The sequence below is a fragment of the Streptomyces sp. BHT-5-2 genome (assembly GCF_019774615.1).
In the GTDB taxonomy this organism is placed as follows: Bacteria; Actinomycetota; Actinomycetes; order Streptomycetales; family Streptomycetaceae; genus Streptomyces.
In genome coordinates this window covers 6179909-6236202 of the sequence record NZ_CP081496.1, presented here as the reverse complement: position 1 = coordinate 6236202, position 56294 = coordinate 6179909, and the positions used below count along the sequence as shown (strand labels likewise).

Annotated in this window: 51 protein-coding genes and 1 pseudogene (2 of these 52 running past the window's edge); 20 read left to right on the top strand and 32 right to left on the bottom strand. The window is 73.2% G+C overall.

The features are described from left to right. The 3 genes from K2224_RS27610 to K2224_RS27600 all read right to left on the bottom strand — a co-directional run. Positions 1-627 carry the 5' portion of an alpha/beta fold hydrolase gene (locus K2224_RS27610; RefSeq protein WP_221909284.1) on the bottom strand. 222 nt of this gene lie to the left of the window's left edge, so the window shows 627 of its 849 coding nt (coding positions 1-627); its start codon is at positions 625-627; the stop codon falls past the left edge of the window. Beyond that, positions 624-1397, bottom strand: a complete 774-nt coding sequence (locus K2224_RS27605) for a MarR family winged helix-turn-helix transcriptional regulator (protein WP_221909283.1) — start codon at positions 1395-1397, stop codon at positions 624-626. The genes K2224_RS27610 and K2224_RS27605 overlap by 4 nt, the downstream gene beginning before the upstream one ends. Positions 1398-1491: 94 nt before the next feature. Beyond that, positions 1492-2148: a nucleoside/nucleotide kinase family protein gene (locus K2224_RS27600; RefSeq protein WP_221909282.1), complete on the bottom strand. Its 657-nt coding sequence runs from the start codon at positions 2146-2148 to the stop codon at positions 1492-1494. 106 nt (positions 2149-2254) lie between these two features. Here K2224_RS27600 and K2224_RS27595 point away from each other — a divergent pair, with 106 nt between their 5' ends. Continuing rightward, positions 2255-2839, top strand: coding sequence for a TetR/AcrR family transcriptional regulator (locus K2224_RS27595; RefSeq protein ID WP_221909281.1), 585 nt, complete (start codon positions 2255-2257; stop codon positions 2837-2839). A 90-nt stretch (positions 2840-2929) separates the two neighbouring features. Here the strand turns inward: K2224_RS27595 and K2224_RS27590 are convergent, their stop codons facing one another. Then, positions 2930-4093 (bottom strand): class I SAM-dependent methyltransferase, encoded by a 1164-nt coding sequence (locus K2224_RS27590; RefSeq protein ID WP_221909280.1) that lies wholly within the window; start codon positions 4091-4093, stop codon positions 2930-2932. A 360-nt stretch (positions 4094-4453) separates the two neighbouring features. Between K2224_RS27590 and K2224_RS27585 the strand changes: the two genes are divergently transcribed. Further along, positions 4454-5407, top strand: coding sequence for a universal stress protein (locus K2224_RS27585; protein ID WP_221909279.1), 954 nt, complete (start codon positions 4454-4456; stop codon positions 5405-5407). 62 nt (positions 5408-5469) lie between these two features. On the opposite strand, the gene K2224_RS27580 is transcribed toward K2224_RS27585, so the two are convergent. From K2224_RS27580 to K2224_RS27565, 4 genes are all read right to left on the bottom strand, one after another. Continuing rightward, complete coding sequence (locus K2224_RS27580) at positions 5470-6108, bottom strand: DedA family protein (RefSeq protein WP_221909278.1); 639 nt, start codon at positions 6106-6108, stop codon at positions 5470-5472. A 160-nt stretch (positions 6109-6268) separates the two neighbouring features. After that, the gene (locus K2224_RS27575; RefSeq protein ID WP_221909277.1) at positions 6269-6739 is read right to left on the bottom strand and encodes a DoxX family protein; all 471 of its coding nucleotides are present in this window, start codon (positions 6737-6739) and stop codon (positions 6269-6271) included. A gap of 273 nt (positions 6740-7012) precedes the next feature. Beyond that, on the bottom strand, positions 7013-7675 hold the full coding sequence (locus tag K2224_RS27570; protein WP_221909276.1) for an HAD-IA family hydrolase: 663 nt from the start codon (positions 7673-7675) through the stop codon (positions 7013-7015). 268 nt (positions 7676-7943) lie between these two features. Further along, positions 7944-8618: a peptidoglycan-binding protein gene (locus K2224_RS27565; protein ID WP_260693380.1), complete on the bottom strand. Its 675-nt coding sequence runs from the start codon at positions 8616-8618 to the stop codon at positions 7944-7946. A 770-nt stretch (positions 8619-9388) separates the two neighbouring features. On the opposite strand from K2224_RS27565, the gene K2224_RS27560 reads away from it, so the two are divergent. Continuing rightward, positions 9389-11479, top strand: a complete 2091-nt coding sequence (locus K2224_RS27560; RefSeq protein ID WP_221909275.1) for an MDR family MFS transporter — start codon at positions 9389-9391, stop codon at positions 11477-11479. Here the strand turns inward: K2224_RS27560 and K2224_RS27555 are convergent. The 5 genes from K2224_RS27555 to K2224_RS27535 form a co-directional block, all read right to left on the bottom strand. Continuing rightward, the gene (locus K2224_RS27555; protein ID WP_221909274.1) at positions 11469-12044 is read right to left on the bottom strand and encodes a GNAT family N-acetyltransferase; all 576 of its coding nucleotides are present in this window, start codon (positions 12042-12044) and stop codon (positions 11469-11471) included. The genes K2224_RS27560 and K2224_RS27555 overlap by 11 nt on opposite strands. A 150-nt stretch (positions 12045-12194) precedes the next feature. Further along, positions 12195-12524, bottom strand: coding sequence for an antibiotic biosynthesis monooxygenase (locus K2224_RS27550; protein WP_221909273.1), 330 nt, complete (start codon positions 12522-12524; stop codon positions 12195-12197). A gap of 237 nt (positions 12525-12761) precedes the next feature. Next, entirely contained in the window at positions 12762-14237 is a 1476-nt protein-coding gene (proP, locus tag K2224_RS27545) for a glycine betaine/L-proline transporter ProP (protein WP_221909272.1), read from the bottom strand. A gap of 440 nt (positions 14238-14677) precedes the next feature. Continuing rightward, positions 14678-15700 carry a CU044_5270 family protein gene (locus K2224_RS27540; RefSeq protein WP_221909271.1) on the bottom strand — a complete coding sequence of 341 codons (1023 nt, stop codon included), beginning with the start codon at positions 15698-15700 and terminating at the stop codon, positions 14678-14680. Next, positions 15693-16232 carry an RNA polymerase sigma factor gene (locus K2224_RS27535; RefSeq protein WP_221909270.1) on the bottom strand — a complete coding sequence of 180 codons (540 nt, stop codon included), beginning with the start codon at positions 16230-16232 and terminating at the stop codon, positions 15693-15695. The genes K2224_RS27540 and K2224_RS27535 overlap by 8 nt, the downstream gene beginning before the upstream one ends. 127 nt (positions 16233-16359) lie before the next feature. Between K2224_RS27535 and ctaD the strand changes: the two genes are divergently transcribed. Next, on the top strand, positions 16360-18033 hold the full coding sequence (gene ctaD / locus K2224_RS27530; RefSeq protein ID WP_221909269.1) for a cytochrome c oxidase subunit I: 1674 nt from the start codon (positions 16360-16362) through the stop codon (positions 18031-18033). Positions 18034-18043: 10 nt separating this feature from the next. Beyond that, entirely contained in the window at positions 18044-18454 is a 411-nt protein-coding gene (locus tag K2224_RS27525) for a hypothetical protein (RefSeq protein ID WP_260693379.1), read from the top strand. Here K2224_RS27525 and K2224_RS27520 read toward each other — a convergent pair. Next, on the bottom strand, positions 18426-19658 hold the full coding sequence (locus K2224_RS27520) for a cytochrome P450 (protein ID WP_221909268.1): 1233 nt from the start codon (positions 19656-19658) through the stop codon (positions 18426-18428). The genes K2224_RS27525 and K2224_RS27520 overlap by 29 nt on opposite strands. Positions 19659-19939: 281 nt before the next feature. On the opposite strand from K2224_RS27520, the gene K2224_RS27515 reads away from it, so the two are divergent. Beyond that, positions 19940-21109, top strand: coding sequence for a steroid 3-ketoacyl-CoA thiolase (locus K2224_RS27515; RefSeq protein WP_221909267.1), 1170 nt, complete (start codon positions 19940-19942; stop codon positions 21107-21109). A gap of 284 nt (positions 21110-21393) precedes the next feature. Here the strand turns inward: K2224_RS27515 and K2224_RS27510 are convergent, their stop codons facing one another. The 5 genes from K2224_RS27510 to K2224_RS27490 are packed head-to-tail and all read right to left on the bottom strand — an operon-like array spanning position 21394 to position 27281. Next, a complete protein-coding gene (locus K2224_RS27510) occupies positions 21394-22272 on the bottom strand; it encodes an ECF transporter S component (RefSeq protein WP_221909266.1) in 879 nt (292 codons plus the stop codon). Further along, on the bottom strand, positions 22269-23945 hold the full coding sequence (locus K2224_RS27505) for an ABC transporter ATP-binding protein (RefSeq protein WP_221909265.1): 1677 nt from the start codon (positions 23943-23945) through the stop codon (positions 22269-22271). The genes K2224_RS27510 and K2224_RS27505 overlap by 4 nt, the downstream gene beginning before the upstream one ends. Continuing rightward, positions 23942-25243 carry an energy-coupling factor transporter transmembrane protein EcfT gene (locus K2224_RS27500; protein WP_260693377.1) on the bottom strand — a complete coding sequence of 434 codons (1302 nt, stop codon included), beginning with the start codon at positions 25241-25243 and terminating at the stop codon, positions 23942-23944. Before K2224_RS27500 ends, K2224_RS27505 begins: the two co-directional genes overlap by 4 nt. Next, a complete protein-coding gene (locus K2224_RS27495; protein WP_221909263.1) occupies positions 25240-25947 on the bottom strand; it encodes an SCO2322 family protein in 708 nt (235 codons plus the stop codon). Before K2224_RS27495 ends, K2224_RS27500 begins: the two co-directional genes overlap by 4 nt. Further along, on the bottom strand, positions 25944-27281 hold the full coding sequence (locus K2224_RS27490) for a prenyltransferase/squalene oxidase repeat-containing protein (RefSeq protein WP_221909957.1): 1338 nt from the start codon (positions 27279-27281) through the stop codon (positions 25944-25946). The genes K2224_RS27495 and K2224_RS27490 overlap by 4 nt, the downstream gene beginning before the upstream one ends. Positions 27282-27733: 452 nt before the next feature. Here K2224_RS27490 and K2224_RS41750 point away from each other — a divergent pair. Next, a pseudogene (locus tag K2224_RS41750) lies at positions 27734-27811 on the top strand (hypothetical protein); the annotation flags it as partial. Between the two features lie 5 nt (positions 27812-27816). Here the strand turns inward: K2224_RS41750 and K2224_RS27480 are convergent. Further along, positions 27817-28902, bottom strand: coding sequence for an MBL fold metallo-hydrolase (locus K2224_RS27480; protein ID WP_221909262.1), 1086 nt, complete (start codon positions 28900-28902; stop codon positions 27817-27819). Between the two features lie 236 nt (positions 28903-29138). Here K2224_RS27480 and K2224_RS27475 point away from each other — a divergent pair, with 236 nt between their 5' ends. Both K2224_RS27475 and K2224_RS27470 read left to right on the top strand, forming a co-directional pair. Further along, positions 29139-30590, top strand: coding sequence for an aldehyde dehydrogenase (locus K2224_RS27475; protein WP_221909261.1), 1452 nt, complete (start codon positions 29139-29141; stop codon positions 30588-30590). Further along, positions 30590-30829 (top strand): ferredoxin, encoded by a 240-nt coding sequence (locus tag K2224_RS27470; RefSeq protein ID WP_221909260.1) that lies wholly within the window; start codon positions 30590-30592, stop codon positions 30827-30829. Before K2224_RS27475 ends, K2224_RS27470 begins: the two co-directional genes overlap by 1 nt. A gap of 192 nt (positions 30830-31021) precedes the next feature. On the opposite strand, the gene K2224_RS27465 is transcribed toward K2224_RS27470, so the two are convergent. The 3 genes from K2224_RS27465 to K2224_RS27460 all read right to left on the bottom strand — a co-directional run bounded on the left by K2224_RS27465 (position 31022) and on the right by K2224_RS27460 (position 33481). Further along, positions 31022-32284 carry a helix-turn-helix transcriptional regulator gene (locus K2224_RS27465; protein WP_221909259.1) on the bottom strand — a complete coding sequence of 421 codons (1263 nt, stop codon included), beginning with the start codon at positions 32282-32284 and terminating at the stop codon, positions 31022-31024. A 90-nt stretch (positions 32285-32374) separates the two neighbouring features. Next, entirely contained in the window at positions 32375-32497 is a 123-nt protein-coding gene (locus K2224_RS40850; RefSeq protein WP_260693374.1) for a hypothetical protein, read from the bottom strand. Between the two features lie 354 nt (positions 32498-32851). Beyond that, positions 32852-33481: a TetR family transcriptional regulator gene (locus tag K2224_RS27460; RefSeq protein WP_221909258.1), complete on the bottom strand. Its 630-nt coding sequence runs from the start codon at positions 33479-33481 to the stop codon at positions 32852-32854. Positions 33482-33721: 240 nt separating this feature from the next. Here K2224_RS27460 and K2224_RS27455 point away from each other — a divergent pair, with 240 nt between their 5' ends. From K2224_RS27455 to K2224_RS27435, 5 genes are all read left to right on the top strand, one after another. After that, positions 33722-35083: a glycosyltransferase family 4 protein gene (locus K2224_RS27455; RefSeq protein WP_221909257.1), complete on the top strand. Its 1362-nt coding sequence runs from the start codon at positions 33722-33724 to the stop codon at positions 35081-35083. Between the two features lie 77 nt (positions 35084-35160). Then, positions 35161-35979 carry a class I SAM-dependent methyltransferase gene (locus K2224_RS27450; RefSeq protein WP_221909256.1) on the top strand — a complete coding sequence of 273 codons (819 nt, stop codon included), beginning with the start codon at positions 35161-35163 and terminating at the stop codon, positions 35977-35979. Further along, positions 35976-37046 (top strand): prenyltransferase, encoded by a 1071-nt coding sequence (locus K2224_RS27445; RefSeq protein ID WP_221909255.1) that lies wholly within the window; start codon positions 35976-35978, stop codon positions 37044-37046. Before K2224_RS27450 ends, K2224_RS27445 begins: the two co-directional genes overlap by 4 nt. 125 nt (positions 37047-37171) lie before the next feature. Further along, on the top strand, positions 37172-37747 hold the full coding sequence (locus K2224_RS27440; protein WP_221909254.1) for a hypothetical protein: 576 nt from the start codon (positions 37172-37174) through the stop codon (positions 37745-37747). 327 nt (positions 37748-38074) lie between these two features. Then, a complete protein-coding gene (locus tag K2224_RS27435; RefSeq protein ID WP_221909253.1) occupies positions 38075-38887 on the top strand; it encodes a maleylpyruvate isomerase family mycothiol-dependent enzyme in 813 nt (270 codons plus the stop codon). A gap of 269 nt (positions 38888-39156) precedes the next feature. Here K2224_RS27435 and K2224_RS27430 read toward each other — a convergent pair whose 3' ends face one another. The 4 genes from K2224_RS27430 to K2224_RS27415 form a co-directional block, all read right to left on the bottom strand. Beyond that, complete coding sequence (locus tag K2224_RS27430; RefSeq protein ID WP_221909252.1) at positions 39157-40167, bottom strand: LLM class F420-dependent oxidoreductase; 1011 nt, start codon at positions 40165-40167, stop codon at positions 39157-39159. A 174-nt stretch (positions 40168-40341) separates the two neighbouring features. Then, the gene (locus tag K2224_RS27425; RefSeq protein ID WP_221909251.1) at positions 40342-41145 is read right to left on the bottom strand and encodes a DUF5336 domain-containing protein; all 804 of its coding nucleotides are present in this window, start codon (positions 41143-41145) and stop codon (positions 40342-40344) included. 187 nt (positions 41146-41332) lie between these two features. Further along, entirely contained in the window at positions 41333-42226 is an 894-nt protein-coding gene (locus tag K2224_RS27420) for an N-acetylmuramoyl-L-alanine amidase (protein WP_221909250.1), read from the bottom strand. 19 nt (positions 42227-42245) lie between these two features. Next, entirely contained in the window at positions 42246-42905 is a 660-nt protein-coding gene (locus K2224_RS27415; protein WP_221909249.1) for a class I SAM-dependent methyltransferase, read from the bottom strand. Positions 42906-43505: 600 nt separating this feature from the next. On the opposite strand from K2224_RS27415, the gene K2224_RS27410 reads away from it, so the two are divergent. The 3 genes from K2224_RS27410 (at position 43506) to K2224_RS27400 (ending at position 48805) form a co-directional block, all read left to right on the top strand. Next, the gene (locus K2224_RS27410) at positions 43506-45761 is read left to right on the top strand and encodes an acyl-CoA dehydrogenase (protein ID WP_221909248.1); all 2256 of its coding nucleotides are present in this window, start codon (positions 43506-43508) and stop codon (positions 45759-45761) included. Positions 45762-45890: 129 nt separating this feature from the next. Further along, positions 45891-47108, top strand: coding sequence for a thiolase C-terminal domain-containing protein (locus tag K2224_RS27405; protein WP_221909247.1), 1218 nt, complete (start codon positions 45891-45893; stop codon positions 47106-47108). 251 nt (positions 47109-47359) lie between these two features. Then, entirely contained in the window at positions 47360-48805 is a 1446-nt protein-coding gene (locus K2224_RS27400) for an MFS transporter (RefSeq protein ID WP_221909246.1), read from the top strand. A 28-nt stretch (positions 48806-48833) separates the two neighbouring features. Here K2224_RS27400 and K2224_RS27395 read toward each other — a convergent pair whose 3' ends face one another. The 3 genes from K2224_RS27395 to K2224_RS27385 form a co-directional block, all read right to left on the bottom strand. Further along, positions 48834-49439 carry a response regulator transcription factor gene (locus K2224_RS27395; RefSeq protein WP_221909245.1) on the bottom strand — a complete coding sequence of 202 codons (606 nt, stop codon included), beginning with the start codon at positions 49437-49439 and terminating at the stop codon, positions 48834-48836. Then, on the bottom strand, positions 49436-50689 hold the full coding sequence (locus K2224_RS27390; RefSeq protein ID WP_221909244.1) for a sensor histidine kinase: 1254 nt from the start codon (positions 50687-50689) through the stop codon (positions 49436-49438). Before K2224_RS27390 ends, K2224_RS27395 begins: the two co-directional genes overlap by 4 nt. A 137-nt stretch (positions 50690-50826) precedes the next feature. Continuing rightward, complete coding sequence (locus K2224_RS27385; protein ID WP_221909983.1) at positions 50827-50985, bottom strand: hypothetical protein; 159 nt, start codon at positions 50983-50985, stop codon at positions 50827-50829. Positions 50986-51365: 380 nt separating this feature from the next. On the opposite strand from K2224_RS27385, the gene K2224_RS27380 reads away from it, so the two are divergent. The 3 genes from K2224_RS27380 to K2224_RS27370 all read left to right on the top strand — a co-directional run bounded on the left by K2224_RS27380 (position 51366) and on the right by K2224_RS27370 (position 54443). Then, a complete protein-coding gene (locus K2224_RS27380) occupies positions 51366-52277 on the top strand; it encodes a MaoC/PaaZ C-terminal domain-containing protein (RefSeq protein ID WP_221909243.1) in 912 nt (303 codons plus the stop codon). Positions 52278-52366: 89 nt separating this feature from the next. Next, positions 52367-53443, top strand: a complete 1077-nt coding sequence (locus tag K2224_RS27375) for a Zn-dependent alcohol dehydrogenase (protein WP_221909242.1) — start codon at positions 52367-52369, stop codon at positions 53441-53443. A 19-nt stretch (positions 53444-53462) separates the two neighbouring features. Next, complete coding sequence (locus tag K2224_RS27370) at positions 53463-54443, top strand: 3-oxoacyl-ACP reductase (RefSeq protein WP_221909241.1); 981 nt, start codon at positions 53463-53465, stop codon at positions 54441-54443. 87 nt (positions 54444-54530) lie between these two features. Here the strand turns inward: K2224_RS27370 and K2224_RS27365 are convergent, their stop codons facing one another. Both K2224_RS27365 and K2224_RS41745 read right to left on the bottom strand, forming a co-directional pair. Next, positions 54531-54698, bottom strand: a complete 168-nt coding sequence (locus tag K2224_RS27365) for a hypothetical protein (protein ID WP_221909240.1) — start codon at positions 54696-54698, stop codon at positions 54531-54533. A gap of 8 nt (positions 54699-54706) precedes the next feature. Further along, a protein-coding gene (locus tag K2224_RS41745; RefSeq protein WP_221909239.1) for a hypothetical protein crosses the window boundary here: on the bottom strand, positions 54707-56294 show its 3' portion. It continues 14 nt past the right edge of the window; only the last 1588 of its 1602 coding nucleotides appear in the window; the start codon falls outside the window, past its right edge — the gene reads right to left on this strand; it ends in the stop codon at positions 54707-54709.

The following is a 56294-nucleotide window of genomic DNA, read 5'->3' as shown; positions in this document are numbered from 1 at the left end:
CTCCAGCGGCATACCGGCCCCCAGGCCGTCGGCGTGCACCTCGACATTGGCGGACGCGGAGGCGCGCATCCGCTCCCGGAAGCCCGGGTGCATGGCGGCCGGCGCGCGATACGGCCCGTCCACCCACATCCGCAGGAAGTGCTCCACATAGCGCTCCGCGCCGTCCGCCTCGCCGATCGCGGCGACCTGCTCCCGGATGTGCTCCAGGATGAAGGGGTCGGTGAAGGTGCGGCCGCTGAGCCCGGGCGCGGCCAGGAAGAGGGCGGACACCCGGGACGGGTGGGCGAGCGCGGCGTCCAGCGCGATCCGGGAGCCGTGCGAGAGGCCGACGAGGACGGCCCGGGGTATGTCGAGCGCGTCCAGCAGGGCCACCAGATCGTCGTGGTTGGCCCAGTCGCCGGTCACCGTGGAGGAGAGGCCGTGGCCGCGGGAGTCGTAGCGGACCACCCGCAGGCCGGAGTTGACCAGCCAGGCGAACTGCTCGTCCCACATGTGCTGGTCGAGCATTCCGCCGTGCAGCAGTACCACCGCGGGCCCCGAGCCGGCCGTCTCGTAGAACAGCTCGCCGTCGTCGATCGGTACGGTGCCGTTGTCGATCTCGGACCATGCCTGGAACTCGTGGGTCATTCTGCGGGACCTTCTGTGGGCGTCGGGCGGTCGGTCGGGTGGGCGGGCGCCGCTGGTCGGTGCCCGGTTGCGGGCGATATCGCGGCCTGTGTGGCGTCCAGGGCGGTGGCATCCTGCTTTTCGGGATTGCCGCTTTCCTCCGGGGGAACGCGCGAGCCGTCCGCCAAGTGCCGGAATTCCTCGCCGAGCCGGTCCAGGACCCGCAGCGCCGTGCGGACCTCACCGGTCGACAGGTCGGTCAGCCCGCGGCGGAGTTCCGCCGCCTCGGCGTCCTGTATCCCGCGCATCACCTCCGTGCCCTCGTCGGTGAGCCGGATCAGGGACGAGCGGCGGTGCGCGGGATTGGGGGCCGTCACGACCAGACCCAGCTCCGCCGCGTGATTCACCCAGCGCTGCACCGGCTGTCGGTCCAGGCCCAGTGAGCGCGCCAACTGCGGGACGGTGCGTGGCCCGTGGGCGCGCAGCGCGTCGAGCAGGGCGTGCTCGCCGGCGGTCATGCCGGTGCCTTCGAGCTCGCGCTCCACTGCGCGCACGATCGTCCGGTGCAGCGGCCACAGGCGCCGGATGACGTCGTACAGCAGCTCCTCCGTCGATGCCCTGCCCTCGTCGTCCGCACTCGCATGTCCTCCCCTGGCGCCGTGTCCGGCGGTGTCGCGGCCCCTGGCGTCGCGGCCGTCCGCATCGCCTCCGCCGGAATCGCGTCGACGCGCGTCGCGGCGGTCGGAATGTGCGTCGGTGCCCTCATCGGCACCCCCCTCGATGACACTCATACTGTCATGATGACATCGCTGATGTCGTTTTGGAAGGGGTGTGGAAGCGCAGGCGGAGGCAACGCGCCGCCGCGTGCCGGGGAGTTGGGCGGGGTCAGTCGTCCAGCGGGGGCGGGGCCTCGTCCTCGGTGAAGGAGACGACGAGGTCGGCCCGGGTGCGGGTGGCCGCCACGAGGCGTGCGTTGGCCTCGTCGGAGTTGCGGACGAAATCCTCGGCGTCGACGCGCAGGCGGCCGAACCGCTCATGGCGGTCGATCAGCCGCCGCACCCGCTCCGGGGCGTCCAGCTCCATGAACCAGACCTCGTCGAGCAGTTCGCGGATCCGCGCCCAGGGGTCCGAGTGCAGCAGGAGGTAGTTGCCCTCCGTGATGACGAGTGGGATGTGCGGCGCCACCGGGATGCTGCCGGCGACCGGCTCCTCGATGCGGCGGTCGAAGGTCGGGGCGTAGACGGGCGTGCCGGGTTCGGGGGCGCGCAGACGGGCCAACAGGGCGGCGTAGCCGGCGGGGTCGAAGGTGTCCGGCGCGCCCTTGCGGTCGATACGGCCCAGGCGGCGCAACTCCGCCTCGGCGAGGTGGAAGCCGTCCATCGGGACGAGCGCGGCCTGGCCGGCCAGCGCCGCCGTCAGCCGGACGGCGAGGGTGGACTTCCCGGCGCCCGGCGGTCCGGCGATGCCGAGCAGCCGGCGCCGGCCGGGCGTCGCGGAGGCGGCGAGCCGACGGGCACGGGCGACGAGGTCGTCGAGGTTCATGATGGGACCATCGTGCCTGATGGGCCGGGGTGGGCGCCGGGCGGTCGGGGCGGTTCGCCGGGCGGAGTCCGATTCTGCCCGGTGTGCGGCCAGTAGCATCGTCGGCATGTCCCCGACCTCCGTTCCCGCCGCCTCCTCCGGGCCGCAGCGCCGGCCGCGGGCCGACGCCGAGCGCAACCGCGGCCGGGTGCTGGAGGCCGCGCGGGAGGTGTTCCGGGCGGCCGGCGACGAGGCGCAGATGCCGGAGATCGCCCGCGCCGCGGGCGTCGGGATCGGGACGGTCTACCGCCACTTCCCCAGCCGGTCGGCGCTGATCGCCGCCGTGGGGGAGCAACGGCAGGCGGAGATCGTCGAGTTCGGGCGCAGCCGCTGCCTGGCGTGCCCGACGGCCGCCGAGGGGCTGGCCGCCTACCTCACGCACATCGGGGAGGTGCTGAGCGCCGAGCGCGGACTGTCCGCGGCGATCGAGGCGGCGTTCGGCTCCACCGAGCCGGCCGGGGAGGGGCGGCGGCGCGCGGAGGAGGTCGCCGCGCAACTCCTCGCCCGGGGCAAGGAGGAGGGCACGGTCCGGGCGGACGCCGAGGTCACGGATGTGGTGATGGCGGTGTGCGGGCTGGCCGCGGTGATCCGCAACGGCGCGGGGGACTGGCACCGCTACGTGCGCACGGTCTGCGCCGGGCTGCGGACGTAGCGCGCCCACGGGGGTGTCGTCGCCGGCCCGGGGCCTGTCCGCCGTCCGCGCCGTGCCTCCGCTGCCCCGTTGCCCGTCCCGTCGCCCCGGCTACTCCGCCGCGCCCAGTCGCCACAGGGACGTGACCTCGGCGGCGCGGGCCACGTGCAGCGGGTCGGAGGCGTCGCGGGCGCGCGGGTGACGGGGTGCGATGTCGAGCCGGCCGAGGACGGTCAGGCCGCCCCGGGCGACGGCGTCGAGGAGTTCGTCGCGCGACCGCAGACCGAGGTGTTCGGCCAGGTCGGAGAGGATCAGCCAGCCCTCGCCGCCGGGGGTCAGATGGTCGGCCAGACCGGTCAGGAAGCCGTGCAGCATCCGGTTGCCGGGGTCGTAGACCGCGTACTCCACGGGGGAGGTGGGCTTGGCGGGCACCCACGGGGGGTTGCAGACGACGAGCGGGGCCCGGCCGGCGGGGAAGAGGTCCGCTTCGACGACCTCCACCTGGTCCGCGACGCCCAGTCGTTCGGTGTTCTCCCGGGCGCAGGCCAGGGCGCGCGGGTCCTGGTCGGTGGCCACGATCCGCCGCACGCCGCGCCGGGCCAGTACGGACGCGAGCACGCCGGTGCCGGTACCGATGTCGAACGCCAGCTCCCGGCCGGGCAGCGGGGCCCCGGCGACCAGGTCGACGTACTCGCCGCGGGCCGGGGAGAAGACCCCGTAGTGCGGATGGATCCGGTCGCCGCCGAGGGCCGGGATCTCCACGCCCTTGCGGCGCCATTCGTTGGCGCCGATCAGGGCGAGCAGCTCCCGTAGGGAGACCAGGGTGGCCGTGTCCCCGGTGGCGCCGGCGGGCAGCTCCGTGCCGTCCGGCGGGCCGTAGGCGCGGGTGCATGCCTCGCGGACGTCGGGGGCGCGGTGCAACGGGACGGCCAGGTCCGCGCTCAGCGGGATCAGCAGCATGCCGAGGATCCGGGCGCGCTGGTTCTGGGCGGCGCGGTGCAGGTGGAACGCCTCGGTGACGTCGGCGGGTGCGGCCTTGCGCGGGCGGCGGTCCACGCGGCGGGCCAGCGCGGTCAGCAGCTGGCGGGCGTTGTGGAAGTCGCCGCGCCACAGGAGCGCGGTGCCCTCGCAGGCGAGCCGGTACGCCTCGTCGGCCCGGGTGCGGTCGTCCGCGACGACGATCCGGCGGGGTGGCCGGGCGCCGTTCTCGGAACGCCAACGGGCGGTACGGACCTGCTCGTCCTCGGTCCATTCGACGACCGGGGGGTGGTTCACCGCAGTGTGCCTCGCGTCAGTGGTTCGGGCCCGCGCCCCCGGTGGGGAGGAGGGTGGGGGCGGGGTGGTGACGTTCGACTCTACTCCGTGCCGGGGGCGGGACCTTTGTCCCTGTCAGGGGCGCAGGGACGGGGGGAAGGATGGGGGCAGCCGGTCGAAAGCCGTGAAAGTCGCGAAAGCTCCTGGTTAGTTTGAAAGGCGCATTTCGCTGATAGGCGGGACGCTGCACCGAAATGGACGACGTGGGGCGTGCCGACCCACCGCCGCTGCGTCGCGGGTGTACGGGCGCGGCCGCATGCGGGTGGCAGTGGGCCGGTGCCCGTCGACGGATACGGATGCGAGTTCCTGGTGGAGGCGTGTATGGGCACCTTGCCGGTCATTGTCGGCGTGGACGGATCGCCGGACAGCGAGCGGGCGTTGCGCTGGGCGGCGGAAGCGGCCCGGGCGCGGTCGGCGCCGCTCCAGGTGGTGCACGTCTGGCCGTACGCCACCGCGGAGCGGGCCGCGGCCGGCGAGCAGGGCGGCGACCCGGTGCTGACCGAGCTGCGGGACCGGCCGTTCCTCGCCGGGCTGCCGGAGGTGGCGTTCCGCGGGCTGAGCGGGCTGGCCGACGCCGAGCTGCCCGCGCTCGGCGCCGAGGGCCGGCTGCTGGTCCTCGGATCACGCGGCCGGGGCGGCTTCGCCAGTCTGCTGCTCGGTTCCAACGGCCTGGCCTGTGCCGCCCGGTCCGCCTGCCCGGTCGTGGTGGTGCCGCGTCCGGACCGCGCCGGCACCGAGCGGGGCCCGGACGGCGAGGCGGTGCCGCCGGCCGTCCGGCAGGTGACGCTGGGCATGGACCCCTCCTCCGACGAGCCCGCCGCGGTCGGTTTCGCGTTCGCCGAGGCGGCCCGGCGGGGCGCCCGTCTCCGGGTCGTCTCCGGCTATGCCTGGCCGATGCTGCTGCCGCCCGCCTTCGAGTACGTGGCCGTCTACGAGGGCACGCAGCAGCAGTACGAGGACGCGCTCGGCGTGCAGTTGGTGGGCGCGCTCGCTCCGCACCGGGCCCGGCACCCGGAGGTCGAGGTGGCGGTGCGGCTGCGCGCCGAGGACGCCGCCGGGCAGTTGGTGGCGGCGTCCGCCGGCAGCGATCTGGTCGTGGTGGCACGGCACCGGCGCCGGTTGCCGATCGGCCCGCGGCTGGGCTCGGTGGCGCACGCGGTACTGCTGCACGCGGTCTGCCCGGTCGCCGTGGTGCCGGAGACGCCGGCCGAGGGTGGCGGTGCGGGGGACGGTGGCACCGGGGACAGTGGTTCGACGGGTGCCTCCGGGACGTGAGACGGGCGCCACCGGACGTTGCGGGACGCGGGCCGCCGGCTCGCGCCGCGGCCGCCCGCCGGTCAGTGTGCGGCGGTCTCCCGCTCCGGGCGTCGGACGAGGTAGGCGGCCACCGAGCCGGCGACGAAGAGTGCGAGGACGGCCAGGGCGGTGCTCACCCAGGAGGTGCCGAGCCAGTGGCCGCCGAAGTAGCCCAGGCTGACGCTGTAGGCGGCCCAGACCAGCCCGGCCAGCGCCGACCAGGGCAGGAACTCGCGCGCTGTCCGGTGGGCCACCCCGGCGCCCAGGCTGACCACGGAGCGTCCGGCGGGCGCGAAACGGGCCAGCACGACGATCCCGCCGCCGCCCCGGGTGAGCGCGGCGCCCAGCCGCTGCTGGGCCGCGGACAGCCGTCGGGAGCGGCCGATGGCGCGGTCGAAGCGGTCTCCGCCGCGCCAGGCCAGCCGGTAGGCGACCAGGTCGCCGAGGACCGAGGCGGCCGCCGCGCAGAGCACCAGGAAGGCCATTTCGGCCAGGTGGTTCCCGGTCTGGACGGTGGCGGCGACGTCGGCGGCGGGGCCGTAGCCGGCGGCCGTGGTGGCCGCGGTGATCACCAGGACCCCGCTCGGCAGGATCGGGACGAAGACGTCGAGGACGATCGAGAGGCTGACCACCACGTACACCCACGGGGTGCCGCTCAGCGACCCCAGGCTTTCCAACAACGTCCTGCTCCCGGTCCGAACCCGCCGCGACGTCGCTCGGCGCGGCAGGGGCGGCACTACGGCCATACAGCGTACGCCTGGCCGGAAACACACCATGGGCCGGGGCGGCGAAACGCTTCGCCCCGGCCCATGGCCGGCCGTCGACGGCCGTCGAGGTGCGTCAGACGGTGCTCGGCGCGCGCTCGGCGGCGGGCGCCTGCTGCTGCGCCGAACCGCCGAAGAAGAGCCGGTCCAGCGCCCAGGAGCCGGGGCCGGTGAAGACGATCAGCAGGAACGCCCAGGCGAACATCGCGGCCGCCTCGCCGCCGTTCTGTATCGGCCACAGCGCGTTCGGCTGGTGCATCGAGAAGTAGGCGTATGCCATCGAGCCGGAGCTGACGAAGGCCGCGGCGCGGGTGCCCAGGCCCAGGATGACCAGGAGGCCGGCGGCCAGCTGGATGACCGCGGCGTACCAGCCGGGCCAGGTGCCGGTCGGGATGGTGTGGCCGGGGCCGGCCCCCATCGCGCCGCCGAGGATGCCGAACAGCGAGGAGGCGCCGTGGCTGGCGAAGAGCAGGCCGACGACGACGCGGAAGAGCGCCAGGACGTGCGGCCGGTTTTTTTCGGTGAAGGAGTTGAGGGGAGCGGACATGGGGTGACTCCTAGGTTTTCGGGGGGCGAACGGACGCGGGGGACGGGCGCGCCCGTCGGAGTCTTCGAGATTAGGCCGACCTAACTAGTACTTGCAAGTTCAACATTCGATGAATAGGGAACCTATTGGTCCGAACCAAGGGGGGCAGGGGTGGCGTCGAGGGCACGGAGTGCCGACATGACTGATGGCCGGTGCGCGGGAGAGCGCACCGGCCATCAGTGAGGGCGGTGGGTGGCGGGCCGTGGCCCGGGGGCGGCGGGGCCGCGGGGTGGCTCAGGCCGTGATCCGGACGGCGATCCCGCCGTCCACCAGGCCCTCGATGCGAACCTGGTCGAGGTCGCGGACGTGGGCGGTGGGGCCGAACGCGGCGGCGCGGTCGCCGACGCCGACGACCCGCATCCCGGCGGCCCGGCCGGCCTGGATGCCCGCCTCGGAGTCCTCGAAGACCAGGCAGTCCTCGGGGGCGAAGCCCAGTTCGGCGGCGCCCTTGAGGAAGCCCTCCGGGTCCGGCTTGCTGGCGCTCACGCACTCCGCGGTGATCCGGACGTCCGGCATGGGCAGTCCGGCGGCGCCCATACGGGCCTTGGCCAGCGCGGCGTCGGCGCTGGTCACCAGGGCGTGCGGGAGCCGGGCGAGGGCGGCCATGAAGGCGGGGGCGCCGACCACCGGCACCACGCCCTCCAGGTCGGCGGTCTCCTGCTCCAGCATCCGGCGGTTGTCCGCGTGGTTCTGCTCCATGGGGCGGTCCGGCAGCAGCGCTGCCATGGTGGCCCAGCCCTGCCGCCCGTGGACGACCTTGAGGACGTCCTCCGCGGGCAGCGACTGCTCGGCCGCCCAGCGTCGCCAGCAGCGCTCCACGACGGCCTCGGAGTTCACGATCGTCGAGTCCATGTCCAGCAGCAGGGCGCGGGCTATGAGCGTGGTGGTGGCCGTCATCGGCGGGCTCCTGGGCGCGAGGGGCTGGCAGCGAACTGTCAGGACGTGCAGGGAAAGCAGGGAAATGCAGGGCGAGAACACAAGCGGTCCCGCCCGCCGGTCAGGGAGTGCGGGCGGAACCACTTTGTTTTTTCACGATACAAAACGGGTGCCGGCGCGACAACCGCCTGACGCCCCCGACTGGCATGGCATTCGTCACGGTCCGGTGGACATGTCGCCTCTTGTCGGGTCTGTGACAGGTCGGGGCGTGCCCGACGCGGGGTTGGGCTCACGGCTGCCGGGTGCGTGCCTCCAGGGACGTCCGGGTCGGGGCCCCGTAGACGCCGTCCGGGTCGCCGTGCACCCCGTAGGTCCGCTGGTAGCGCGCCACCGCGTCCCGAACCGCGGCGCCGTACAGGCCGTCCGCCGTGCCCGTATAGAGCGCCATCTGTCGTAGGCGCTCCTGGAGTTCGACCACCTCGGGGCCGCTGGAGCCCTCGCGGAGCACGATCGGCCCGCTCGGCGCCGCGCTGGGGGAGGGATCGCCCGGTGGGAAGGCGACGCTGCCGGACGCCCGTACCGGGGGCGGCGGGGGAGGAGCCGGTGACCGGGAGGGGCGGGGCGGGGGTCCGGGAGCCCTGGAGCGCGAGGTGGCGGGGGCGGGGCGGACGGGCACCGACGCTGAGGTGGTGGGGCCGGCGGTGGTCGGGACGGCCGCGGTGGGGGCGGTGGCGCCGTCGTCCGGGGGCGCCGCACGGTCGCGGTCGCCGCCAGGGAGCGCCCCGGTGCCGATCACGATCGCCGCGGCGGCCACGGCGGCGCCGGTGACGGCCAGTACGGCGGGCCGGGCACGCCGGCGCCCGGTGGAGGCGGGAGGACCGGAGCCGGATATCGGGGGGTGCGGAGTGGTGTCCTGCCCGGTGGCCGGGGCGAGGGGCGTGACCACCGGTAGGGGCGCGCCCACGGGGAAGGGTGCGGACGACGTCCCCTCCTCGGGGAACGGGCCGGACGTATGGAAAGTCCTGGAAGCCAGACCGGCGGAGCGGCGGACTCCGCCAAAGCCGGAAGCGGAGCCGGAGCCGGAACCGGAATCGGGGCCGGAACCGGAATCGGGGCCGGAAGCGGGACCGGGGCCGTCCCTGCCGCCGAGATCGGCACCCCCCTCTCCTGCCCCCTCCCCGTCGCGGGCCCCGTCGCCGTCGTCCGGCAGTGAGACGTACGGCCGTAAGCGCAGCGGATCAAAGTCGTCCGCTCCGACCGCCGCGCACAGGCAGGTCGGCCGGCCGTCCCCGCGGACCGGGGCGAAGCAGTGCGGGCAGGTGGCTGCTGCCGTCACGAGTGGTCCCCTCTCTGTACGAGTGGTCCCGTCTCCGGAGGTCTCCGGAGGCCCTCTGGAAGTCTTCTCCGGAGGTCTTCGGAGGCGCGAACCGGCAGCCGATTATGCAGAGCGACCGTCGCCCTCGCAGGCGCTCCACCACATCCACCACAACCGCCCGGGGCGCCTTCACCCCCCTCGCCCGTCCCCTCGCCCGTCCTCGCTTCCGTCTCCTCATCCCCCTCGCCGCCTCCTCACCGTCCCCTCGGCGGGCCATATCGGGTGGAACCGCCCACGATGGAGGGAAGCCCGGAGGGCCGGGAAGCCGACCGGGCGCGGTCGTACGCGCCGACGCCCACCCCAAGCGCCGGCGCCCGCCCCGAGGAAAGATCACGCCGGACACGAGGGAGACGACGCTCATGGCGCAGGACACCGGCGCTCCCGCCGTCGCCGGCGAGGACCGGTCCCGGCGGACGATCCTCGTCCCGATAGGCGCGCTGCTGCTCGGTTTGCTCATCGCGGCACTCGACCAGACCATCGTCGCCACCGCGCTGCCCACCATCGTCAGCGATCTCGGCGGCCTGGACCACCTCTCCTGGGTGGTCACCGCCTATCTGCTGGCGTCCACGGCCGCGACGCCCCTGTGGGGCAAGCTCGGCGACCAGTACGGCCGCAAGAAGCTGTTCCAGACGGCCATCGTGATCTTCCTGATCGGTTCGGTGCTCTGCGGCATCGCGCGGAACATGGGCGAGTTGATCGGTTTCCGGGCGCTCCAGGGGCTGGGCGGCGGCGGCCTGATCGTGCTGTCGATGGCGATCGTCGGCGACATCGTGCCGCCCCGCGAACGCGGCAGGTACCAGGGGCTGTTCGGCGCCGTGTTCGGCGGCAGCAGCGTCCTCGGGCCGCTGCTCGGCGGGCTGTTCGTGGACCACCTCAGCTGGCGCTGGGTCTTCTACGTCAACGTCCCCATCGGAGCCGTCGCGCTGGTCGTCATCGCGGTCGCGCTGCACATACCGGTCCGCCGCACCCCGCACCGCATCGACTACCTGGGCACCGCGCTGATCGCCGCGGTCGCCGTCTGCCTGGTCCTGATGACCTCGCTGGGCGGCGTCAGCTACCCGTGGGCCTCCTGGCAGACCGCCCTGCTCGCCGGGCTCGGTGCGGTGCTGCTCGCCGCGTTCGTCCTCGTCGAGCGCCGGGCCGCCGAACCCGTCATCCCGCTGCGGCTGTTCACCCTGCGTACTTTCACGCTCTGCGCGGTCATCGGCTTCGTCATCGGCTTCGCGATGTTCGGCTCGATGACGTACCTGCCGACGTTCCTGCAGGTCGTCCAGCGGGTCTCGCCGACCCTGTCCGGTGTGCACATGCTGCCGATGGTGTTCGGCATGCTGCTCTCCTCGACGGCCTCCGGGCAGATCGTCTCCCGCACCGGCCACTACAAGGTCTTCCCCATCGCCGGCACCGCCGTGGTCACCCTCGGCCTGCTGCTCCTGCACCGGCTCGACCCGTCCAGCGGCGTCGCCCTGATGAGCACCTACTTCTTCGTCTTCGGCTTCGGGCTCGGCCTGGTCATGCAGGTCCTCGTCCTCATCGTGCAGAACGCCGTGCCCTACGAGGACCTCGGGGTGGCCACCTCGGGCGCCACCTTCTTCCGCTCGATCGGCGCCTCGTTCGGCGTCTCCATCTTCGGCACGATCTTCGCGAGCCGGCTCGGCCCGCGGATCGCCGACGTCCTCTCCGGCGCGACGCTGCCGCCCGGCGTCTCGCCGTCGTCGATCGCCCAGGACCCGCGGACGATCGGCAAACTGCCGCCCGCGCAGGCCGCCGGCGTCCTCGGTGCCTACTCCACCTCCATCACCGACGTCTTCCTCTACGCCGCCCCGGTCGTCCTCGTCGCCTTCGCCCTGGCCTGGTTCCTGAAGGAGGAGCCGCTGCGCGGCAGCGTCACCGCCCCCGACACCAGCGAGGTCCTCTGTTCCAACCCCGTCGAGCGGTCCTCCCGTGAGGAGGTCGCCCGCGCGCTCTCGAAACTGGGCAGCATGGAGGGCCGCAAGGACATCTACGAGAAGATCACCGCCCGTGCCGGCCTGGACCTCAAACCGGCCGCCAGCTGGCTGGTGTTGCGCATCCGGCGCTGCGGCTCGGTGGAGCCGGGGCTGCTGGCGGAGCGCAGCCGGGTGCCGCTCGGCGTGATCACCGAGGGCGTCCGGCAGATCGAGGAACGCGGACTGGCGCAGCGCGAGGGGCTGATGCTGCTGCTGACCGACCGGGGGCGGGAGGCCGCGGAGCGGCTCTCGGCGGCCCGTCAGCAGTCGCTGGCGCAGCTGCTCGGCGACTGGTGGACCATGGACCGGCCCACCGATCTCACCGAACTCGTCCAGGAGTTGTCGGCGGAGCTGTGCGGCTCGGACGGGGAGGAGCCGCACGACGGCGACGCCCGCCAGCCGGTGCCGCGCTCCCCGGCCCGCACCACACCGCGCCCGCCCCGGCCCCCCGACCTCACCAAGTGACCGCCGTCTCCGCCCCGTCGGCCCCGGCGCCGGCCCCGGTGCCCTGCCGCGGTGCGGTCAGCCGCTTCTCGAAGAAGATCTCCGCATACGGATCACCCCAGTGGTACGGGGCGATCTCGACGTAGCCACGCCGCCGGTACAGCGCGATGGCCTCGGTCAGATCCAGCCGGGTGTCCAGCCGGATCCGCTCGGCGCCCAGCCGCACCGCGGTCGCCTCCGCGGCCCGCAGCAGCCCGTTCGCGATGCCCAGACCGCGCTTGCCGGGCCGGACGAACACCTGCTTCAGCTCGGCGGTGCGGGCGTCCAGCAGCCGGATCCCGGCGCAGCCGGCCGGCTCGCCGCCGTGCCGGGCCACCAGCAGCACCCCGTGCGGCGGCCGCAGCCCGTCGCCGGTGTGCCCGGCCACGCCCTGGTCGATCTCCTCCGGCGTCGCGCGGCGCGCCTCGTGCAGCGTGTAGTAGCGGTCGGCGACCTCGGTGTAGTACGCGCGGAACAGGGTCCGGGCCACCGGCGCGTCGACCGGCTCGGGGGTGATCGTCCAGGACGGGGCGGCAGCTTCGCTCATGGCGGCATTCTCCCGACGCCACCGGCCGCGAACGCAACGGGATTCGGCGCGACGTGAACGACGCGCGGGCCGGGCGCCCGCCCCGGTGCCGTCCGTACACCACCGGGGCAGCCCGCCCGTCGCCACACGGACGCGTATCCGCGTGCGCGATCAGCCCTGCTTGGGCGCGGCCTGCTGCACCACCTCGAAGGACCACAGCGTCGAACCGCTCGCGGCGGGCTTCGGCCGCTCGCCACCCTCCCCGCCGTGCTGGTGCGCCGCCTTCATCGGCCCCTCCATCCACGCCTGGAACGACTCCTCGTCGCGCCACCGCGTGTAGACGAGGTACTGGTCGGTGCCCTCCACGGGGCGCAGCAGCTCGAACCACTCGAAGCCGTCGGCGGAATCGACCGTTCCGGCACGCGAGGCGAACCGCTTCTCCAACACCTCACGCTGCTCCGCGGGAACGGTCAGCACATTGATCTTCACCACGCTGGCCACAGGGCACCTCTCCTCGAACGGACGCCGAACCGGCGTCACAACCTCATCCGGATGCCTAGCAGTCTCCTACACCACCCGGTCAAAACGCCGTGAGGACGACCCCGGGCCGGACCGTCGGCCGGAGGGCCCGACGGGTCCGGCAGTTGGCGGTTCGGCACGTACGACGACGGCCGGCCGCCTGCCCCGAGGGGCGGGCGGCCGGCCGTCGTCAGTGGTGGCGCGGGGCGGCGTCTGCGCTCAGCCCGCCGTGCCGGTCGCGACCAGTTGACGGGCCTCGGCCTCGGTCTCCACCGCCGGCGGGGAACCGGGCAGCGGCTTGCGGGCGCTCTCCGACATCAGCAGGACGGCGATGCCGCCGATGACGGCCGCCGCCATCATGTAGTAGGCGGGCACCATCTTGTTGCCGGTCGCGCCGATCAGGGCGGTGACCACCAGCGGCGTGGTCCCGCCGAAGAGCGACACCGAGATGTTGAAGCCGATCGACAGCGAGCCGTAGCGCACCTTGGTCGGGAAGAGCGCGGGCAGCGTGGACGGCATCGCGGCGGTGAAGCACACCAGCAGCAGGCCGAGCGCGCCCATGCCCACGGCGATGGCGGCCAGCGAACCCTGACGGATCAGCAGCAGCGCGGGGACGGACAGGACCAGGAAGCCCACGCAGCCGGCGCCGATGACCGGGCGGCGGCCGAACCGGTCGGACAGCTTGCCCACGAAGGGCTGCACGCCCATCATCACGGCCATCACGCCGAGCACGACCAGCAGTCCGTGCGTCTCGTCGTACTTCAGCTCCGAGGTGAGGTAGCTCGGCATGTACGACAGCAGCATGTAGTCGGTGACGTTGAAGACCAGGACCAGACCGACGCAGAGCAGCATCGCCCGCCACTGACCGAAGATCATCTCGCGGATGCCGATCCGCTTCTCGGCCGCGCGCCGCTCCTTCTCGCGGGCGTGCGCCTCCTTCTCCATCTGGGCGAAGGCCGGGGTCTCTTCGAGGCGGAGCCGCAGGTAGAGGCCGATGATGCCCATCGGGCCGGCGATCAGGAACGGGATCCGCCAGCCCCACGAGTGGAGGTCCTCGGTGGACAGCAGCGCGGTCATCAGGGTGACCAGGCCGGCGCCGCCGACGTATCCGGCGAGGGTGCCGAACTCCAGCCAGCTGCCGAGGAATCCGCGCTTCTTGTCGGGCGCGTACTCGGCGATGAAGGTCGAGGCGCCGCCGTACTCGCCGCCGGTGGAGAAGCCCTGCACCAGGCGGGCGGCCAGCAGCAGGATGGGCGCGCCGACGCCGATCGCGGCGTACGACGGGATCAGGCCGATGGCGAAGGTGCCCGCGGCCATCATGATCATGGTGATGGCGAGGACCTTCTGGCGGCCGATGCGGTCGCCGAGCGGGCCGAAGAACATGCCGCCCAGCGGGCGCACCAGGAAGGCCGCGGCGAACGCGCCGAAGGTCGAGAGCAGCTGCGCGGTCGGGTTCCCGGACGGGAAGAAGACATGGCCGAGGGTGACCGCGATGTAGCTGTAGACGCCGAAGTCGAACCACTCCATCGCGTTGCCGAGGGCGGCCGCCGATACCGCGCGCTTGACCATCGCGGGGTCGACGACCGTGACCTCGCCCGGTGTCCGCGGGGCCGCCGCGTGGGGCTCGGTGGTGGCGCCGGCGCTTCTGGCGACGCCGGTACGGGAACCGGGTGCGAGGGGGGACTGCGTCGGCACGTGTTCGCTCGCCTGCGCTCTCTGGGACGACTACAAGGACCTGCCCCACCATGGCGTGGAGGGGCAAAGGACGACCATACGGGCAGACCGGGTCATCACGGACAGTATGCAGTTGACTGCACAGACGCCCGCCTACCCCCTCCTCGCTGGGTAAACATGCATCCGTAAACTTTTTTCCGAGAAGCGGGTTTGTGATCCATCTCGCGAGGAACCGCCGCAACCGAGGGCGGATTGTGGCCCGCGTCACGTGACGCGGGTCGCCCGGGTGTGTTCGTTCGCATACGGAAACGACAGGGGCGGCGGCCGGAGGGGCGCAAACGGAGACGGCGCGGTGGTGCGTCGCGCACCACCGCGCCGAAGGATCGTCGCGTCCCTCCAGGATCGGCCATCGACCCGGACCCCGCCACTCGGGCGGGCACCGCGCGTCCCCGGTCGGCACTTCACGGCATCCACGCCTCGTACGACAGCACCTGGCCCGCGCCGACCCGGAAGTCGGGCAGAGCCCTGGTGAAGGTGATCTCCGTGCCGAGGAGTTGGCCGGTGTGCGGATCGAGGATCACCATCTGGCGGGTGGCGTCCAGGGCGCCGTCGGACCCGTCGTGCACGAACGCCTGCCCGCGGCGGCCCAGTCGGTCGGTGACCGCACCGGCCGGCCGCAGGTCCCTGGTGTCCGCCAGCAACCGCACGATCGCCGCCGTCTCCCGCGGCCCCGGCGTCCACTCCTGGCGGAACGAGGCGAGCGCCGTCAGGAGTTGCGGCACGGCCGCCGCGTCGTCGCCGCCCGCCGCGCCGTAACGGGAGACGAGCAGCGCGCGCAGCGCCCCCGGGTCGGTGGGCGGCTCCGTACGGGCGGCGGGGCCCCCGTGCGATCCGCCCGAACCCGCCCGATAGGTCGCGCGGTGCAGCACCCGGCCGTCGCTGACGGTCCGCCAGCGGCCGCCGTCGTCGTGGATGACCGGGCGTCCCGGATGGCGCGGGTCGGTGGCCACCACCAGTTCGGAGCCGCTGCCGTCGGGGTTCCACCGGGTGATGCGCTCCTCGGGGACGGTCACCGGGGACGCCGCGTCCGGACCGGTCCCCATGGACAGACTCCAGCTCTGGAGATGGCTGCCGCGCCGCGGCCCGTCCTGCGGCCCGGCCGTCCGGGCCCGGGCCGCCGCGATACGGGCCAGCCCGTCCAGCGAGGGCTCGGCGCCGACCGCGCGCGGCACGAGCGCGGACGGTGCCGCCACCGCTGGGCTGCTGCCGGCGTCGGTGAGGGTGAAGGCGAGCACCGCGACCAGCGCCAGTACGGCCGCCTCGGCGCGCAGCACCAGACGGCGGCGGGCCCGCCGGGTGCGGGCGCTGTGCAGCAGGCGGTTGAGGGCGCGCTCGGCGGCGGCGTCCAACGGGCGGTCCCGCCAGCGCCCTTCACCGGCCGGCGCCGGGTCGGCCGCCCGCAGCAGCTCCAGTTCGTCACTCATGGCCGTCGCCTCCTCCTCGTACGGACACGGTGGTCCGGGAACGGTCGATCTCCGCGCGCAGGCGGCGCCGGGCCCGGTGCAGCCGCATGGCCGCCGCGCTCCGGCCGCAGCCGAGGACCACCGCCAGCTCCTCGACGGTCAGTTCCTCCCAGGCGGTCAGCCGCAGGACCTCCTGGTCGGCGGCGGACAGCCGGGCCAGCGCCTCGTGCACCCAGGAGCCGGGCCGCTCGGCGTCCGGGCTCGCCACGGTCTGCCGGCCGTGCGCCGCCTCGTGGTTGCCCAGCCGGTGCAGCAGCCGCCGATAGCGGCCGATCCCGCGCACCGTATTGGCCAGGCAGTTCCGGGCCACCCCGTACAGCCAGGGCAGCGGCGCGTCGGGGAGTTCGGTGCGCCGCCGCCACGCTATGGAGAAGACGTCGGCCACCACCTCCTCGACCTCGTGTGCCGGGGCGTCCAGCCGCCGCGCCACAAAGCGGCTGACCGCCCAGTAGTGCGCGCGGTAGGCCGCGGCGAAGGCGTCGTCCGTGCTCATGAAACCCCTGTGTCCGGCATCGCCCCGATCGTCACACCCCGCTCTCGTGACCCATCCCACCCTCCCGGCAGCCCGATTCGCGTCCGTCACCTGTGACGAGGCACGGGGAGGCGGACACCTACGGGGCATGAAGCTCCCCGCAACCCCCTCCCCGGCGGCCGGAACCGCCGTGCCGCGGTCCGCCGTGGCACGGCCCGCGCGGCGCCGGAACCCGGTGGCATGGCTGACGACCACCGACCACAAGACCATCGGCACGCTCTATCTGGTGACCGCCTTCGCCTTCTTCTGTGTCGGCGGGCTGCTGGCGCTGCTGATGCGCGCCGAGCTGGCCCGGCCCGGTCACCAGCTGCTGTCGAACGAGCAGTTCAACCAGGCGTTCACGATGCACGGCACGATCATGCTGCTGATGTTCGCGACGCCGTTGTTCGCCGGTTTCGCCAACTGGATCATGCCGCTCCAGATCGGCGCGCCCGATGTGGCGTTCCCGCGGCTGAACATGTTCGCCTACTGGCTCTACCTCTTCGGCTCGCTGATCGCGGTGGGCGGCTTCCTCACCCCTCAAGGTGCGGCCGATTTCGGCTGGTTCGGCTATGTGCCGCTTTCCGACGCCGTCCATTCGCCCGGCGTCGGCGCCGATATGTGGATCATGGGTCTGGCCTTCTCGGGTTTCGGCACGATCCTGGGTTCGGTCAACTTCATCACCACCATCATCTGCATGCGTGCGCCGGGCATGACGATGTTCCGGATGCCGATCTTCGTGTGGAACGTGCTGCTGACCGGTGTGCTGGTCCTGCTGGCCTTCCCGGTTCTGGCGGCCGCGCTGTTCGCGCTGGAGGCGGACCGTAAATTCGGTGCGCATGTCTTCGACGCGGCCAATGGCGGGGCATTGCTCTGGCAACACCTCTTCTGGTTCTTCGGGCATCCGGAGGTGTACATCATCGCGCTGCCGTTCTTCGGCATCATTTCCGAGGTCATTCCGGTCTTCTCCCGGAAGCCGATGTTCGGTTACATCGGTCTGATCGCCGCGACGGTGTCGATCGCGGGTCTTTCGGTGACGGTGTGGGCGCACCACATGTATGTCACGGGTGGCGTGCTGTTGCCGTTCTTCTCCTTCATGACGTTCCTGATCGCGGTGCCGACCGGTGTGAAGTTCTTCAACTGGATCGGCACGATGTGGAAGGGTTCGTTGTCCTTCGAGACGCCGATGCTCTGGGCGATCGGCTTCCTGATCACGTTCACCTTCGGTGGTCTGACGGGTGTGATCCTGGCGTCGCCGCCGATGGACTTCCACATCTCGGACTCGTACTTCGTGGTGGCGCACTTCCATTACGTGGTGTTCGGTACGGTCGTGTTCGCGATGTTCGCCGGTTTCCACTTCTGGTGGCCGAAGTTCACCGGCAAGATGCTGGACGAGCGGCTGGGCAAGATCACGTTCTGGACGCTGTTCATCGGTTTCCACGGCACGTTCCTCGTCCAGCACTGGCTCGGCGCGGAAGGAATGCTGCGCCGGATTCCCGACTATCTCGCCGCCGACGGCTTCACCACACTCAACACCGTCTCGTCCCTCTTCTCCTTCCTGCTGGGTCTGTCGATCCTGCCGTTCCTCTACAACGTCTGGAAGACCGCCAAGTACGGTCAGAAGGTCGGCGTGGACGACCCGTGGGGCTATGGCCGTTCGCTGGAGTGGGCGACCTCCTGCCCGCCACCGCGGCACAACTTCCGCACCCTGCCGCGCATTCGCTCCGAATCCCCGGCGTTCGATCTGCACCACCCCGATGTCGCGGCCGCGATCGAACGGTGAGGAGGAAAGCGTGAGGGGGCGTGAAATGCCCGGGGCCGACGAGACCGGCGGGGAAGAGAACCTCCGGACGGCGGAGGCGATCAACGAGATCGAGGGATATCTGCTGTGGGCGGCGGAAGAGGAACGGGCCCGCGGCCGGGCGGAGGAGTTCTGCGCCCGGCTGCCCTGGCTCACCGCGTCCCAGCGCGCGGACGTCGTCCGGCAGTACTGCCGGGAGCAGCGCGCGCAGTCCCGTTCCTACTGCGAGCGCGTCGCGGCCCGCAGCGCCGCCCTGCGGACCGAGTACGAGGACGTCTACCGCAGGCTGCGGCGCCGCGCGGTGGCCGTGCTGCTCGGCGTCGGCGTCGTCGAGGTGCTCGCCCTGGTGGTGCTCTCCCAGGTGGTGCCCTCCCTCAGCGGTAGTGCACCCGGAGTTCCTTGACCCCGTTGAGCCAGGCGGAGCGCAGCCGCCGCGGGTCGCCGGCCAGCGAGATCCCGGGGACGGCGTCCGCGAGGGCGTTGAAGATCAGGTCGATCTCCAGCACGGCCAGGGACTTGCCCAGGCAGAAGTGCGGTCCGCCGCCGCCGAAGCCCAGGTGGGGGTTGGGGTCGCGGGTGATGTCGAAGACGTCGGGCCGGTCGAAGACCGAAGGGTCGTGGTTGGCGGAGGAGTAGAAGATCCCGACCCGCTGGCCCTTCCTGATGTGCGCGCCGCCCAGCTCGGTGTCCTGGGTGGCGGTGCGCTGGAAGGAGACCACCGGGGTCGCCCACCGCACGATCTCCTCGGCGGCGGTCGCCGGGCGCTCGCGCTTGTAGAGCTCCCACTGGTCGGGGTGGGTGAGGAAGGCGTGCATGCCGTGGGTGATGGCGTTGCGGGTGGTCTCGTTGCCGGCCACCGCCAGCAGCAGCACGAAGAACCCGAACTCGTCGGAGCCGAGGTTCCCCTCGTGCTCGGCCGCCACCAGCCGGCTGACGATGTCCTTGGCCGGGCACTCCTTGCGGGCCGCGGCGAGGTTCATCGCGTACGAGATCAGCTCCATCGCCGCGTTGGCGCCGACCTCCTCGGTGATGGCCAGTTCCGGATCGTCGTAGGCGATCATCTTGTTCGACCAGTCGAAGATCCGGGCCCGGTCCTCCTGCGGGACGCCGATGAGCTCGGCGATCGCCTGGAGGGGGAGTTCGCAGGCGACGTCGGTGACGAAGTCGCCGGAGCCCTTGTGCCGGGCCTCCTCGACGATGTGCCCGGCCCGCCGGCGCAGCGCCTCCTCCAGGGCGCGGATGGCCCGCGGGGTGAAGCCGCGCTGGACGATCTGGCGGACCCGGGTGTGCTCCGGCGGGTCCATGTTCAGCATGATCAGCTTCTGGACCTCGATCTGATCGCGGGAGATGCCCGAGTTGAAGCGGATGATCGAGGTGTTGAGATTGGCCGAGAACACCTCCGGTTTGGTGGAGACCTCCTTGACGTCCTGGTGGCGGGTGACCACCCAGTAGCCGTCGTCGTCGAAGCCGGCGATGCCGTGCGGCTGGGCGTTCCACCACACCGGCGCGGTCCGGCGCAGCCGTGCGAACTCCGGGAGCGGGACCCGGGACTGGTAGACGTCGGGGTCGGTGAAGTCGAACCCTTCGGGCAGCTCGGGGCAGTGCATCGGCGACTCCTGGTCCAGCTGACGTGGGACGCCCTGACGGCACCGCCGTCCGGCCAACAGCTTGACTGACGGCCCATCAGATGCAGGTCGCGGTGAAGGTAGTAACGAGTTCTACAAGTGGCAAGAGGCACGGCAAGGCCACTTGTGCACAAGGGCGTTGCAGCCCCCTTGCGCCGCGCCGGACAGCTCAAGAGACTGTTCGCAGAACTAGAACGCGTACTAGTTCTTCCCTCCGTGGGCGCCGGGACGCACGCGGACGCGAGGAGAGGACGAGTTGAGTCATGGCCGCGGAACCCGTCATCGTCGAAGCAGTACGCACCCCCATCGGCAGGCGCCAGGGCGCGCTCGCCAACCTCCACCCCGCCTACCTCCTGGGTGAGACGTACCGCGAACTCCTCGCCCGGACGGGCATCCAGCCCGACTGCGTGGAACAGATCGTCGGCGGCACCGTCACCCACGCCGGCGAACAGTCCATGAACCCCGCCCGTAATGCCTGGCTCACCATGGGCCTGCCCTACGAGACCGCCGCCACCACCGTGGACTGTCAGTGCGGCTCCTCCCAGCAGGCCAACCACATGGTCGCCAACATGATCGCGGGCGGCGTCATCGACATCGGCATCGGCTGCGGCGTCGAGGCGATGTCCCGCGTCCCGCTCGGCAGCGGCTCCAAGCACGGCCCCGGCAAACCCTGGCCCGACGAGTGGAACGTCGACCTGCCCAACCAGTTCGAGGCCGCCGAGCGGATCGCCCGCCACCGCGGCCTGACCCGCGAGAACGTCGACACCCTCGGCCTGCTCTCCCAGGAGCGGGCCGCCACCGCCTGGGCCGAGGAGCGCTTCAAACGGGAGACCTTCGCCGTCCAGGTCCCCACCACCGAGGACGAACAGGCCGCCGGCCAGGGCATGTGGCGGCTGGTCGACCGCGACGAGGGCCTGCGCGACACCGACATGGCGGCCCTCGCCGGCCTCAAGCCCGTGATGCCCACCGCCGTGCACACCGCCGGCAACTCCTCGCAGATCTCCGACGGCGCCGCCGCCCTGCTGTGGGCCTCCAAGAAGATGGCCCGCGCCCTCCGGCTCCGGCCCCGGGCCCGCATCGTCGCCCAGGCGCTCGTCGGCTCCGACCCGCACTTCCACCTCGACGGGCCGATCGACGCCACCCGGGCGGTCCTGGGCAAGGCCGGGATGTCGCTCAGGGACATCGACCTGGTCGAGATCAACGAGGCGTTCGCCTCCGTGGTGCTCTCCTGGGCGCAGGTCTTCGACCAGGACCTGGAGAAGGTCAACGTCAACGGCGGAGCCATCGCCATGGGGCACCCGGTCGGCGCCACCGGCGCCCGCCTGCTCACCACCGCCCTGCACGAACTGGAGCGCCGGGACAAGGAGTTCGCCCTGATCACCATGTGCGCGGGCGGCGCGCTGGCGACGGCGACGATCATTCAACGGCTGTAGGGCCTGTCGTCGAACTCCCGCCCGGCGCGCCCGCGGGGCCGGTCGGGTACGCGGTCGCCCGGCCGGTCCCTGAGAGCGGAACTCGGGGGAACCCTCAGGGAGTTGGGGGTCGACCCGCATGTCGCGGCCGGCCGGGTCGCCGTAGCGTCGGAGCCATGAAGAACACCGCTCCGCACCACGCGTCCCGTCCGTCCGTCCCCCGCGCCACCGCCGGCCGTGCCGCCGCCCTGCCGGCGGTGCAGGCGGTGCTCCCGGCCGCGCCGCCCGGCGCCCGCGCGGGTCCGTCAGGACCGGCCCGCCGGCCCGGCCGCGTCCACGAACGCCACCGGCGCCTCGAACGCCGCCCGGCGCGTCGCCCGCCGCAGCGCCTTCAGCACCGTGCCGCCCAGCGTCAGCGTGAGCACGACGGTGACCACCGCCCGCGGCAGATCCCACCCCAGGGACGTCGCCAGGCAGTACGCGAGATAGCGCGCCAGGTTGGCGGAGAGCGGATCGCCCGGCACGAACGACACCCCCGACGCCAACCCGCCGATGTACGGCCAGCCCTGGAGGTTCATCACCAGCCCATAGCCGACCGACGCCACCGCCCCGTACCCGGCCAGCAGGAGCAGCTCGCGGCGGCCCCGCAACCTCCCCCGAGCTCTCGACTCCGCTCGATCAGGGGGGACCCCCATGGTCCCCGGCAGCAGTCCCGCCCCCATCGACACCCAGCCCATCGACAGCATCTGGAACGGCATCCATGGTCCGACCCCGCCCGTCAGCAGCGCCGAGGCGAACATCGCCACCGACCCCAGCACAAAACCGAAGCCCGGCCCCAGCACCCGCCCCGACAACACCATCAGGAAGAACATCGGCTCGATCCCCGCGGTCCCCGCACCCAGCGGCCGCAACGCCGCACCCGCCGCGGCCAGCACCCCGAGCATCGCGATCGCCTTGGCATCCAGGCCGCTGTCGGCGATGGTGGCCACCACCACCGCCAGCAGCAGCGGCAACAGCGCGGCGAACAGCCACGGAGCGTCCTGCGAATGCGCGAGCCCGGAAGCGGAACCGGCCAGCAACGGCCAGCCGAAGGCCACCACGCCGATCGCCGACACCAGACACAGCGCGGCGACCGACCGCGGCCCGAGCCGCACCGCACGCACCCGCCGCTCCGGTGCCGTCACGCCGACGCCCCTTCCAGGGAACGGGCCACTTGGGCGACGGTCAGCCACGGCAGCGGCGCCAGCACCTTGGCGACCTGCGGGGCGAACGCGGGGGAGGAGACCACCACGTCCTCGGTCGGACCGTCCGCGACGACCTCCCCGTCCGCCAGGATCACCACCCGGTGCGCGAGTTCGGCGGCCAGCTCCACATCGTGCGTGGCCAGCACGCACGCCTGCCCCTCGGCGGCCAGCCCCCGGACGACCTCGACCAGCCGCGCCTTGGCCGCGTAGTCCAGGCCCCGGGTGGGCTCGTCGAGCAGCAGCAGCGGCGGCCGGGCGGTCAGCACCACCGCCAGCGCCAGGGTCAGCCGCTGTCCCTCGGACAGATCCCGCGGATGGGCCGCATCCGGCACCCCGGGCAGCAGTCGCGTGACCAGCTCCCGGCAGCTCCCGGCCGGTGCGTCCGCGTCCCGGTCAGCCGCGGCGCACTCCGCCGCCACGGTGTCCGCGGACAGCAGGTCGCGCGGCTCCTGCGGCACCAGGCCGACCCGGCGCAGCAGCTCCCGCGGCCGCGCCTTGTGCGGGACGGCGCCCCCGACCCGCACCGAGCCCGCCGACGGCGGATGCATCCCGACCAGCGTGCGCAGCAGTGTCGACTTGCCGGCACCGTTCCGTCCCATCAGGGCGACGGTCTCGCCGGGCCGGACGGTCAGCCCGACGCCGTGCAGCACCGGAGTGCGGTCCCGGTGGACGCCGAGCCCCGCGACCGCGGCGACCGGCTCGGTGTCCGCCCCCGGTCCGTCGCCGGAGTCCTCGCCCGGCCCGGCTCCCGGCCGGCCTCCCGGTCCCGCCACCGGTCCGGGAGACGGTGCGGCCAGCGCCGACAGCCGGTCCCGCAGCCCGGCCGCCTTCCGGCGGGCGTCCCGCACCGTCAGCGGCAGCGGTGCCCAGCCGGCCAGCCGGCCCAGTTCGACCACCGGCGGCCGCACCGGCGAAGCGGCCATCATGCCGGCCGGATCGCCCATCACCGGGGCCGCACCGGGCCCCGGCAGCAGGATCACCTGGTCCGCGTACTGCACCACCCGCTCCAGCCGGTGCTCGGCCATCAGCACCGTCGTCCCCAGGTCGTGCACCAGCCGCTGCAGCACCGCCAGCACCTCCTCGGCGGCCCCCGGGTCCAGCGCCGACGTCGGCTCGTCCAGCACCAGGACCTTGGGGTGGGTCGTCAGCACCGAACCGATCGCCACCCGCTGCATCTGCCCGCCGGACAGCGTGCGGACGGCACGGTCCCGCAGCTCGGCCAGGCCCAGCAGGTCCAGGGTCTCCTCGACCCGGCGGCGCATCACGTCCGGGGCGAGCCCCAGCGACTCCATGCCGTAGGCCAGTTCGTCCTCGACGGTGTCGGTGACGAAGTGCGCCAGCGGGTCCTGGCCCACCGTCCCGACCACATCGGCCAGTTCACGCGGCGGATGGATGCGGGTGTCCCGCCCGCCGACGGTCACCCGGCCGTGCAGGGTGCCACCGGTGAAGTGCGGCACCAGCCCGCTCACGGCGTTCAGCAGCGTCGACTTGCCGACCCCGGACGGGCCGACGAGGAGGCACAGCTCCCCCTCGGGCACGGTCAGGTCGACCCCCTGGACGGCCGGCGCGGCGGCGTCCCCATAGGTGACCGAGACCTCCTCGAAGCGGATCACTGGGCGGACTCCTTCGTGCACGGGTCGGAATCGGAGGGACGGGAGAGAGGAGAGCTACGCGAGGTGGGAGAGGTTCCAGAGGTGCCATGGGCGTTAGGGGGAGAGGAAGCCGATGAAGACGACGGTGGCGAAGACGCCGAAGCCGAAGAAGACGCCGAAGCCGAAGAAGACGCCGCCGAGCCGGCCGTCCGGCCCGGACCGCGGGCTCCGCCCCGCGTGGGCCCCGGTGCCGGCGCCACCACCGCCGGCACCAACCCCACCAGCAGCGAAAGCGCCGGCCACAGCGGCAGCACCGGCGCCGTCAGCGGCACCGCCGGCGGATGCAGGGCCCCCGGCGCACAGCCGTTCGCCGCGATCATCAGCGCCGCGACCGCGACCCCCGAACCGGACACCAGCCAGGCCCGGACGCCCCACGCCTCGGGCCGGTAGCGCGTCCGCACCGACCGGCGGCCACCCAGCCACAGCCCGGCCAGCGCGGCCACCAGACCGACCGCCAGCAGCGGCAGCCCGTAGCCGCCCCCGGAATCGCCCAGCAGCCCGTACGTCCCCGCGCACACCCCGAGCAGCCCGCCCAGGGTCAGCACCGACGTCAACCGCCGCACGGCGGGCGGCACCTGGGCCGTCCGCCCGTAGCCGCGGGCGTCCATGGCCGCGGCCAGCGCCACCGACCGCTCCAACGCGCCCTCCAGCACCGGCAGTCCCACCTGTAGCAGCGCCGCGACCCCGCGGTCCGGGCGGCCGCGCAGCCGGCGGGCCGCCCGCAGCCGCTGTACGTCCGCCACCAGGTTCGGCGCGAAGGTCATCGCGACCACCACCGCCACTCCGGCCTCGTACAGCGCACCGGGCAGCGACTTCAGCAACCGGGCAGGATTGGCCAGCGCGTTGGCGGCGCCCACACAGATCAGCAGCGTGGCCAGCTTCAACCCGTCGTACAGCGCGAAGACCATGCCCTCCGCGGTCACCCGGCCGCCCACCCGGACCCCCTTCGCCCAGTCGGGAAGCGGGAGTTCGGGCAGCGTCACCAGGGTGTGGGTACCGGGGATCGGCGAACCCAGCACGAAAGCGAAGACCAGCCGGATGCCCAGCACCACCAGCCCGAGCTTGACGAACGCGCTGTACGACCGGGCCCACGGCGCATCGGTCCGGCGTGCCGCCACGACATAGCCGGCCACTCCCACCAGCAGCCCCAGGAGCAGCGGATTGGTGGTCCGGGACGCCGCGGTCGCCAGGCCGAGCGCCCACACCCACCAGGCGCCCGCGTGCAACGCGGTACTGCGGGTGGCGCGCGGGGCCCTCATCCGCGCCGCCGGCGCGCCTGCCACACGCCGGCCGCGCCCAGCACCACCACGGCCCCGATACCGCCGAGGACACCGGCCGACGGCCCCCCGTCGTCGTCCCCGCCCGCGGCACCGCCGGCACCGCGTTCGGCCGTCGCCGTGGTCTTCGGCTGCGCCCCGCTCCCGTCCACCTGCTCCGCGCAACCGGACCGCGGATAGCCCGCGATCCCGCACAGCAGCGCATCGGCGTCGTAGCGCAGCGGCTTGGCGACCGCCGCCAGCGCCTCGCCCGCCGAGGCGTCCGCGGGCACCCGGGCACAGCCGGTGCGCCCGGCCGGCGGACGCTCACCGGGCGGGGCGTCCGCCGCGGTGCCGAAGTCGATCACCACGCCGATCCGCTTGTCCCCGGACCGGGCCGGGGTCGTACCGCAGAGCGCGGCGAAGTCAGGGGCGGTGCGCGGGCCGGCCGCCTTGACGGAGTCCGCGCTCACCGAGAAGCGGAAGCCCACCACGGCCCCGTCGGCCGGCCGTGCGGTGCCGGGCCCCTCCGTCGCGTACGCCCACGCGGTCTTCTTGCCACCGGCGGCCGGGGCACCGCCGTCCCAGAAGGACCAGTAGCGGTACTGCTGCGCCTGGGCGGGCCCGGCCCCCAGACCGGCCACCGCCCCCGCCAGCAGCAGCCCGCCGGCGGCCCGCCGGGTCCAACCGTGCCGCAGCCTGCTCACAGCGCGTTCTTGTTCTTGTTGCGGCCGCTGATCAGGAAGCCGATGCCGGCGCCGATGGCCAGCCCGACACCGATCACCCACCACGGGCCGAAGCCGCCCCCGTCCGAGGTGTCCTGCTCCGCCGCCGGCGACGGCGCGGCGGTCGCGGCCGGCGCGGGCCCGGTCGCGTCGAGCGCGCTCACCAGGTCGGTGCCGCCGAACGCCCGCGGGTCGGTGCCGGTGGCGTGCGCGGCGAGGATCAACTGGGCGTACGCGGCCGGGCCGTTCTGCTTCGCCCAGGCCCCGGCGTTCTTCTCCAGCCACGCCAACGGCTTCTGGGCGGCCGCGCCGTGCCCGCCGGCTGCCAGCGCGACCACCGTGTCCGCGGTGTTGCCGACGTCGGGCTGCTGCTCGGCGCCCGGCATCGCGGACCGCAGATGCTGCCCGCCGGCGTCCAACTGCCCGACGAGCCAGTTCGCGCCGCCGTCCGCGGCCGCCGCCCGGGCGTCCGCGCCGCTGCCCCGCATCGCGTCCTTCGCGCAGTCCGGCGCCTTGACCGGCCGGTTCGCGGCCTTGCCCGCCGGCGCCACGACGAAGCCCTGGCCCAGGGCCCCGGTGACGGCGGCCGCGGTCGCGTCGGCGTTCGGCGCGGAGTTCTTCAGCTGGAAGGTGAACGCCCCGCGCTCGGCCTCCTTCGCATCGCACCCGAGCCGGAACGTCAGCAGCGCGTCGTACGGCGACTTGCCGCCCTTCGCCGTCACCGACTCCGGCTTCTCACCGGCCGCGGCGAGCGCGCCGATCACCACCGCGGTGGAGTTGGCGTCGCTCTCCTCGCCGCCCTGCCCACCGGGCATCGAGCTCCAGCCGCCGTCCTCGTGCTGGACGGACTTCAGCCACTGCACGGCCTTCTGCACGGTGTCGCCGTGCCCGCCGAGCGCGGTCAGCGCCTGGATCGCGGCGGCGGTCTGGTTGGTGTCCCGCATCGTGGCCGCGTCGCACGCCTTGCCGGGCTCCGGCCGGTACGCGGCGAACGCCCCGTCGGCGCACTGCTGCCCCGCCAGCCAGTCCACCGCGGACGTTGCCGGGCGGACCCCCACCGTGTGCTGCGCCAGCAGCGCCAGCGACTGCCGCCACACGCCGTCGTACTGCGGGTCCTTGGCGCCGTACAGGCCCTTGGGCAGCTTCTGCTGCGAGGGCTGCGGAGCCGCCGGGCCGTCGGCGTACGCGACGGGGGCCGCGGCGCCGGCCAGCACGGCGGCGGTCGCCGCGGCGGCCAGCGCCGTGGCGGCGCGGCGCGCCCGGGGGGCGGCGGAGTGCGGCTGCGGCGCGGTGGCCTGGGGAGCCGTGGGGGCCATACGGGCCATCGGGTGGGTGCCTCTCGGGTCGGTCGGGTCGCGGCGGGCTACGAAGCCGATCCGGGCCCGGGCGACCGCCCGTGCAGCACGCGCGGCGTGCGGCACGGTGGCACCGGGCTCAGCTCCGTAGACCTCGACGGTGCCGCGCACCGGCCGTCCGCGGGGCGGCGGTTCCGGTGGCGGGAGCCTTGGTCGTGCCCTACCGGGTGCTCCGGCTCGTCCGGTCGCGCCGGGCGGCCGGAGTCACGGATGGGGGTGCCCCCGGGCACGAGCGAAGTCGAGAGCTCGGGGGAGGGGCAGCGCCGGATTTCCACCGGCTTTCCCCGATCGGGTACGGGATGAAGTTGTCCCGCACACTTTAACTCCGGAGGGGCAACGCACCGCCTCGCGGTCGCGTTCGCGGACGCGACCGCCACGGCCCGCCGACGGGTGACCGCCGTCACGAGAATCCGACCGGCGAACCGACCGACGGACCAACCGGCAAACCAGCTGGCGAACCGACCGGCGAACCGACCGGGACCACTCGATAGACCCCCTAAACCGCCATGTACCGGACCGGATCCGAGCCGGCCACCACCTCCACATGCCCGCGCTTGACCAGGTGCCGTAGGTGCGCCTCGGCCTCGGAGACCGCGATGGTGCGGGAGGCGGGCGGGATGTCGCCCCAGGGGCGGTTCCACCGCATCGACGCGGCGAGCTGCCAGGAGGTGAGCGGCTCGCGCAGCAGCGCGCGCAGGCCGGCGAGGCGCTCCTCGTGGTGGGCGATCAGTTCCTGGACGCGGCCCGCGGCGTCGGGGAAGGCGTGCTGGTGGGCCGGCAGCACCTCCGCCGGAGCGAGCCGGGCGATCCGTTCGAGCGAGTCGAGGTAGTCGCCGAGCGGATCGCCCCGGTCGAGCAGGTCGGGGGCGATGTCGTCGGGGTCCTCGTACAGGCCGATGTGCGGGGTGATGCCGGGGAGGAGGTGGTCGCCGGAGAAGAGCCGGCCGAAGCCGGCCGGGCGGGCGGCGTCCGGGCGGGGGCGGTCCGCGAGCGCGGGGTGGGCCTCCTCCAGGTGGAGGCAGACGTGGCCGGGGGTGTGGCCCGGCGTCCAGATCGCGCGCAGGCGGCGGCCGGGTAGGTCGAGGAGCTCGCCGGGTTCGATGCCGCGGTCGGGCAGTGCGGCCCGGCGGCCGGGCGGGCGTCCGCCGCGTCCGGCGGCGCGGGCGGCCCGCAGTGGCTCCAGGTGGCCGTCCGGTGCCCCGGCCGCGGTGAGTGTGGCGAGCAGATGGTCCAGCCACCGGCCGGGCTCCGCCTCGCGGGTGCGCCGGACCACCGCGGCGTCCGCGTCGTGCATGGCGATCCAGGCGCCGGAGGTCTCCCGCACCTTGGCGGACAGGCCGTGGTGGTCGGGGTGGTGGTGGGTGAGCACCACGCCGTGGAGATCGGCGGGGCCGAAGCCGCAGGCGGTGATGCCGGCGGTGAGGGTGTCCCAGGAGCCGGGGTCGTCCCAGCCGGTGTCGACGAGGACCGGGCCGCGGTCGGTCTCCAGGAGGTGGACGAGGGTGTGGCCGAGCGGGTTGTCGGGGATGGGGACGGCGATGCTCCACACTCCGCCCCTGTGGTCGATCACCTGCGGTGCCATGGATCCCGCCCCCTCCGGTGCCGTCGTGGCCTCAACTATAACTAGAACGAGTTTCAATGCGAGGTGAACGCACTTCGCCGGAAGGGGAGTTGGAATTCGGCCGCCGGGCGTGGACTCCGCGGAGTGGAACTGGTATCAGTTCTGGGAGGCGTCTCCTGACAGTTCGTCAGATACGAACGGCCGGCGACGTCGTCCGTCGAGAGCGTCATCCGTCGAGACCGTCGGGAGGCGGCAGCATGAGCGACCTCGTCGAACACGGAAAGCTCTACATAGGCGGTGAGTTGGTCGACCCGGCCGGTCCGGACACGATCGAGGTCGTCTCGCCGCACACCGAACGGGTCATCGGCCGGGTCCCGCACGCCGCGCGGGCCGACGTCGACCGGGCGGTGGCCGCGGCCCGCGCCTCCTTCGCGTCCGGTGTGTGGGCCGATGCCCCGCTGGCGGAGCGGATCGCGGTGGTGAGCCGGATCAAGGACGCCTTCGCGGTGCGCAGCGAGGAGTTCGCCCGGGTCATCGGAGCGCAGAACGGGACGCCGGTCACCTCGGGCGTCATGGTCCAGTCGCTGGCCGCGATGATGGTGTGGGACGCGGCGCTCACGGTGGCCCGGGACTTCCCGTTCGAGGAGCGCCGGGCCGGGGCGCTGGGACCGCTGCTGGTGCGCCGGGAACCGGTGGGCGTGGTGGCGGCCGTGGTGCCGTGGAACGTCCCGCAGTTCACCGCCGCCGCCAAGCTCGCGCCGGCCCTGCTGGCCGGGTGCTCGGTGGTGCTGAAGGTCTCGCCAGAGACGCCGCTGGACGCGTATCTGCTGGCGGAGATCGTGACCGGGGCCGGGCTGCCGGAGGGGGTGCTGTCGATCCTGCCGGCCGACCGGGAGGTGAGCGAGTACCTGGTCGGGCACCCGGGCGTGGACAAGGTCTCGTTCACCGGGTCGGTGGCGGCCGGCAGGCGGGTCATGGAGGTCGCCGCGCGCAACCTCAGCCGGGTCACCCTGGAACTGGGCGGCAAGTCCGCGGCGGTGATCCTGCCGGACGCGGACCTGGACGCGGCGGTGGCCGGGATCGCTCCGTTCGCCTGGATGATCAACGGGCAGGCGTGCGTGGCGCAGACCCGGATCCTCGCCCCGCGCAGCCGTTACGACGAGATCGCCGAGCGGTTCGCCGCGGCGGCGGGCGCACTGACCGTCGGCGACCCGCTGGATCCGGCCACCGAGCTCGGACCGCTGGTCGCCCGCCGCCAGCAGCAGCGTTCGCTGGACTACATCGCGCTGGGGCAGCAGGAGGGCGCCAAGGTCCTGGCGGGCGGCGGCCGTCCGACGGGGCAGCCGACCGGCTGGTACGTCGAGCCGACGCTCTTCGGCGACGTCGACAACGGCATGCGGATCGCCCGGGAGGAGATCTTCGGCCCGGTGATCTGCCTGCTCCCGTACGGGGACGAGGAGGAGGCGGTGCGGATCGCCGACGACTCCGAGTACGGGCTGTCGGGGTCGGTGTGGACGGCCGACGTCGAGCACGGCATCGACATCGCCCGGCGGGTGCGCACTGGCACGTACTCGGTGAACACCTTCAGCATCGACATGCTCGGACCGTTCGGCGGCTACAAGAACTCCGGCATCGGGCGGGAGTTCGGCCCCGAGGGGTTCGCCGAATACCTGGAGCACAAGATGATCCACCTGCCGGCGGGTGCCTGATGGCGGAGCCGGAGCGCTGGCGGGTGACGGTGGACCGGGGCGTCTGCATCGGCTCGGGCCTGTGCGCCGGGACCGCGCCGGAGCGGTTCCGCCTGGACACGGCGCGGCAGTCGCACCCCGTCGAACCGGAGACCGAGCCCGTGGACACCGTCCTGGCGGCCGCCGAGGGCTGCCCGGTGGAGGCGATCACGATCACCACGGTGGACGGCGACGAGCCGGTGTTCCCGCCGGAGGAGTGAGCCCGGGGAGTGAGCGGCGAGGCGGGGACCGTGGCCATCTGCGGTCGGCCCAGTCCCAACGGCCATCCTCCGTGCCGGAGGGGGGCGTTGGGCCTGGGGCCCGGGTGGGGCTATCAGTTCAACGCCGGAGAACGCAGCCGTCGCAGGGTCATGCTCGGGCGCCGCCGGCAGTTGGTTCCTGTGGTTCCTGCCTCATAGCGTGTACGGATCCTCTTGCATGGCCTCACTTACTCCGTGGAGGGTGTCGCGAAGGCTCTCAGGAATGTTCGCTTTCCCCTCCCCGAATGCGACGGTTCCCCTCAGTAGATTCCGCGTGCGCACCGAACCGGTTTCGGAAACAGTCGGAATGATGGATTCCAGCAATTCCTCTGCTTCTCGCCACGCCTTCTCTTCGAGGAGGCAAGCGAGGAGTCTTGCGGATGACATGCTCTGATACCCGACCCGTGGGCCGTTTGGGCAGTGTAGATTCTCTTGAAGTAGCGAGATGGCGGACCTCCAGCGGCCCGAATTCTGAAATCCAGAAGCTTGATGGCCGTTGATTTCTTTAATGCTGATCCACCAAGCCCAGGAAGGGTCGTTGTTCCTCGTTCCCTCTTCGACGAGGGCGCGTGCACGGTCGAATTCTCTGATGGCTTCCGCCGTTCGCCCCGATGCGAACAGGCCGTTGGCCTCACGTGTTCTGAAGATGGCTTCAACGCGCGGCGACAAGTTTGCTCGATCGAGAATGGATCGAGCAATAGCCAGCTCTTCCCGTGGTCGCCCAAGCCATCCGGACTGCATGCCCATGTTCTGGAGAATCAGGAGTTCGATAGTCCGGTCTCCCGACATTCGCGCGAGGAAGAGCGCTTGCTGATTGAAACGGTGTGCCGCTTCGTACTCCTCCGCGTCAAATAGAGCCCATCCTGCAACTTCTGCCAATTCTGCAGCTGCGGCCTGAATGTCTCGCTCGCACTTCGGCTCAGGTTCGCCACTGCCGAGACGGCGATGCACGGCCTTGAATGCCTGTGCCGCAGTGGCTGCAATTGGAAGGCCGCTGAGGTCATTGTCGAGAGCCACTAACCTGCGTGAGGTTTCGCGAATTGCCTCGACGTACTGATCGCCTCTCGCTTCGTCAAAAATCGGGACGCGTTGCGGTACGATGCGGCCAGGAAATTCGTCAGCGACTCCCGCCCGGGTTTCCCAGGGTCTGGGTGCGAGCCTTAGCGTATATCCTGGAATGCGAAGGGCGTCGGCTACCTTTTCGATTTTCGCCAGCGTGGTAATCGACCCCTCGCCGCGCGCGAGTTCGCTGATGCGGGAAGACTTGATGTCGCATGCTTCCGCAATTCGGTTGTAGCTGATCCCGGCCCATTTCCGAACGAGGTGGAAGAGCTGGCCGAAGTCATGTGCCTCAATGGCTTCTCGGACATCACTCCGAGCTAGTACCTCTGACGGGATGGCAGTTGATGGCCTCATGACCAACTCCGGTTAGCCGAATGATGGTTACTGCCCATGCTACGTCCCGTCACCCGACGGCACGCTCATGGTGGGTGACCCACCGTGGGCTTACGACCGCACCGCCACGGCGGAAGGTTGGCGGACACGGAAGGCGAAGTTATGGGCGAACGGGGCCGAGTTGAGGCCGCCGGAGCGGAGGACGCCGCTGGTGGCGACAGGCGAAGGCGTCATCCACGTGCCTCCCGGTGATCCGTTGCCGCCGTGCAAGGAGCCGTGTGCCCTGTGTCGTGAGAAGGGGTGGCAGGTGACATCTGGGGAGTAGCCCGACGGGCCTCGCCTCGGTGAGCGTTCGTCGGAGCGGCAAGCGTCCCCCGCGGTGTTCCCGCCGGAGGAGTGAGCGGCGGGGCCCGTAGGGGGTGGGGAGGGGGATCCCGTAGGGGGCGGTAGGGCCCCTTGCGGGCCAATTACCCGCGGAGGCAGGGGAGTTAACGGGATTCCGGGGGAGTCGACGGGATTCCGAGGGGAGTCACCGGAATCTCGGGGGAGTCACTGGAATCCGGGGGAGTCACTGGAGTCCGGGGGAAGTCAACGGGGGTCCGGGGCCGTTACGTCGATCAGACGGCAGACCGTTTCGATGTCGATCTTCACCTGGGCGATCGAGGCGCGTCCGGACAGCCAGGTGATCAGCGCCGAGTGCCAGGTGTGCTCGATGACGCGGACCGCGGAGAGCTGTTCCGGGGTCGGCGGGCCGTCCAGCCCCATGGCGTCGAGGATGATCGCGGTGGTCAGCCGGGAGACGGTGTCCACCTCGGGGCTGACGGAGCGGTCGGCGAAGGTCAGTGCGCGCACCATGGCGTCCGCCAGTTGCGGTTCGCGCTGCAGGGCGCGGAAGGCCCGCATCAGCGTCTGGGCGACCCGGGCGCCGGGGTCCTCCTCCGACGGGGGGTGCTTGCGCAGCGTCTCGTGCATGTGCTGGAGCTGGTCCTGCATGGTGGCGACGAGCAGGTGCACCTTGGACGGGAAGTAGCGGTAGAGGGTGCCGAGCGCCACCCCGGAGGACTCGGCGACCTCGCGCATCTGGACCGCGTCGAAGCCGCCGCGGCCGGCCAGCCTGGCGCTGGTGTGCAGGATGCGGCGGCGCCGGGCCTCCTGACGCTCCGTCAGGGGAGGACTCGCCGGAAGCGTCGGCCCGGACGCCTTGGATTCCGTAGTCATGTGTCCCATTCCGTGGCTTTCCCTCCGCGATGCGGTGAGTGCCGGTGGTGCGTGATCGGCACAGCATGGCAGGGGCCATGCCGTGGCGCGAATCACCTGGTGCGGCTCTTTTCGCTCCGTTCCCGGCCGGTAGATTCGAAACTCGGCGAACTGATCAGTAGCTTTTCAGTTCTGAAACTTGTTCTAGATTACCGCCAGCGGTTACGCTCCGGCGAAAGTCCAGTGAGAAGGGGGCCGTGCGTGACCGCAGAGGCCGTCCAGGCAGCCGCGCCCCGCCCGGCGGAGACCCCCTCGGCCTCCGCCCCGACGGACCGTGAGCGTCCCCTGAGAATCGCCATGCTCACGTACAAGGGGAACCCGTTCTGCGGCGGACAGGGCGTCTACGTCCGCCACCTCTCCCGCGAGCTGGCCCGCCTCGGCCACACCGTCGAGGTCATCGGCGCCCAGCCCTATCCCGTCCTCGACGGGGGAGTGACGCTGACCGAGCTGCCCAGCCTCGACCTCTACCGCCAGCCCGACCCGTTCCGCACCCCGGGCCGGGACGAGTTCCGCGACTGGATCGACGGCCTCGAAGTCGCCACGATGTGGACCGGCGGCTTCCCCGAACCGCTGACCTTCTCGCTGCGCGCCCGGCGCCACCTCGCCGCCCGCCGCGGCCAGTTCGACGTCGTCCACGACAACCAGACCCTCGGCTACGGCCTGCTCGGCGGCCCCGGCGCGCTCGGTGCGCCGCTGGTCACCACGATCCACCACCCCATCACCGTCGACCGCCGGCTCGACCTGGCCGCCGCGCACGACTGGAAGCGCCGCCTCTCGGTCCGCCGCTGGTACGGCTTCACCCAGATGCAGAAGCGGGTGGCCCGGCGGCTGCCGTCGGTCCTGACCGTCTCCGGCTCCTCCCGCCAGGAGATCGTCGACGACCTCGGCGTTCACCCCGGCCGGATCCACGTCGTCCCCATCGGCGCCGACACCGACCTCTTCTCCCCGGACCCGTCCGTCCCCGAGGTGCCGGGCCGGATCGTCACCACCTCCAGCGCGGACGTCCCCCTCAAGGGACTGGTCCACCTCGTCGAGGCGCTGGCAAAGGTACGCACCGAGCAGCCCGACGCCCACCTCGTCGTGGTCGGCAAGCGGGCCGACGACGGGCCGGTGGCCGCCGCCATCGAACGGCTCGGCCTGTCCGGCGCCATCGAGTTCGTCAAGGGCATCAGCGACGCCGAACTCGTCGACCTGGTGCGCGGCGCCCAGATCGCCTGCGTCCCCTCCCTCTACGAGGGCTTCTCGCTGCCCGCTGCCGAGGCGATGGCCACCGGCACCCCGCTGCTGGCCACCACCGGCGGTGCCATCCCCGAGGTGGCCGGGCCGGACGGCGAGACCTGTCTCGCGGTGCCGCCGGGCGATGCCGGGGCGCTCGCCGCCGGCCTGCTCCGGCTGTTGGGCGACGAGCAGCTCCGCCGCCGACTGGGCGCGGCCGGCCGGGAGCGGGTGCTCGCCCGCTTCACCTGGCGGCAGGCCGCCCTCGGCACCGCCGACCGCTACCGCGAGGCCATCGCCCGCCAGGCCGGCCGCGCCACCGCCGCGACGGCCGCCGGCCGCCGGTGACCCGCACCATGCCGTCCCCCCGCAGTCCACGCCGTACCTCCCCCCGACCCTGACCGCCGGACGAAAGCGTAAACGCCGTGCTGACCGTCGACTTTTCCCGTTTCCCGCTCGCCCCCGGCGACCGCGTGCTCGACCTGGGCTGCGGCGCGGGCCGGCACGCCTTCGAGTGCTACCGGCGCGGCGCGCAGGTCGTCGCCCTGGACCGGAACGGCGAGGAGATCCGCGAGGTCGCCAGGTGGTTCGCCGCGATGAAGGAGGCCGGCGAGGCCCCGGCGGGCGCCTCCGCCACCGCCATGGAGGGCGACGCGCTGGCACTGCCGTTCCCCGACGAGAGCTTCGACGTCGTGATCATCTCCGAGGTGATGGAGCACATCCCCGACGACAAGGGCGTGCTCGCCGAGATGGTCCGGGTGCTGCGCCCCGGCGGCCGGATCGCGGTGACCGTGCCGCGCTACGGCCCGGAGAAGGTCTGCTGGGCGCTCTCCGACGCCTACCACGAGGTCGAGGGCGGCCACATCCGCATCTACCGCGGAGACGAACTCCTCGGCAAGATGCGGGAGGCCGGCCTGGAGCCGTACGGCACCCACCACGCGCACGGGCTGCACAGCCCGTACTGGTGGCTGAAGTGCGCCTTCGGTGTGGACAACGACCAGGCGCTGCCGGTGAAGGCGTACCACAAGCTGCTGGTCTGGGACATCATGAAGAAGCCGCTGGCCACCCGCCTCGCCGAGCAGGCCCTCAACCCGCTCATCGGCAAGAGCTTCGTCGCCTACGCCACCAAGCCGCATCTGCCCGAGCCCGCGCCGGAGTCCGCGCCGGAGCCGAAGCCGAAGCCGAAGACGGCCTCCGCCAAGCCCGCCGCCAAGCGCACCGCCGCCCGCGGGGCCGCCAAGTGACGAGTCCCGGACGCACCGAACGGCTCGTCCTCCCCGGCGTGCTCACCGCCGAACAGGCCGCCCGCACCGTCGCGGGCATCCTGGCGACCCAGCGCACGGACGGCGCCATCCCGTGGTTCCGCGGCCACCACCTCGACCCGTGGGACCACACCGAGGCCGCCATGGCGCTGGACGCCGCCGGCGAGCACGAGCGCGCCGAGGCCGCCTACGACTGGCTGGTCCGGCATCAGAACCCGGACGGCTCCTGGTACGCCGCCTACGCCGACGGCGACGCGGACGCGCCCACCGACCGCGGCCGGGAGAGCAACTTCTGCGCCTACCTCGCGGTCGGCGTCTGGCACCACTACCTCTCCACCGGCGACGAGACCTTCCTCGACCGGATGTGGCCGGCGGTCCACGCGTCGATCGAGTACGTCCTCGAACTCCAGCAGCCCGGCGGCGAGATCGGCTGGAAGCGCGAGGACGACGGCACCATCGTCCGCGACGCGCTGCTGACCGGCTCGTCCTCCGTCTACCAGGCGCTGCGCTGCGCCCTGGCCCTGGCCGAACAGCGCGAGGAGCCGCAGCCCGACTGGGAGCTGGCCCTGGGCCGCCTCGGCCACGCGATACGCCACCACCCCGAGCGGTTCCTCGACAAGTCCCGCTACTCCATGGACTGGTACTACCCGGTGCTGGGCGGCGCGGTGCGCGGCGCGGCGGCCCGGGAGCGGATCGACGCGGACTGGGACCGCTTCGTCGTCCCCGGCCTGGGCGTGCGCTGCGTCGTGCCCAACCCCTGGGTCACCGGCGGCGAGAGCGCGGAACTGGCGCTGACGCTCTGGGCGATGGGGGAGTCCGACCGGGCCGTGACGATCCTGAAGTGGATCCGGCACCTGCGCGCCGAAAACGGCATGTACTGGACCGGCTACGTCTTCGAGGACGAGGCGATCTGGCCGCGGGAGCAGACGTCCTGGACGGCCGGTTCGCTGCTGCTCGCGGTGGCCGCGCTGGGCGGTGACGAGGCCACCACCACGGTCTTCGGCGGCGAAGACCTGCCGACCGGCCTGGCCCCGGACTGCTGCCGCTAGGGCGCTTCCGACCTGGCGGCGCACCGGCCACGCCCATCCGGCCGTTTCCCGGTGGCGGCCCTCCGGCGGGCGGGTCAGGCTGCGGACGAGTTCCCCAGCCGACCCGAGCCCGCCGGAGGCGTGCCGTGCCCCTTCCGCCGTCCCCCCGCCGCGACCGCTCCGCCGCCCTGCGCCGGGCCGCTCTCGCTCTGCTGCTGGCCTGCACCCTCGCCCTGGGCGCCGTCGCCTGCGGCGGCTCGAAGAAGAACGCGGGCGCCGCCTCCGCCTCGCCCGCCCCCACCAGCTCGGCGGAGAAACAGAAGTTCGCCAAGACCCGCTTCGTGACCAACGCCGGGCTCGCGGCCGGCGCCACCTACCAGTGGATCGTCAAGCCGTACAAGGCCAGAGGCTTCGACAAGGGCGCCAAGCACCGCAAGACCGCGTTGGTCAAGGCGGGCCTGGCCGGGGTCTTCACCTACAACCGGCTCAAGGCCGCGGTACGCAACGCCCAGGGCGACCCGACGCTCGCCAAGGCCCTGGCCCCGCTCGACCGGGGCATCGACTCCCTGAAGAACCTCGGCACCAAGCTCCGTAAGGGCGAGGCCGACACCGCCGACGTCAACCAGTTCCAGAACGTCATCGGCAACGTCAAGGACGTGGGAAAGAAGAACGGCGCCGAGGTGACGGACCAGGTGCCGACAACAGCGCAATTGGGCGGCTAGCCGCTGCGCTTGGCTTTGCTTCCCACGTTGTCGGCTTTCCCGCCGTAGGGGTTCGCCTTTTGCGCCTGACGGCGCTTGCCGGTCCGCTGCGCGGGGCTGTTCCGGCCCGCTTCGCGGGCTTGTTGTCCGCTGCGCGGGGCTGTCGGGTGCGGTGCCGGGCCTCCGGGGCAGGGGTGTGCCGGACTGCTGCGCTTTACGTCCGGCACACCCCTGCCCCGGAGGCCCGTCCCCTCCCGTGGGTGGGAGGATTCCAGGCCAGTCGGGGCGGGTGTCGGTGGGCTGGTGCGGGTTGGTGGAACCGAGCGATGGCGTACTAATGTTCGATGCATGACGTTCCGAGGCTCCCTCGCTCACGAGGAATATTGCACCCAACTGCTTGTGGAATCCGAGAAGTTCAGGGATATCGTCCGGCACGGGGACCTCACGGCGCAGGTGCCGACCTGTCCCGACTGGACCCTGGCCGACCTCGCCCGGCACGTCGGCGGCGCGCACCGCTGGGCCGGCGAACTGGTCGCCACCCGCGCCACCGACATGATCGACCCGACCACCATCGCGGGCGCCGGCGGACCCGACGAGGCCACCCCCGAGGCGCTCGACGCCTGGCTCGCGGAGGGCGCCGAACGCACCGTGGCGGCACTCCGCGAGGCCGGTCCCGACGCCCCCGTGTGGTCCTGGTCGGGCGACAACTGGGCCGGTTTCTGGGCCCGTCGGATGGTCCACGAGACGGTGATCCACCGCGCCGACGCCGCGTTCACCACCGGCACCGCCTACGAGGTCCCGCCGGAGATCGCCGCCGACTGCCTGGACGAGTGGTTCGAACTGTGCGCGCTGCCGGCCACGGCGGACCGCTGGGCCGACCGCGCCGAGGGCCTGCTCGGCCCCGGCCGCACCCTCCACCTGCACGCCACCGACACCCCGCCGGCCCTGAACGCCGAGTGGCTCCTGGACCTGACCGGCGAACACGTCACCCACCGCCGCGCCCACGAGAAGGCCGCCGTCGCCCTCCGCGCCCCGCTCACCGACCTCCTCCTGGCCCTCTACCGCCGCCGCCCCCTGGACGGCGAAGGAGCCGAACACATCGAGGTCCTGGGCGACCGCCCCCTACTGGACCGCTGGCTGACCTACGCCTCCTTCGCGTGACCCACCGGGTCTCCTTCGCGTAACCCACCGACGCGTGCCCCCACCAACCGTCATTCCCTCCCACCCACGGGAGGGGACGGGTCGGAGGGGCAGGGGGTGTGTCCGGACGTAAAGCGCAGCAGTCCGGACACACCCCCTGCCCCGGAGGCCCGTCACCGCACCCGACAGCCCCGCGCAGCGGACCAACAACGCGCCGTCAGGCGCAACAGGCACGCGCCGCCAGGCGCAAAAACCGGCCCCCGCGGCGGGAAAGCCGAAAACGTGGGAGGTCAGGAGTTCAGCTCCGCCAGTATTCGCAGGGTCCGCGCATCAGGCGCCGTCACCAACAGATCCGTCACCGGCCCCGCCCGCCACGCCGCCAGCCGCGCAGCGATCCGCTCCCGCGGCCCCACCAGCGAGATCTCGTCGGCGAAGGCGTCCGGGACGGCCATCACCGCCTCCTCCTTGCGGCCTTCGAGGAAGAGCCGCTGCACCCGCCGGGCCTCCTCCTCGAAGCCCATCCGCGCCATCAGGTCGGCGTGGAAGTTCCTGGCCGCGTGCCCCATCCCGCCGATGTAGAAGCCGAGCATCGCCTTGACCGGCAGCAGCCCCTCGGCGACGTCGTCGCAGACCACGGCGCGTGCCATGGGGGCGATCAGAAAGCCCTCCGGGGCGTCCGCCAGCGACTCCCGGTAGACCTCGGTGCGGTACGGCGACCAGTACAGCGGCAGCCAGCCGTCCGCGATCCGCGTGGTCTGGGCGATGTTGCGGGGCCCCTCGGCGCCCAGCAGGATCGGCAGGTCCGCCCGCAGCGGGTGGGTGATGGGCTTCAGCGGCTTGCCCAGGCCGGTGCCGTCCGGACCCCGGTAGGGGTGCGGGTGGAAGTGGCCGTCGGCCGTCACCGGCCCTTTGCGGGCGAGGACTTGACGGACCACGTCCACGTATTCCCGGGTGGCGGTCAGCGGGCTCTTGGGGAACGGCCGCCCGTACCAGCCCTCGACGACCTGCGGCCCGGACAGCCCCAGCCCCAGCAGCATCCGCCCACCGGAGAGATGGTCCAGGGTGAGCGCGTGCATCGCGGTGGCGGTGGGTGTGCGGGCGGCCATCTGCGCGATGCCGGTGCCCAGTTTGATGCGCGAGGTGTGCGCGGCGATCCAGGTGAGCGCGGTGAACGCGTCGGAGCCCCACGCCTCCGCGGTCCACACCGAGTCGTAGCCCAGCCGCTCGGCCTCGCGGGCGAGTTCGAGGTGCCGGGGGTCGGGGCCGCGGCCCCAGTAGCCCAGTGCCAGACCGAGTCGCATGGGCCCGCCCTCCGTCGACGACCGGTTGCCGCCCGCCGGCTGACGCAGTGTCAACAGCGGGTCCGCGCACTGTACGGTGCCGCTGCGGACATGGCAACGGCCCCCCGCCCGCAGGGGCGAGGGGCCGTTACCGGCCCGTGCGGGCCGCGACAGGACCGCGGGGGTGCGGCGGCGTCAGCCGCGCTGGATGCCGGTGGTGTCCTGGAGGATGCCGCGCCGGCCGTCCTGGGTCTGCGCGATCAGCGCGGCACCGCGCTGCTCCACCGCGAGGTACCAGGTGCCGGGCGCCAGTTCGGCGATCGGCGACGGCGAACCGTCCTCGCCGTACAGCGGGCGGGGCACCGGCACCGCGAACCAGAACGGGGCGAAGTCCGCGGGGCCGCCGGCCGCCGGGGCGGCACCCGTCGCACCGCCGGCCGTGGCGCCGGGGTCCCCGGCCGCGGCCGGCTGGCCGCCGTAGCCCGGGCCGGGCTGCTGCCCACCGGGGTAGCCGTAGCCGCCCTGCTGCTGGGCGCCCGGGTAACCGTAGCCCTGGGTGCCGGCGCCGCCGCCGTACGGGCTGCTGACCTGCGGGCGGGGCGCGCCGACCAGGGCGACCTTCAGTGCCGGGACGAGCGGGGTGGCCACCGCGGCGCCCGCCTGGGCCAGTGCCGCGATCAGGCCGAGGATCAGGCCCGCGCCCGCGCCCCGGCTGTCGATGATCGCCCAGAACGCGGTCCAGGCGGCGAACACGGAGAGCGCCACCCCGAACTGACCGAGCTCCAGCCCGGCGACCTTGGGCGGGTGCGGCAGGGCCCGCGCCGTGACGATCAGCGCGGCCGCGATGACGCCGGCCAGGTAGACGCTCATCAGCAGCTGCAGCGATTGCCAGGCGTTTACGTCGCCGTACGCGGAGAGGCTGAGGAACGAGGCGATCAACAGCAGCACCGCTGCTCCGATCACCACGCCGTCGCCTCGACTGAGGGAGCGGATGTTCACGTAAAGGTCCTTTGTCGGTTTCGTGTTCCTGGTCGACTTCGTGAGGGCGTCGACGCTGTCGCTGGCGCGGTGCGAGGCACGGCGATGGCCCCCCATCGTAAAGGGAACCTATCGTCGAATCCTGTGGGCCGCCCCGGGTATCGGTCCGGCCCCGGCCGCAAGTCCGTTCGGTGCGTCGGAAGTGCGTTCAGCGCGTCAAGAAGTCCGTAATGCCCTCCGTGATCCCCCGGGCCGCCTTTTCCCGCCACTGTGCATCGGTCAATTGCGCGGCGTCCTTCGGATCGCGCATATTGCCGCACTCGATGAACACCTTCGGTACCGCCGAGAGGTTGAGTCCGCCGAGATCGGAGCGGGTGTCCAGCCCGGTTCCGTGGCCGATGTAATTGGAACGGGCGCTTCCGGTCGCCGCGGCGAACCGGTCGGACAGCCGCCCGCCCAGTTCCCGCGACGGCCCGACGATCCGCGAGGTGTCGGCCGCGCCCGCGGTGACCCGCGCCGGGAGGATGACATGGAAGCCCCGGTTGCCCGGTGCCGAGCCGTCGGCGTGAACGGAGACCGCCGCGTCGGCGTGCACCTCGTTGCCCGCCGCGGCCCGCCCGTCCACACACGGCCCGTACGGCCGGTCGCCGTCCTGGGTGAGGACGACCCGGGCGCCCTCGGCCCGCAGCAGCGCCCGGGCCCGCCGGACGACGTCCAGCGTGAACGACGCCTCGGCATAGCCGTCGTCGGTGGCGGTGCCGGTGGTGTCGCACTCCTTGCGGTCGTTGCCGATGTCCACGAGCCGGGCGATCTCCCGGGTGTGGTCGCGGTTGTGCGGGTTGTGCCCGGGGTCGAGCAGCACGGTCTTCCCCCGGAGGCTGTGCGGGCCGTGGGACGGGGCCGGGCCGTCCGGGCCGCCGCCAGGGCCGGGCGTGTCCGGCGCCGGCGAACCGGAGGCGGCGGCATCGGCGGGCGAGCGGCCGCCGCCCGGCGGCCGCCAGACCAGCCAGCCGCCCACCCCGACGGCCACCACCACCGCCAGCACGATCAGCAGGGTGCCGCGTGAGCGGCGGGGCGGGGGGAAAGTGCTGCCGTTCGACACCTGCGCGATGGTAGCCGCCTCAGATTCCGGCCCCGGTGCGCCGCAGAACGCGCAGCGAACGGTGGACCGACACCTCGGTGAACGCGCCGGACTCCAGGGCCCGCCGGTAGATGCGGTACGGGGCCTGGCCGCCGTCCGCCGGGTCGGGGAAGACGTCGTGGATCACCAGCAGCCCACCGTCCGCGACGCGCGGGGCCCAGCCCTCGTAGTCGGCGGTGGCGTGCTCGTCGGTGTGCCCGCCGTCGATGAAGACCAGACCGGCCGGCGCCCGCCACAGTGCCGCGGCCAGCGGCGAACGGCCCACCAGGGCGATCACGTGCTCCTCCAGGCCGGCGGCGTGCAGGGTGCGGCGGAAGGCGGGCAGGGTGTCCATCCGGCCGACGACCGGATCGACGACCTCCGGATCGTGGTACTCCCAGCCGGGCTGCTGCTCCTCGCTGCCCCGGTGGTGGTCCACGGTGACGACCGTCACGCCGGCGGCCCGCGCCGCCTCGGCCAGCAGCAGCGTGGAGCGGCCGCAGTAGCTGCCGATCTCCACCAGCGGCAGCCCCAGCGCGGCCGCCTCGCCGGCCGCCGCGTACAGGGCGAGCCCCTCGTCGACCGGCATGAAGCCCTTCGCCGCCTCGAACGCGGCGAGGATCTCCGGCCGGGGAGCGGTCGGGGCGTTGGCGGCGGTCATGGGCGTCCTCCTGGTGGGGTGCACTGATGGGTGGGGCCTGGCGGGTGGTAGCTGCTGGTCCGGTAGGGATCGTGCCGTACGGCCGGCGCGATATCTGAACGGGGGTTCGTTTTCGGTTTCCGTGACGGGTTCGGCGACGGGTTCGGTGACACTTTCCGCGACGGGTTCCGTGACGGGTTCCGTGACCGGTTCGGGGAGGGTGACCGCGGCCGTTTCCCGATGTTTCCCGACGGCCGGGGCGGTCCCGTGCCGGCTGTCGGGGCGCTCCCCTTCCCTCTTCTTCCCTCGTGAATTCCCGCATTCCGGCAGGGTGGAGGTGGCGGTGACGGTGGAGGTGGCGGGAGAGGAAGAAGGAGAGGGCGAGGGCGGGGAAGAGGGCGGGGAAGAGCGGGTACGCGGTGGCCGGGGATAAACCGCCGTGAGTGGCGGGCGCCCGGAATTGCGGAGGGGTGACCGGCCGCACGGAATTCACCGGACCGTTTCCGGACCGTGGCCCGGTCCGTCCTGCCCGCCCCGCCCCGCCCCGCCCCGCACCCCGCCCCGCATCCCACCCCGCACCTGACCTTCCGTCAGATTGGAACGTGTTCTACTCTGCCCGCCATGGCTATCGCAACGGGCACCGGCGCGGGCATCGGTACGGACACGGGCATCGGCATCACACAGGACCACCGTGACCTCGCGGCGGCGGCGCGCGGCTGGGTCGCGCGGGCCGTCCCGCCCGAGGACGTCCGCAAGCTCCTCGACGCGCCGCCCGCGCGGACCGGCCGCCCCGCCCACTGGGACGGGCTCGCCGCGCAGGGCCTGCTCGGCCTCCACCTCCCGGAGGCCGACGGCGGGGGCGGCGGCGACCTGCTCGATCTCGCCGTCGTCCTGGAGGAGTTCGGCCGCGCCGCGCTCCCCGGCCCGTACCTGCCCACCGTCCTCGCCGCCGAACTGCTGCACCGCGGCGGCGCGCCCCGGCACCTCGTCCGGGCACTGGCCACCGGCGGGCGGATCGCCGCCGTCGCCCTCGACAGCGGCTCCCTGACCGCGGTGGAAGGCGCCGACGGATACCTCCTCGACGGCGCCGCGCCGCCCGTCCTGGCCGGCGGTGACGCCGATCTGCTCGTGCTGGCCGCGGAGGCCGCCGGGGGCACCGTGTGGCTGGCGGTGGACGCCGCCGGGCTCGCCGTACGCGTCCAGGACAGCGCCGACCCGACCCGGCCGACCGCGGAGATCCGCGCGGACGGGACGGCGGTCCCGGGCGACCGGCGGCTGGCGGTCGACGGCGCCCTGGTCCGGGACCTCGCCGGGGTGCTGCTCGCCGCGGAGGGCTGCGGAACCGCCGGCTGGGCGCTGCGCACCGCCGCCGAACACGCCGCGGTCCGCGAGCAGTTCGGCCGGCCGATCGGCCAGTTCCAGGGAGTCAAGCACCTCTGCGCCGACATGCTCGTCCGCTGTGAGCAGGCCCGCGCCCTGGTCTGGGACGCGGCCCGGGCCGCCGCCGACGAGCCGCCCGAGGTGCGCGGCCTGGTCGCCGCGCTGGCCACCGCGGCGGCCCTCGACGCCGCCGTCGGCTGCGCCAAGGACTGCATCCAGGTCCTCGGCGGCATCGGCTTCACCTGGGAGCACGACGCCCACCTCCACCTGCGCCGCGCGGTCACCGCCCGCCAGCTGCTCGGCGGCGCCGACGCCCACCGGCTGCGCGCCGCCCGCCGTGCCGCGGCCGGCGCCCGCCGCGCACTGCGGCTGGAACTCCCCGCCGAAGCCGGGGAGTTCCGGGACCGGGCGCGCGCCGCCCTCGCCCCGGTGCGCGGCCTGACGTCCCACCTCAGGGGCTCCGCCGCGGAGGCCGCCACCCGCCGCGCACTGGCCCCCACCGGTTACGCCGCGCCGCATCTGCCCGCCCCGTACGGACTGGGCGCGGGCCCCGTCGAACAGCTCGCCATCCAGCAGGAGATGGTTGCCGCCGGGGTCCGGGTCGGCGAACTGGGCATCGCCACCTGGGTGGTGCCCGCGCTCCTCGCGCACGGCACGGCCGCGCAGCAGGAGCGGTACCTGCCGCCGACGCTCCGCGGCGACCTGCTGTGGTGCCAGCTGTTCTCCGAGCCGGAGGCCGGTTCGGACCTGGCGTCGCTGCGTACTCGCGCGCAGCGCACCGCGGACGGCGGCTGGCGGATCAACGGCCAGAAGGTGTGGACCTCGGCCGCGCAGACCGCCGACCACGGCATCCTGCTAGCCCGCACCGACCCGGACGCACCCAAACACCGCGGTCTGACCTTCTTCGTCGTCGACATGTCGACGCCGGGGATCGACGTCCGGCCGCTGAGGGAGATCACCGGCGACGCCCTCTTCAACGAGGTGTACTTCGACGAGGTGCTGCTGCCCGCGGACGCGGTGGTCGGCGCGGTCGACGACGGCTGGCGGGTCGCCCGCACCACCCTCGGCAACGAACGCGTCCACATGGCCGACCAGATGGCCTTCGACACCGGCCTGGAGGCGCTCGTCGCGCACACCGCCGAAGGGGACGGCGCGGTCCGGGCCCGGGTCGGCGCGTTGGTCGCCGAGGCGCACGCGCTGGCCTGCATCGGGCTGCGCACCACCCTCCAGCGGGTGTCGGGCCTGGAGCCGGGCGCCGGCGCCAGCGTCCGCAAGCTGGTGCAGACCGCGCACCAGCAGAAGGTCGCCGACCTGGCCCTGGAACTCCTGGGGCCGGCCGGTGCGGTCCGCGAGGGGCCCGGCGCCCGCGCCCTGCACGGATTCCTGATGTCGCGCTGCCTGACCATCGCCGGCGGCACCACCCAGGTCCAGCTGAACGTCGTCGCCGAACGCCTGCTCGGCCTGCCCCGCGACCCGGAACCGCGCCCGCTGATCTGACCGCGCCCGCAGGCGGCCGCATCCGCAGGCATCCGTGTCCGTATCCGTCACCGCGTCCGCACGCAGCCGTATTCACACCGCCCCGTCACCTGGACCCGGGCCCCTGGCCCCTGGCCCCTGGAGGATCGCATGGCCGGCACGGCGTACATCATCGGCGTCGGGATGACCCGGTTCGAGAAGCCGGAGACCCGCGACTGGCAGTACTGGGACATGGTCGAGGAGGCGGGCGGCGCGGCGCTCGCCGACGCCGGCATCGGCTACGACGCCGTCGAGCAGGTGCCGGTCGGCTACTGCTACCAGCCGTCCACGGCCGGCCAGCGCGCCGTGTACGAGCTGGGGCTCACCGGCGTCCCCGTCTACAACGTCAACAACAACTGCGCCACCGGATCCACCGCGTTGATGATGGCCCGGCAGTTCGTCGCGTCGGGTCTCAACGACTGCGTGCTGGCGTTGGGCTTCGAGAAGATGAAGCGCGGCGCGCTGGGCGCCGGTGCGGAGGGCGGTGCCCGTGGCGGGGCCACTCAGGTGGGGGGCGCCTCCTCGCCGGTCGCCCGGCACTACGGGGTGATGGCCGCCGCCCACGGCTTCGAGGCGACCCCGCCCACCGCCCAGATCTTCGGCAACGCCGCCCGCGAGCACATGGCGCGCCACGGCACGACGGCCGAGCAGCTGGCCATGGTCGGCGCCAAGAACCACCGGCACTCCGTGCACAACCCCTACGCGCAGTTCCGGGACGTGTACACGGTCGAGGAGGTCCTCGCCGCGCGCACCGTGCACCGCCCGCTCACCAAGCTCCAGTGCTCGCCGACGTCCGACGGTGCCGCGGCGGCGGTGGTCGCCTCGGAGCGGTTCGTCCGGGAACACGGCCTGGCGGAGCGTGCGGTGGAGATCGCCGGGCAGGCCATGGCCACGGACACCGAGGAGAGCTTCGCCACCGGCTCCTGCATCGACGTCGTCGGGGCGCCGATGAGCCGGGCTGCGGCGCGCCGGGCCTACGAGGCCGGCGGCCTGGGCATCGAGGACGTCGACGTGATCGAGCTGCACGACTGCTTCTCCATCAACGAGCTGCTGACCTATGAGGCGCTGGGGATGTGCGCGGAGGGCGAGTCGGGGAAGCTGGTCGCCGACGGCGCCACCACCTACGGCGGCCGCTGGGTGGTCAACCCGTCAGGCGGGCTGATCTCCAAGGGGCATCCGCTGGGCGCCACCGGCCTGGCCCAGGCGGCCGAGCTGGTCTGGCAGCTCCGCGGGACGGCCGGCGACCGCCAGGTCCCCGGAGCCCGCGTCGGCCTGGCCCACAACATCGGCCTGGGCGGCGCCGCGGTGGTGACCCTCCTCCGCAGTTGACGCAGGCAGTAGTTGATTTCCCCTGTTCTCCCCCGCTGATTCTCCCGGCTGATTTCCTCCGCGCGTTAAACCCCCGCCCCATGCGGGTAGTTGGCTCCCCGGGGGCCCTCGTGACCCCTAGGGGACCCCGGCCCCCACCCCCTACGGCCCCATCCCAGGCCCCACCCCGCCCTACGCCCCCCGTCCTAGGACCCAAGCGCATGGTGAATGCACCGATATCCCGATGCGGGTGGTGAGGGGCTGGTGCGAGCATGGTCGGCATGCCCCCGATAGCCACTTCTCCCACGCTGTCCACGTCCGCCCGGCGGACGGCCGCCCCCGCCTGGCTGGTGATGGTGCTGGTCTGCGCCGGACAGTTCCTCGTCGTGCTGGACGTCTCCGTCGTGAACGTGGCACTGCCCGCCATGCGTTCCGGGCTCGGCCTGTCCGAGCTGGGCCTGCAATGGATCGTCAACGCCTATGTGATCACCTTCGCGGGCTTCATGCTGCTCGGTGGCCGGGCCGCCGATCTCTTCGGCCGCAAGCGGGTCTTCCTCGTCGGGCTGGCGCTGTTCACCCTCGCCAGCGTCGCCGGCGGCCTCGCCCAGGAGCCCTGGCAGCTGATCGCCGCCCGCACCATCCAGGGCGTGGGCGCCGCGGTGCTCTCGCCGGCCACGCTCACCATCCTGACCACGTCGTTCCCCTCCGGCCCGGCCCGTACGCGGGCCATCGCGACGTGGACGGCGGTCGGCGCGGGCGGCGGCGCGGTGGGCGGTCTGGTCGGCGGGGTGCTCACCGAGTACCTGTCGTGGCGCTGGGTGCTGCTGATCAACGTGCCGGTGGGCGCGCTGGTGCTGGCCGGTGCCGCGCTGTGGCTGACCGAGAGCCGGCAGGGCGCCGCCCGGCGCCTGGACGTGCCCGGTGCGCTGCTGGTGACCGCCGGGCTCGGTCTGGTGGCGTACGGCATCGTGCAGACCGAGACGCACGGTTGGGGTTCGGCGTCGGCGCTGCTGCCGCTGGCCGCCGGCCTGTTGGTGGTCGCGGTATTCGTCGCGGTCGAGGCGCGTGCCAAGGCCCCGCTGATGCCGCTGGGGCTGTTCCGGCTGCGCTCGGTCTCCTCGGCCAACGCGGCGATGGTGCTGTCCGGCGCCGCGATGTTCTCCATGTGGTACTTCCTGTCGCTCTACGTGCAGAACGTCCTCTCCTACACGCCTCTGCAGGCCGGTCTCTCCTTCATCCCGCACTCGCTGTCCATCGTGCTGGGGTCGAAGGTCGCGCCCCTGCTGATGCGCCGCCTCGGCGCCAAGGTGCTGGCGGTCGGCGGTGCGGTGATCTCGCTGACCGGGATGGTGTGGCAGAGCACGATGACCGTCGACGGGACCTACCTCGGGACGATCCTCGGCCCGGGTGTCCTGATGGCGCTGGGCGCCGGGCTGACCGCGACGCCGGTCGCCGCGATCGCCACCTCCGGCGCCGACCCGGCCGAGCAGGGGCTGGTCTCCGGCCTGATCAACACCTCGCGCCAGATGGGCGGTGCGCTGGGCCTGTCGGTGCTCTCCACCGTCGCCGCCTCCCGGATCACCGTGGAGTCCGGCCGGGTGGGCCTGGCCGCCGGCTACGGTCTGGCGTTCCTGGTCGGGGCGATGGTGCTGGCGGCCGCCGTCGTGCTGATGCTGCTCGCGCTGCCGCGCCGGCGGACGGACGCGGCCCAGGGCTGAGCGGCCGCCCCGCGCTCCCGGCCCCGCCCTACAGCCAGCCGTTGAGGCGGGCCGCCCGCACCGCCTCCATGCGGTTGCGGGTGCCGGTCTTGCCGATGGCGGCCGAGAGGTAGTTGCGGACCGTGGCCTGCGACAGGCTCAGCCTGCCGGCGATGTCGGCGACCGTCGCGCCGTCCACGGCGGCGGTGAGGACGTCGCGCTCGCGCTGGGTCAGCGGATTGGGCCCGGCGCTCAGGGCCGCGGCGGCCAGACCGGGGTCGATCACCCGCTCACCGGCCAGCACCCGGCGGATCGCCGCCGCCAGGTCCTCCACCGGACCGTCCTTCACCAGGAAGCCGGACGCCCCGGCCTCCATCGCGCGGCGCAGATAGCCGGGCCGCCCGAACGTCGTGACGATCAGCACCTTGCACGACGGCAGTTGGTCGCGCAGGTCGGCGGCGGCGTCCAGGCCGCTGCGCCCGGGCAGTTCGATGTCCAGGAGCGCGACGTCCGGTCGGGTCTCCAGCGCGGCCTCGACGATCCGGTCGCCCGCCGGCACCTGCGCCACCACCTCCATGTCGTCCTCTAGGTCGAGCAGCAGCGCCAGTGCGCCGCGCATCATCCGCTGGTCCTCGGCCAGCAGGATCCTGATCACCTGGACAACTCCTCCGCATCCGCCAGATCGCCCGCGCCCACCGGAAGTTCGGCCGTGACACGGAAGCCGCGCCGGCCGTCGGGGCCGCTGCGCAGCGTGCCGCCGGCCGCGGCCAGCCGCTCGGCCAGCCCCTTCAGGCCCGTGCCGCCCACCGGACCGGGGGCGGTGCCGGACGGTGCGTCGGACGCTCCGGAGCTTACGGGACCGCGGCCGTCGTCCGTGATCGTCAACCGCACCCGGTCGTCGTCCGTGTGCACCTCGATCTCGCAGCGGGTGGCGCCGCTGTGCCGGACGGCGTTGGTGACGCCCTCGCGGACCACCCAGCCCAGCAGCGCGGCGGCCTGCGGTGGCAGCGGCGGCCCGGACTGCCGCACCACCGGCTCGATACCGGCGCCGTCCAGCGCCGAACGGGCCCGGTCCAGCTCGGTCGCCAGGCTGCCCTCGCGGTAGCCGGTGACCGCCTCGCGGATCTCGGTCAGCGCCTGCCGGCCCACCGCCTCGATGTCGGCGGCCTGCGCCAGCGCCGCGTCGAGGTTGCGGGGCGCCAGCCGGCGCACCGCCTCGGCCTTCACCACCACCACGGACAGGGTGTGGCCCAGCAGGTCGTGCAGGTCCCGGGAGAACCGCAGCCGTTCCTTCTCCACGGCGTTGCGGGCCAACTCCTGTCGGGTGGCCCGCAGTTCCTGGATGGTGTCGAAGAGGCTCAGCACCGAGGCCGTCACCATCCCGGACAGGAACGTGCCGTAGCCGATGCCGAACGAGCCCCAGGGGCTCTGGTCGTACCAGCCGGAGAGGAACCCGGCCGACCCGCTGACCGCGATCAGCCAGAGGGCGAGCGGCCTGCCGCGCAGCGAGCGGACGGTGCCGGAGGCCAGCGACAGCAGCGGGAAGAACATGAACCACTCGCCGCCGAAGCCGAGCGCGACGGCGTAGGTGACGGCGGCCAGCGCGGCCAGGGCGTAGACCGGGTAGCGGGTGCCGCGCAGCCGGGGGCTGAACGCCGCGAAGACCACGGTCACGTAGAGGGAGTTGAAGGCGAGGAGGCCGGCGCCGGCCAGCCAGGGGTTGCCGGTCCTGCCGTGGATGATGTTGGAGAACGCGCCCAGCCCCATCAGCAGCCAGGGCAGGAAGGCGTACCGGCCGGGGCCCTTGGGCTCCTGCTCGAAGTGCCGCGCCCCCGCGCCGCGGCACTGCTTCCGGTCGCCGCCGGGCGCGTCGCCCGGCTCCCGCCGCCATCTCATCCCTGCCATGTCGTTCCTCGCCTCATGTTGTGCTCGCCGCCCTGTGCGGTGTCCGTGCTGCCGCGGTCCGCCGGGGTCCGCCGGGCCTTCCGTGCCCGTTCTGCGTGATTCGCGCGCTTTCGCGTTCTTCCGTGTTCTTCCGTGTTCTACATGCGCTCCGTCGCCGGTCGCAGCGTGCGTGCCGCCCGGCGGTAGGCGTACACCGCGTAACCGCCGAAGAGTGCCAGCCAGGCGGCCAGCACCGCCACCGTGGTCGGCCCCGGTGCCGCGCCGGGCCCCCGCACCCCGCTCGCCGTCCGTGCCACTTCCGCCTCCCCATGCCGTCGGCGCGCCCTTCGCGCCGTGCGCTGCGCGGTGAACGTCGTCATCCGCTGCCGAAGACGCTACGGAGCGTTGCCGCCGGGCGGCAGAGGCGAATGTGGGTGAACGGCCCTGACAAATGTCACCGGCCGGTGCGCCGAAGGGCGGGTCCGGCCGTCCGGAACGCACGCCCGCACGCATCTGACATACCGTCAGGGGTCTTCCGGCTCCCGCCCGCATCGGCTATACATGACTGCCATCGGCTAGAACGCGTTCTAGAAGTGCCGAGGAGCGCGGGCCCGCCGACCCGATACGACCCCGGCGCGGCCGACGGTGCGGACGGCCGGGCCGGGGTCTCACACCGTGGTGAAGGAGCAGCACCTCCATGCCCATCGACGCCGCCAAGGCCACCGCCGCCCCGCCGCGGACCACCGAACTCGCCTGGGACCACAAGGACGTCCAGCTCTACCACCTCGGCATCGGCGCCGGCGCGGCCACCCCGGAGAAACCGCACGCCGCCACCGACCCGGACGAGCTCTGCTACACCCTGGAGAGCGCACTGCACGTGCTCCCCAGCTTCGCCACCGTCGCGGGCGGCGGCATGGCCCTGGCCGGCGGACTCTCCGCCCCCGGCATCGAGGTCGACCTGGCGGCCGTGCTGCACGGCGGGCAGACCGTCACCGTGCACCGCCCGCTGCCCGTCCACGGCCGCGCCATCCAGACCTCCACCGTCCCGGCCGTCTACGACAAGGGCAAGGCCGCCGTCATCGTGCTGCGCTCCGAAGTCGCCGACGACGACGGGCCGTTGTGGACCTGCGACACCCAGATCTTCGTCCGCGGCGAGGGCGGCTTCGGCGGCGAGCGGGGCCCCTCGGTCGGCGGCGAACTTCCCGACCGGGCGCCCGACCTGACCACCGAGCGCCTGGTCCGCGCGGACCAGGCGCTGCTCTACCGCCTCTCCGGCGACTGGAACCCGCTGCACGCCGACCCGGAGTTCGCCGAGCTCGCCGGCTTCGACCGGCCGATCCTGCACGGCCTGTGCTCGTACGGGGTGACGCTCAAGGCGGTGGTGGACACCGCGCTGGGCGGGGACGTCTCCCGGGTGCGGTCGTACGGCGCGCGGTTCGCGGGCGTGGTGTTCCCGGGGGAGACGCTGCGGATCCGCCTGTGGCGCGAGCCGGTCGGGGAGGCCGGCGGCCGCATCCGGGTCGCGGTCACCGCCGCCGAGCGGGACGACGCACCGGTCCTGGCGGACGCGGTGGTCGAGTACGGCACGACGGTCCCGCCCGGCGCCTGAGGACGCGCGGCCGCCGGGCCGCGAGAGCCCCGACGGCCGGCCGGGCCCAGGGGCGCAACGCCCCCTACGTACGAGAGGAGCCGTGTCGCATGCGCGCAGCCGTACAGCAGGAGACGGGACGGGACAAGCTGGAGGTGCTCGACGACGTCGAGGCGGTGGGGTTCGGTCCCGGCCGGGTCAGGATCCGCATCCGGGCCACCGGACTGTGCCACTCCGACCTCTCGGCGATGAACGGGGTGCTGCCGCAGCCCACGCCGTTCGTCCCCGGGCACGAGGGCGCCGGGGAGATCCTCGACGTCGGCGACGGCGTCACCGGACTGCGGCCCGGCGACCGGGTCCTGATGTGCTGGCTGCCGGCCTGCGGTGACTGTCCGTCCTGCAAACGCGGGCAGACCCACCTCTGCCTGGCCGGGTTCATGAACGCCGGCACCCCCAACTTCAAGCGCCCCGGCGGTGACGTGTTCGGCTTCGCTGGCACCGGCACCTTCGCCGAGGAGGTGGTGGTCGCCGCCAACTGCGCCGTCCCGATCCCGGACGACGTCCCCTACGAGATCGCCGCCCTGATCGGCTGCGGGGTGACCACCGGGCTCGGCGCGGCCCTCAACACCGCCGAGGTGGCGGCCGCGTCGTCGGTGGCGGTGATCGGCTGCGGCGGCGTGGGCATCTCCGTCATCCAGGGCGCCCGGGCCTGCGGCGCCGCCCAGATCATCGCCGTCGACCCGGTGGCGACCCGCCGCGAGGCCGCCCTCCGGTTCGGCGCCACCGAGGCCGTCGCCCCCGAGGAACTCGCCGACGCCAAGGCCCGGATCACCGGCGGCGAGGGCTTCGACTACGTCTTCGAGGTCGTCGGCAGGTCCGCCACCGCCCGCACCGCCTACGAGACGACCCGGCGCGGCGGCACCCTCTGCGTGGTCGGCGCGGGCGCGATGGACGACACCTTCCAGGTCAACATGTTCGAGCTGTTCTTCGACGAGAAGCGGATCCTGCCGTCGCTGTACGGGGGCGCGGACGTGCTGCGCTCCTACGAGCGGGCCATCGCCCTGTGGCGGGCCGGCCGGATCGACCTCGAAGGGCTGATCACCCACCGGGTCCGGCTGGACGGCGTCAACGACGCCCTGGACCAGATGCGTTCGGGCACCGCGCTGCGCACCTGCATCGAGATCTGAGGCACAGGAGAGGACACGCATGGCACAGCCACTGGAGGGCCTGACCGCGCTCGTCACCGGTGCCGGACGAGGGCTGGGCCGGGCCGAGGCCCTGGAACTGGCCCGCCTCGGCGCCCGGGTCGTCGTCAACGACCTCGGCCGGCCCGGCCGATGGGGGTCCCCCCTGCCCGAGCGAGGTCGAGAGCTTGGGGGAGGTTCCGGTGCCTCCTCGGCCGCCCCCGCCGAGGAGGTCGCCGAGGCGATCCGCACCGCCGGCGGCCAGGCCGTCGCCCACAGCGGCGATGTCGCCGACCACCAACAGGCCGGCGAGATGGTGCAGTTGGCGATCGACACCTACGGCCGGCTGGACATCCTGGTCAACAACGCGGGCATCCTGCGGGACCGGATGGTCTTCTCGATGACCGAGGACGAGTGGGACTCGGTGATCCGCGTCCACCTCAAGGGTCACTTCAACACCACGCACTTCGCCGCGGCCCACTGGCGCGCCCGCTCGAAGGAGGCCGGCGGCCCGGTCTTCGGGCGGATCGTCAACACCTCCTCCGAGGCGTTCCTGGCCGGCTCGGCGGGCCAGCCCAACTACGCCGCGGCCAAGGGCGGCATCGTCGGCCTGACCACGTCCACGGCGCTGGCGCTGGCCAAGTACGGCGTGACCGCAAACGCCATCTGCCCGCGCGCCCGCACCCGGATGACCGAGGACGTCTTCGCCGGCTTCGCCGTCCCCGAGGACGGCCGGCTCGACCCCCTGGCGCCCGAGCACGTCGCGCCACTGGTCGGCTATCTCGCCTCGCCGGCCGCCTCCGGGGTCAACGGCCAGCTGATGGTCGTCCACGGCGGCATGGTCGCGATCGCCGAACGCCCGCGGATCGCCGCGAAGTTCGACACCGCGAAGGAGGTCTTCGGCTACGAGGAGTTGGACGGCCTGCTCACCCCGTACTTCGCCGGGCGGCCGGCGCACGAGACCTTCGCGGCCGCCGAGGTGCTGGGCCTCAAGCGCGACTGACGCCTGGGGCCGGGGGCCCGCACAACGGCCGTGGGCGCCGCCCGCGTTCGCGGTGCGGCGGCCACGGCCTGCGGCGTGCCGGTCGGCTCAGTGGACCTGGACCCGGTGGTCGCGGCGGTGCCTCCCCTGGGCGGCGCTCTGCGCCTCCTCCGAGGCGGCCGGGCCGCGGTGCCTGCCGGAGCCTACGGCCTCGGCGGCCTGGGCGGCTGCCTCCTGCGGGCGCGCCTGGGTCGTGTCGGTTTGGGCTTCGGACATGAAAAGAGTCACTCCGTCAGATCGCTTACAGCTGTACGCGTCGGGACCTCCCCCGGCTCCCGCCGGAACACGCCCCGTGCGGTGCCGTCGGTGGCCGGGTCAACCGGCTGCACAGCCCCCGCCGGAATAGTAACGGGGCGGGAAACGGCACTCCACTGGGACTCCCGGGCCGCGAGAGGCGCCTGTTGCAGCGGAACTGGCCTGCACATCCGGGGATGCGGGGAACGCATGAGCGGTTCCTGGCCACGGGCGTTCGGTTGTGGAGATGCTGTGGAGTCGACGTCGCTATCGCCCGCTTCCAGGACAATCCCCCCGCCACCCACGGGTGCCCACCCGGACGGAACCACCACCTCCGCCGCCCCCGGAAGCGCTGCCTGCTCCGGAGGCTCCGCCGCCTCCGGATGCTCCGCCTCCGGATGCTCCGCCTCCGGATGCTCCGCCTCCGGATGCTCCGCCTCCGGATGCTCCGCCTCCGGATGCTCCGCCTCCGGATGCTCCGCCTCCCTGGCGCCGCCCTGCGGAAGGTCGTCCTCCGGGCCCTCCTCGCGGGCCGCCGCGCCCGTCCGCCCCGACGCCGGGACCTCCGGCCCCGCCACCGGCCCCAGTGGTACGGCCATCCGCGCCACCCCGCACGGCACCGCTTCCGTCGTGTACGGCAGCAGCAGTGCGCCGTCCGTCGTCCACCGGCCGCTGCCGGCCAGCCAGCCGTCCGGGGCCGGGAACTGCCGCAACCGCCGCTCCGAGGGCCGCCAGGCGCCCAGCCGGGTACCGTCCGGACCGTCCAGCCGGAACGCCACCGCGCAGCTCTCCGGCAGCAGCGCCCGCCCCGGCTGGATCGCGAACGGCGTCACCGCCATGTCGGGCGCCCGCAGACACTCCGGGAAGCGCACCGGCAGACTGCTGTCCAGTACGCCCCAGCCCAGCCGGTCGTGGCCGGGGGCGTCCGAGCGCACCAGCAGCAGCCCGCTGTCGGGATCGGCCAGCAGCAGCCGGTCGTCGCTCTCCTCGGTGATCTGCAGCAGCGGGCTGATCTCCCCGCCGCGCGCCAGGTCCACCACCACGGTCTTGGTGCGGCCGTCCGACTCGCGGTCCACCGCCAGCAGCCGCCCGTCGTGGTCCAGCCAGACCCCGCCGGTGCAGCGGCCCGGCACCACGGCGATCCGCTCCGGCCCCGCCGTCCCGCCGTGCACCCGCCACAGCGCGGTGGTCCCGGCGCCGGGCGCCAGCGCATAGCCCAGCTTTCCGCCCGGGGCGGGCGGCAGCAGGGTCAGCTCCCGCGCCGCCACCGCGCCGACCAGCACCTCCTGGGTGCCGGGCCCGGTGGGGGAGAGCAGCGAGACGGTGAAGCGGTCGGCGACCCGGCGGACGATCAGCACCCGGCCGTCCGCGAGCGGCAGCAGCGCACTGTCCGGCTCCTCCGGCTGACTGCCCGGCAGCGGGACCGCGTACGGCTCCGGGCCGCCGATCGTCCAGCGCTCCGGGTACCAACTCCCGGCGGCGTCGTCGTGACGGGCGAGCCGGGCGGCGTACGAGCCGTCGGCGGCGAGGGTCAGCGCCGCACGGTGCGGGCTGTCGAGCGCCGCGGCGTCCTCACTG

What these genes read in the sequence shown, in the direction of transcription:
- K2224_RS27605 (WP_221909283.1), bottom strand. Translation starts at nt 1,397, where the DNA reads ATGAGTGTCATCGAGGGGGGTGCCGATGAGGGCACCGACGCACATTCC.
- K2224_RS27600 (WP_221909282.1), bottom strand. Translation starts at nt 2,148, where the DNA reads ATGAACCTCGACGACCTCGTCGCCCGTGCCCGTCGGCTCGCCGCCTCC.
- K2224_RS27595 (WP_221909281.1), top strand. Translation starts at nt 2,255, where the DNA reads ATGTCCCCGACCTCCGTTCCCGCCGCCTCCTCCGGGCCGCAGCGCCGG.
- K2224_RS27585 (WP_221909279.1), top strand. Translation starts at nt 4,454, where the DNA reads ATGGGCACCTTGCCGGTCATTGTCGGCGTGGACGGATCGCCGGACAGC.
- K2224_RS27575 (WP_221909277.1), bottom strand. Translation starts at nt 6,739, where the DNA reads ATGTCCGCTCCCCTCAACTCCTTCACCGAAAAAAACCGGCCGCACGTC.
- K2224_RS27570 (WP_221909276.1), bottom strand. Translation starts at nt 7,675, where the DNA reads ATGACGGCCACCACCACGCTCATAGCCCGCGCCCTGCTGCTGGACATG.
- K2224_RS27560 (WP_221909275.1), top strand. Translation starts at nt 9,389, where the DNA reads ATGGCGCAGGACACCGGCGCTCCCGCCGTCGCCGGCGAGGACCGGTCC.
- K2224_RS27555 (WP_221909274.1), bottom strand. Translation starts at nt 12,044, where the DNA reads ATGAGCGAAGCTGCCGCCCCGTCCTGGACGATCACCCCCGAGCCGGTC.
- K2224_RS27540 (WP_221909271.1), bottom strand. Translation starts at nt 15,700, where the DNA reads ATGAGTGACGAACTGGAGCTGCTGCGGGCGGCCGACCCGGCGCCGGCC.
- K2224_RS27535 (WP_221909270.1), bottom strand. Translation starts at nt 16,232, where the DNA reads ATGAGCACGGACGACGCCTTCGCCGCGGCCTACCGCGCGCACTACTGG.
- ctaD (WP_221909269.1), top strand. Translation starts at nt 16,360, where the DNA reads ATGAAGCTCCCCGCAACCCCCTCCCCGGCGGCCGGAACCGCCGTGCCG.
- K2224_RS27520 (WP_221909268.1), bottom strand. Translation starts at nt 19,658, where the DNA reads ATGCACTGCCCCGAGCTGCCCGAAGGGTTCGACTTCACCGACCCCGAC.
- K2224_RS27515 (WP_221909267.1), top strand. Translation starts at nt 19,940, where the DNA reads ATGGCCGCGGAACCCGTCATCGTCGAAGCAGTACGCACCCCCATCGGC.
- K2224_RS27500 (WP_260693377.1), bottom strand. Translation starts at nt 25,243, where the DNA reads ATGAGGGCCCCGCGCGCCACCCGCAGTACCGCGTTGCACGCGGGCGCC.
- K2224_RS27490 (WP_221909957.1), bottom strand. Translation starts at nt 27,281, where the DNA reads ATGGCCCCCACGGCTCCCCAGGCCACCGCGCCGCAGCCGCACTCCGCC.
- K2224_RS27480 (WP_221909262.1), bottom strand. Translation starts at nt 28,902, where the DNA reads ATGGCACCGCAGGTGATCGACCACAGGGGCGGAGTGTGGAGCATCGCC.
- K2224_RS27475 (WP_221909261.1), top strand. Translation starts at nt 29,139, where the DNA reads ATGAGCGACCTCGTCGAACACGGAAAGCTCTACATAGGCGGTGAGTTG.
- K2224_RS27470 (WP_221909260.1), top strand. Translation starts at nt 30,590, where the DNA reads ATGGCGGAGCCGGAGCGCTGGCGGGTGACGGTGGACCGGGGCGTCTGC.
- K2224_RS27465 (WP_221909259.1), bottom strand. Translation starts at nt 32,284, where the DNA reads ATGAGGCCATCAACTGCCATCCCGTCAGAGGTACTAGCTCGGAGTGAT.
- K2224_RS40850 (WP_260693374.1), bottom strand. Translation starts at nt 32,497, where the DNA reads ATGACGCCTTCGCCTGTCGCCACCAGCGGCGTCCTCCGCTCCGGCGGC.
- K2224_RS27460 (WP_221909258.1), bottom strand. Translation starts at nt 33,481, where the DNA reads ATGACTACGGAATCCAAGGCGTCCGGGCCGACGCTTCCGGCGAGTCCT.
- K2224_RS27435 (WP_221909253.1), top strand. Translation starts at nt 38,075, where the DNA reads ATGACGTTCCGAGGCTCCCTCGCTCACGAGGAATATTGCACCCAACTG.
- K2224_RS27430 (WP_221909252.1), bottom strand. Translation starts at nt 40,167, where the DNA reads ATGCGACTCGGTCTGGCACTGGGCTACTGGGGCCGCGGCCCCGACCCC.
- K2224_RS27415 (WP_221909249.1), bottom strand. Translation starts at nt 42,905, where the DNA reads ATGACCGCCGCCAACGCCCCGACCGCTCCCCGGCCGGAGATCCTCGCC.
- K2224_RS27410 (WP_221909248.1), top strand. Translation starts at nt 43,506, where the DNA reads ATGGCTATCGCAACGGGCACCGGCGCGGGCATCGGTACGGACACGGGC.
- K2224_RS27405 (WP_221909247.1), top strand. Translation starts at nt 45,891, where the DNA reads ATGGCCGGCACGGCGTACATCATCGGCGTCGGGATGACCCGGTTCGAG.
- K2224_RS27400 (WP_221909246.1), top strand. Translation starts at nt 47,360, where the DNA reads ATGGTCGGCATGCCCCCGATAGCCACTTCTCCCACGCTGTCCACGTCC.
- K2224_RS27390 (WP_221909244.1), bottom strand. Translation starts at nt 50,689, where the DNA reads ATGGCAGGGATGAGATGGCGGCGGGAGCCGGGCGACGCGCCCGGCGGC.
- K2224_RS27380 (WP_221909243.1), top strand. Translation starts at nt 51,366, where the DNA reads ATGCCCATCGACGCCGCCAAGGCCACCGCCGCCCCGCCGCGGACCACC.
- K2224_RS27375 (WP_221909242.1), top strand. Translation starts at nt 52,367, where the DNA reads ATGCGCGCAGCCGTACAGCAGGAGACGGGACGGGACAAGCTGGAGGTG.
- K2224_RS27370 (WP_221909241.1), top strand. Translation starts at nt 53,463, where the DNA reads ATGGCACAGCCACTGGAGGGCCTGACCGCGCTCGTCACCGGTGCCGGA.
- K2224_RS27365 (WP_221909240.1), bottom strand. Translation starts at nt 54,698, where the DNA reads ATGTCCGAAGCCCAAACCGACACGACCCAGGCGCGCCCGCAGGAGGCA.